The organism is Apibacter sp. B3706 (assembly GCF_011082725.1).
Taxonomy (GTDB): domain Bacteria; phylum Bacteroidota; class Bacteroidia; order Flavobacteriales; family Weeksellaceae; genus Apibacter.
On the sequence record NZ_CP049715.1, the window covers coordinates 1,730,141 to 1,787,811 of the forward strand.

General features: G+C 30.0%; 55 protein-coding genes (2 of these 55 running past the window's edge). 37 read left to right on the plus strand and 18 right to left on the minus strand.

The annotated features are described in order from the left end of the window. Together G8C41_RS07645 and ribB are read left to right on the plus strand one after the other, a co-directional pair. Positions 1-1,291, plus strand: the 3' portion of a protein-coding gene (locus tag G8C41_RS07645; protein ID WP_160565977.1) for an LptF/LptG family permease. 173 nt of this gene lie to the left of the window's left edge; 1,291 of the gene's 1,464 nt are visible here — the last part of the coding sequence; the start codon falls outside the window, past its left edge; it ends in the stop codon at positions 1,289-1,291. Positions 1,292-1,293: 2 nt separating this feature from the next. Continuing rightward, positions 1,294-2,418, plus strand: coding sequence for a 3,4-dihydroxy-2-butanone-4-phosphate synthase (ribB, locus tag G8C41_RS07650; RefSeq protein ID WP_166007713.1), 1,125 nt, complete (start codon positions 1,294-1,296; stop codon positions 2,416-2,418). Between the two features lie 47 nt (positions 2,419-2,465). Here the strand turns inward: ribB and G8C41_RS07655 are convergent, their stop codons facing one another. Together G8C41_RS07655 and G8C41_RS07660 are read right to left on the minus strand one after the other, a co-directional pair. Continuing rightward, complete coding sequence (locus tag G8C41_RS07655) at positions 2,466-3,533, minus strand: helix-hairpin-helix domain-containing protein (protein WP_166007071.1); 1,068 nt, start codon at positions 3,531-3,533, stop codon at positions 2,466-2,468. 240 nt (positions 3,534-3,773) lie between these two features. Next, positions 3,774-4,481: a histidine phosphatase family protein gene (locus G8C41_RS07660; protein ID WP_160542793.1), complete on the minus strand. Its 708-nt coding sequence runs from the start codon at positions 4,479-4,481 to the stop codon at positions 3,774-3,776. Positions 4,482-4,928: 447 nt separating this feature from the next. Between G8C41_RS07660 and G8C41_RS07665 the strand changes: the two genes are divergently transcribed. From G8C41_RS07665 to argH, 9 genes are all read left to right on the plus strand, one after another. Beyond that, positions 4,929-5,591, plus strand: coding sequence for a GNAT family N-acetyltransferase (locus G8C41_RS07665; RefSeq protein ID WP_160565969.1), 663 nt, complete (start codon positions 4,929-4,931; stop codon positions 5,589-5,591). Positions 5,592-5,603: 12 nt separating this feature from the next. Next, positions 5,604-6,791 (plus strand): argininosuccinate synthase, encoded by a 1,188-nt coding sequence (gene argG / locus G8C41_RS07670; protein WP_166007073.1) that lies wholly within the window; start codon positions 5,604-5,606, stop codon positions 6,789-6,791. A 65-nt stretch (positions 6,792-6,856) separates the two neighbouring features. Beyond that, positions 6,857-7,837 (plus strand): N-acetyl-gamma-glutamyl-phosphate reductase, encoded by a 981-nt coding sequence (gene argC / locus G8C41_RS07675; RefSeq protein ID WP_166007075.1) that lies wholly within the window; start codon positions 6,857-6,859, stop codon positions 7,835-7,837. 189 nt (positions 7,838-8,026) lie between these two features. After that, the gene (gene proC, locus G8C41_RS07680; protein ID WP_160565963.1) at positions 8,027-8,821 is read left to right on the plus strand and encodes a pyrroline-5-carboxylate reductase; all 795 of its coding nucleotides are present in this window, start codon (positions 8,027-8,029) and stop codon (positions 8,819-8,821) included. A 63-nt stretch (positions 8,822-8,884) separates the two neighbouring features. Then, a complete protein-coding gene (locus G8C41_RS07685; protein WP_166007077.1) occupies positions 8,885-10,009 on the plus strand; it encodes an aspartate aminotransferase family protein in 1,125 nt (374 codons plus the stop codon). A 22-nt stretch (positions 10,010-10,031) separates the two neighbouring features. Further along, a complete protein-coding gene (locus G8C41_RS07690) occupies positions 10,032-10,982 on the plus strand; it encodes an N-acetylornithine carbamoyltransferase (RefSeq protein ID WP_160542802.1) in 951 nt (316 codons plus the stop codon). Positions 10,983-11,056: 74 nt separating this feature from the next. After that, complete coding sequence (argB, locus tag G8C41_RS07695) at positions 11,057-11,839, plus strand: acetylglutamate kinase (RefSeq protein ID WP_166007079.1); 783 nt, start codon at positions 11,057-11,059, stop codon at positions 11,837-11,839. Between the two features lie 9 nt (positions 11,840-11,848). Further along, positions 11,849-12,925 carry a M20 family metallo-hydrolase gene (locus G8C41_RS07700; RefSeq protein WP_166007081.1) on the plus strand — a complete coding sequence of 359 codons (1,077 nt, stop codon included), beginning with the start codon at positions 11,849-11,851 and terminating at the stop codon, positions 12,923-12,925. A 30-nt stretch (positions 12,926-12,955) separates the two neighbouring features. Next, positions 12,956-14,242 carry an argininosuccinate lyase gene (gene argH, locus G8C41_RS07705; protein ID WP_166007083.1) on the plus strand — a complete coding sequence of 429 codons (1,287 nt, stop codon included), beginning with the start codon at positions 12,956-12,958 and terminating at the stop codon, positions 14,240-14,242. Here argH and G8C41_RS07710 read toward each other — a convergent pair. Together G8C41_RS07710 and G8C41_RS07715 are read right to left on the minus strand one after the other, a co-directional pair. Beyond that, positions 14,239-15,225: a YeiH family protein gene (locus G8C41_RS07710; protein WP_166007085.1), complete on the minus strand. Its 987-nt coding sequence runs from the start codon at positions 15,223-15,225 to the stop codon at positions 14,239-14,241. The two genes, argH and G8C41_RS07710, sit on opposite strands and share 4 nt — an antisense overlap. Positions 15,226-15,278: 53 nt before the next feature. Further along, the gene (locus G8C41_RS07715) at positions 15,279-16,178 is read right to left on the minus strand and encodes a LysR family transcriptional regulator (protein ID WP_160568523.1); all 900 of its coding nucleotides are present in this window, start codon (positions 16,176-16,178) and stop codon (positions 15,279-15,281) included. Positions 16,179-16,394: 216 nt separating this feature from the next. Between G8C41_RS07715 and G8C41_RS07720 the strand changes: the two genes are divergently transcribed. From G8C41_RS07720 to G8C41_RS07745, 6 genes are all read left to right on the plus strand, one after another. After that, positions 16,395-16,874 (plus strand): BON domain-containing protein, encoded by a 480-nt coding sequence (locus G8C41_RS07720; protein ID WP_160568525.1) that lies wholly within the window; start codon positions 16,395-16,397, stop codon positions 16,872-16,874. A gap of 4 nt (positions 16,875-16,878) precedes the next feature. After that, positions 16,879-17,298: an SH3 domain-containing protein gene (locus G8C41_RS07725; RefSeq protein WP_105297141.1), complete on the plus strand. Its 420-nt coding sequence runs from the start codon at positions 16,879-16,881 to the stop codon at positions 17,296-17,298. A 341-nt stretch (positions 17,299-17,639) separates the two neighbouring features. Beyond that, positions 17,640-18,791, plus strand: coding sequence for an ATP-binding cassette domain-containing protein (locus G8C41_RS07730; protein ID WP_166007087.1), 1,152 nt, complete (start codon positions 17,640-17,642; stop codon positions 18,789-18,791). Between the two features lie 21 nt (positions 18,792-18,812). After that, on the plus strand, positions 18,813-20,195 hold the full coding sequence (locus tag G8C41_RS07735) for a hypothetical protein (protein WP_166007089.1): 1,383 nt from the start codon (positions 18,813-18,815) through the stop codon (positions 20,193-20,195). 28 nt (positions 20,196-20,223) lie between these two features. Continuing rightward, the gene (locus G8C41_RS07740) at positions 20,224-21,660 is read left to right on the plus strand and encodes a sensor histidine kinase (protein ID WP_160568531.1); all 1,437 of its coding nucleotides are present in this window, start codon (positions 20,224-20,226) and stop codon (positions 21,658-21,660) included. Then, a complete protein-coding gene (locus G8C41_RS07745; protein ID WP_166007091.1) occupies positions 21,653-22,348 on the plus strand; it encodes a tRNA1(Val) (adenine(37)-N6)-methyltransferase in 696 nt (231 codons plus the stop codon). The genes G8C41_RS07740 and G8C41_RS07745 overlap by 8 nt, the downstream gene beginning before the upstream one ends. On the opposite strand, the gene G8C41_RS07750 is transcribed toward G8C41_RS07745, so the two are convergent. After that, positions 22,343-22,705 carry a YraN family protein gene (locus G8C41_RS07750; protein ID WP_166007092.1) on the minus strand — a complete coding sequence of 121 codons (363 nt, stop codon included), beginning with the start codon at positions 22,703-22,705 and terminating at the stop codon, positions 22,343-22,345. The genes G8C41_RS07745 and G8C41_RS07750 overlap by 6 nt on opposite strands. 38 nt (positions 22,706-22,743) lie before the next feature. Here G8C41_RS07750 and G8C41_RS07755 point away from each other — a divergent pair, with 38 nt between their 5' ends. Next, entirely contained in the window at positions 22,744-23,562 is an 819-nt protein-coding gene (locus tag G8C41_RS07755; protein WP_166007095.1) for a hypothetical protein, read from the plus strand. Positions 23,563-24,758: 1,196 nt separating this feature from the next. Next, positions 24,759-25,547, plus strand: a complete 789-nt coding sequence (locus G8C41_RS07760) for a tetratricopeptide repeat protein (protein WP_166007097.1) — start codon at positions 24,759-24,761, stop codon at positions 25,545-25,547. Between the two features lie 692 nt (positions 25,548-26,239). Here G8C41_RS07760 and G8C41_RS07765 read toward each other — a convergent pair. The 5 genes from G8C41_RS07765 to rsmA all read right to left on the minus strand — a co-directional run bounded on the left by G8C41_RS07765 (position 26,240) and on the right by rsmA (position 33,399). Beyond that, on the minus strand, positions 26,240-29,320 hold the full coding sequence (locus G8C41_RS07765; RefSeq protein WP_166007099.1) for a UvrD-helicase domain-containing protein: 3,081 nt from the start codon (positions 29,318-29,320) through the stop codon (positions 26,240-26,242). Positions 29,321-29,403: 83 nt separating this feature from the next. Beyond that, a complete protein-coding gene (locus G8C41_RS07770; protein ID WP_160565930.1) occupies positions 29,404-30,408 on the minus strand; it encodes a cytochrome d ubiquinol oxidase subunit II in 1,005 nt (334 codons plus the stop codon). A gap of 3 nt (positions 30,409-30,411) precedes the next feature. Beyond that, positions 30,412-31,749 (minus strand): cytochrome ubiquinol oxidase subunit I, encoded by a 1,338-nt coding sequence (locus G8C41_RS07775; RefSeq protein ID WP_160568060.1) that lies wholly within the window; start codon positions 31,747-31,749, stop codon positions 30,412-30,414. A 583-nt stretch (positions 31,750-32,332) separates the two neighbouring features. Beyond that, a complete protein-coding gene (locus tag G8C41_RS07780) occupies positions 32,333-32,608 on the minus strand; it encodes a YHS domain-containing protein (protein ID WP_185152295.1) in 276 nt (91 codons plus the stop codon). Positions 32,609-32,634: 26 nt separating this feature from the next. After that, complete coding sequence (gene rsmA, locus G8C41_RS07785) at positions 32,635-33,399, minus strand: 16S rRNA (adenine(1518)-N(6)/adenine(1519)-N(6))-dimethyltransferase RsmA (protein WP_166007101.1); 765 nt, start codon at positions 33,397-33,399, stop codon at positions 32,635-32,637. Positions 33,400-33,487: 88 nt separating this feature from the next. Between rsmA and G8C41_RS07790 the strand changes: the two genes are divergently transcribed. The 5 genes from G8C41_RS07790 to G8C41_RS07810 all read left to right on the plus strand — a co-directional run bounded on the left by G8C41_RS07790 (position 33,488) and on the right by G8C41_RS07810 (position 37,533). After that, on the plus strand, positions 33,488-34,387 hold the full coding sequence (locus G8C41_RS07790; protein ID WP_105297125.1) for a cell division protein FtsX: 900 nt from the start codon (positions 33,488-33,490) through the stop codon (positions 34,385-34,387). A 28-nt stretch (positions 34,388-34,415) separates the two neighbouring features. After that, on the plus strand, positions 34,416-34,709 hold the full coding sequence (locus G8C41_RS07795) for a DUF3098 domain-containing protein (RefSeq protein ID WP_166007102.1): 294 nt from the start codon (positions 34,416-34,418) through the stop codon (positions 34,707-34,709). Further along, positions 34,706-35,527 carry an undecaprenyl-diphosphate phosphatase gene (locus tag G8C41_RS07800; RefSeq protein ID WP_160565923.1) on the plus strand — a complete coding sequence of 274 codons (822 nt, stop codon included), beginning with the start codon at positions 34,706-34,708 and terminating at the stop codon, positions 35,525-35,527. Before G8C41_RS07795 ends, G8C41_RS07800 begins: the two co-directional genes overlap by 4 nt. Positions 35,528-35,960: 433 nt before the next feature. Beyond that, the gene (gene panB / locus G8C41_RS07805) at positions 35,961-36,776 is read left to right on the plus strand and encodes a 3-methyl-2-oxobutanoate hydroxymethyltransferase (RefSeq protein ID WP_160565922.1); all 816 of its coding nucleotides are present in this window, start codon (positions 35,961-35,963) and stop codon (positions 36,774-36,776) included. Positions 36,777-36,843: 67 nt separating this feature from the next. After that, positions 36,844-37,533 carry an RluA family pseudouridine synthase gene (locus G8C41_RS07810; protein WP_166007104.1) on the plus strand — a complete coding sequence of 230 codons (690 nt, stop codon included), beginning with the start codon at positions 36,844-36,846 and terminating at the stop codon, positions 37,531-37,533. On the opposite strand, the gene G8C41_RS07815 is transcribed toward G8C41_RS07810, so the two are convergent. Continuing rightward, positions 37,530-38,774, minus strand: coding sequence for an oligosaccharide flippase family protein (locus G8C41_RS07815; RefSeq protein ID WP_166007106.1), 1,245 nt, complete (start codon positions 38,772-38,774; stop codon positions 37,530-37,532). The genes G8C41_RS07810 and G8C41_RS07815 overlap by 4 nt on opposite strands. 9 nt (positions 38,775-38,783) lie before the next feature. Beyond that, complete coding sequence (locus G8C41_RS07820) at positions 38,784-39,929, minus strand: glycosyltransferase (RefSeq protein ID WP_166007109.1); 1,146 nt, start codon at positions 39,927-39,929, stop codon at positions 38,784-38,786. Between the two features lie 72 nt (positions 39,930-40,001). On the opposite strand from G8C41_RS07820, the gene G8C41_RS07825 reads away from it, so the two are divergent. After that, on the plus strand, positions 40,002-41,129 hold the full coding sequence (locus G8C41_RS07825; protein ID WP_166007110.1) for a glycosyltransferase: 1,128 nt from the start codon (positions 40,002-40,004) through the stop codon (positions 41,127-41,129). Here the strand turns inward: G8C41_RS07825 and G8C41_RS07830 are convergent. Both G8C41_RS07830 and G8C41_RS07835 read right to left on the minus strand, forming a co-directional pair. Continuing rightward, entirely contained in the window at positions 41,114-42,010 is an 897-nt protein-coding gene (locus G8C41_RS07830; RefSeq protein ID WP_166007112.1) for a glycosyltransferase family 2 protein, read from the minus strand. The genes G8C41_RS07825 and G8C41_RS07830 overlap by 16 nt on opposite strands. 35 nt (positions 42,011-42,045) lie before the next feature. Then, positions 42,046-42,738 (minus strand): cell division ATP-binding protein FtsE, encoded by a 693-nt coding sequence (locus G8C41_RS07835; protein WP_166007114.1) that lies wholly within the window; start codon positions 42,736-42,738, stop codon positions 42,046-42,048. 153 nt (positions 42,739-42,891) lie between these two features. Here G8C41_RS07835 and G8C41_RS07840 point away from each other — a divergent pair, with 153 nt between their 5' ends. The 7 genes from G8C41_RS07840 (at position 42,892) to G8C41_RS07870 (ending at position 49,858) form a co-directional block, all read left to right on the plus strand. Next, positions 42,892-44,910 carry a M13 family metallopeptidase gene (locus G8C41_RS07840; RefSeq protein ID WP_166007116.1) on the plus strand — a complete coding sequence of 673 codons (2,019 nt, stop codon included), beginning with the start codon at positions 42,892-42,894 and terminating at the stop codon, positions 44,908-44,910. A 2-nt stretch (positions 44,911-44,912) separates the two neighbouring features. After that, complete coding sequence (locus G8C41_RS07845) at positions 44,913-45,197, plus strand: rhodanese-like domain-containing protein (RefSeq protein ID WP_166007118.1); 285 nt, start codon at positions 44,913-44,915, stop codon at positions 45,195-45,197. Positions 45,198-45,294: 97 nt separating this feature from the next. After that, positions 45,295-45,753 carry an META domain-containing protein gene (locus G8C41_RS07850; RefSeq protein ID WP_105297113.1) on the plus strand — a complete coding sequence of 153 codons (459 nt, stop codon included), beginning with the start codon at positions 45,295-45,297 and terminating at the stop codon, positions 45,751-45,753. Positions 45,754-45,891: 138 nt separating this feature from the next. Beyond that, positions 45,892-46,161 (plus strand): 30S ribosomal protein S15, encoded by a 270-nt coding sequence (gene rpsO / locus G8C41_RS07855; protein ID WP_105297112.1) that lies wholly within the window; start codon positions 45,892-45,894, stop codon positions 46,159-46,161. 263 nt (positions 46,162-46,424) lie between these two features. Continuing rightward, positions 46,425-48,572 carry a polyribonucleotide nucleotidyltransferase gene (gene pnp / locus G8C41_RS07860; RefSeq protein WP_105297111.1) on the plus strand — a complete coding sequence of 716 codons (2,148 nt, stop codon included), beginning with the start codon at positions 46,425-46,427 and terminating at the stop codon, positions 48,570-48,572. Between the two features lie 307 nt (positions 48,573-48,879). Beyond that, positions 48,880-49,410 (plus strand): exosortase family protein XrtF, encoded by a 531-nt coding sequence (gene xrtF / locus G8C41_RS07865; protein ID WP_166007120.1) that lies wholly within the window; start codon positions 48,880-48,882, stop codon positions 49,408-49,410. A gap of 4 nt (positions 49,411-49,414) precedes the next feature. Further along, complete coding sequence (locus tag G8C41_RS07870; RefSeq protein ID WP_166007122.1) at positions 49,415-49,858, plus strand: exosortase F system-associated membrane protein; 444 nt, start codon at positions 49,415-49,417, stop codon at positions 49,856-49,858. Here the strand turns inward: G8C41_RS07870 and G8C41_RS07875 are convergent. The 4 genes from G8C41_RS07875 to G8C41_RS07890 form a co-directional block, all read right to left on the minus strand. Next, complete coding sequence (locus G8C41_RS07875) at positions 49,845-50,126, minus strand: hypothetical protein (RefSeq protein WP_160542434.1); 282 nt, start codon at positions 50,124-50,126, stop codon at positions 49,845-49,847. The genes G8C41_RS07870 and G8C41_RS07875 overlap by 14 nt on opposite strands. 37 nt (positions 50,127-50,163) lie before the next feature. Further along, the gene (gene rlmB / locus G8C41_RS07880; RefSeq protein ID WP_160565900.1) at positions 50,164-50,907 is read right to left on the minus strand and encodes a 23S rRNA (guanosine(2251)-2'-O)-methyltransferase RlmB; all 744 of its coding nucleotides are present in this window, start codon (positions 50,905-50,907) and stop codon (positions 50,164-50,166) included. A 64-nt stretch (positions 50,908-50,971) separates the two neighbouring features. Next, on the minus strand, positions 50,972-51,595 hold the full coding sequence (gene yihA / locus G8C41_RS07885; protein WP_105297189.1) for a ribosome biogenesis GTP-binding protein YihA/YsxC: 624 nt from the start codon (positions 51,593-51,595) through the stop codon (positions 50,972-50,974). A gap of 11 nt (positions 51,596-51,606) precedes the next feature. Continuing rightward, complete coding sequence (locus G8C41_RS07890) at positions 51,607-52,371, minus strand: alpha/beta fold hydrolase (RefSeq protein ID WP_105297106.1); 765 nt, start codon at positions 52,369-52,371, stop codon at positions 51,607-51,609. A gap of 196 nt (positions 52,372-52,567) precedes the next feature. Between G8C41_RS07890 and mraZ the strand changes: the two genes are divergently transcribed. The 5 genes in view from mraZ to G8C41_RS07915 are tightly spaced (each overlapping or abutting the next) and all read left to right on the plus strand, a layout consistent with a single transcriptional unit that may run on beyond the window. Beyond that, positions 52,568-53,035 carry a division/cell wall cluster transcriptional repressor MraZ gene (gene mraZ, locus G8C41_RS07895; protein ID WP_105297105.1) on the plus strand — a complete coding sequence of 156 codons (468 nt, stop codon included), beginning with the start codon at positions 52,568-52,570 and terminating at the stop codon, positions 53,033-53,035. Beyond that, positions 53,022-53,930 carry a 16S rRNA (cytosine(1402)-N(4))-methyltransferase RsmH gene (gene rsmH / locus G8C41_RS07900; RefSeq protein ID WP_166007124.1) on the plus strand — a complete coding sequence of 303 codons (909 nt, stop codon included), beginning with the start codon at positions 53,022-53,024 and terminating at the stop codon, positions 53,928-53,930. The genes mraZ and rsmH overlap by 14 nt, the downstream gene beginning before the upstream one ends. Then, the gene (locus G8C41_RS07905) at positions 53,923-54,273 is read left to right on the plus strand and encodes an FtsL-like putative cell division protein (RefSeq protein WP_105297103.1); all 351 of its coding nucleotides are present in this window, start codon (positions 53,923-53,925) and stop codon (positions 54,271-54,273) included. The genes rsmH and G8C41_RS07905 overlap by 8 nt, the downstream gene beginning before the upstream one ends. After that, positions 54,266-56,230, plus strand: a complete 1,965-nt coding sequence (locus G8C41_RS07910; RefSeq protein WP_166007126.1) for a penicillin-binding protein — start codon at positions 54,266-54,268, stop codon at positions 56,228-56,230. The genes G8C41_RS07905 and G8C41_RS07910 overlap by 8 nt, the downstream gene beginning before the upstream one ends. Then, positions 56,227-57,671, plus strand: partial view of a UDP-N-acetylmuramoyl-L-alanyl-D-glutamate--2,6-diaminopimelate ligase gene (locus G8C41_RS07915; RefSeq protein WP_166007128.1) — the 5' portion only. It continues 13 nt past the right edge of the window; the window shows 1,445 of its 1,458 coding nt (coding positions 1-1,445); it begins with the start codon at positions 56,227-56,229; its stop codon lies off the right edge, out of view. Before G8C41_RS07910 ends, G8C41_RS07915 begins: the two co-directional genes overlap by 4 nt.

Consider the following 57,671-nt stretch of genomic DNA (forward strand, 5'->3'; position numbering starts at 1 on the left):
CTTGGATGTGATTCGTCTCGTTTTACCTTTAACTATCTTGTTGTCATCAATTATGACATTTGGTGGTTTCGGAGAGCGATATGAACTAGCTGCAATGAAATCAGCTGGAATTTCATTAGCCCGAATAATGTATCCTCTTTTTAGTCTTGTAGTCTTACTGGCCATCTGGTTATTTTATTTCTGTAACACCACACTTCCCGAAAACCAACGAAGAGCGCGTAATATGCTCATCAATATTGCACAAACAAGACCTGCCCTTAATTTTGAAGAAGGACGGTTTATTAAGGAAATGAATCCTTTAAGCATTAAAATTGGCAGAAAAAGTGGTAAAAATGATAGTGAATGGGATCAAGTATTTATTCATAAAAATGCTTCCCCTTTTGAAGATCAACAAACCATTATAGCAGATAAAGGAAATATAATTTCCAAAGATAACCATTACTTAAAAATTGAATTATATAACGGATATATATATCAAGATAACATTAAAGGTAAGAATTTAAATGAACTAAAAAAACAACCGGGTAATTCCATTAAGTTTGACACCTTAACTCAATATTACGATATTTCAGATATAATTAAAAAGTCACTAGATAAACAATCCGAAGGGGATAATTTTAGATATAAATCAGTATCCGAATTAAGCACCTATATAGATTCCATCAAAACTTCCAATACTGTGTACTTTAAAGGGCTTGGAGAAAATGGCATGAAACTTTTGTTAGGAGAAACGAACTCGTTGGATTCCCTAGATTATAGTCATTATAATGAAGATTTTCCGTTTGAATGGTCTAACTTAGATGAAAACACTAAATATAATTTAGTTAAAGCCGCCATAAATCAGGTTACTCTGTCTAAATATGAATTAGGTTCAAAAGCCACTGAAATGAAAGCGGTTGAAAAATTTATTGCTAAAATGATTTTATGGCAGCAAAAAAATATCATTTCATATTCTGTTACCTGTATTGTATTTTTCTTAATAGGAGCTCCGCTAGGATCAATCATTAGAAAAGGGGGAGTCGGTTTGCCTGTAGTTGTAGCCATAATAATATTTATCATTTTTTATATTTTAGGGCTTTATATGGAAAATTTGGCGAAAAATCAGGTAATCAACGCCTATTGGGCTTCTTGGATTCCAAATGCAATATTTCTACCTGTTGGAATTTTTCTAACTATAAAATCCATGAGAGATTCTGAACTATTTGACGTGGATAATTATTTAAAACCTTTTAAAAGATTTATTAGTAAATTTATCAAACAAAAAAAATTAGAACACAGTAGATACCAATGATTATTACAGACTTAAAAATGAATACCATATCAGAAGCTCTTGAAGAATTAAGACAGGGAAAGGTAATTATAGTTGTTGATGATGAAGATCGTGAAAACGAGGGTGATTTTGTTGCTGCAGCTTCAACTATGACACCTGAAACTATAAATTTTATGACTAAGTACGGAAGAGGTTTGATTTGCACGCCTTTAACTCAAAAAAGAGCTGAAGAACTGGACTTGGAATACATGGTCGGAAAAAATACTGATCCTAAGCAAACGGCTTTCACTGTTTCAGTAGATTTACTTGGACATGGGATTACTACAGGTATTTCCGCTTCTGATCGATCCAAAACCGTTAAAGCTCTTGTCGATGAAAATATCAAGCCAAGTGATTTTGCACGTCCGGGTCATATTTTTCCTTTAGTTGCAAAAAAAGGAGGAGTACTTAAAAGAGACGGACACACTGAAGCTACAGTCGATTTATTACAATTAGCGGGACTTCCTTCTACCGGAGTTTTAGTTGAAATCATGAATGAAGATGGAACAATGGCTCGTTTACCTCAATTAATGGAAGTTGCTAAGAAATTTGATTTAAAAATTATAACTATTAAAGACTTAATTTCATATCGACTTAAAAATGATTCTTTGATTGAAAAAATCGACGATGAAGTAATTAAAACCCATTATGGAGAATTACGATTTGTAACGTATAAAGATAAAACCAACGATCAAATTCATTTTGCCTTAGTGAAGGGAGAAATTAATGATGATGAAATCATACCTGTTAAAGTTTGTGCTAACAATATATATTTGGATCTTTTCAAAACCCTTGCTCAAGGAGAAGAAACCATTGTAAATAAAGCTATTAATTTTATTAATGAAAATGGCAAAGGAGTAATTATTTTTATAAACAATCCTTCCAATACAGAGGTAATTGAAAATCATCTGAGCGAACTCAAAAAATACATATCGGGAGAAATAGCTGATTTTGGCATACAATCAGACGAAAGGGATTTAGGAATCGGTGCACAAATAATTAAAAATTTAGGAATTAAAAATATCAATGTTTTAACAACCAATCCTAACAAAAATTTCCCTTTAAGTAGTGGATATGGAATTAAGATTGTAAATGAAATTAAAATTTAAATTTCATTCTCATAAATTATAAATAAAGAAGCTATATAGTAGCTTCTTTATTTAACCAAGTATTGAATTATAAAATGATATTTTGGATCTGATTCGGTAATGACACGTAAAGGATCTTTCTTCTTATTTCTTGCTTCTATAATTTTATTTTTATACTTCCTTAAATAAATATGCTTGTGTAAATCTTCTTCTGAGGCTGTTTGTAAATTTATTTTAAGAACTTGGGATGGATTTAAAACAAAAGAATCAAAAATTTTTGAAACCATTTCAGAAGTTATATCATATACATCTTTAATTTGTTCCATCGACACAAAACCACCTAAACCTTTTCTAAAACTCAATATTCTTTTAGTTATGATTTCATTTTCAATTACGGAATTTATATCGTTAAAAGATGCTGTATTAATATCCTTTTTTTCATTGAAAATTTGAAGTACTTTTATATTTGATGTGTTTTCAATATTTTGAGAAGGAAGCTTAATGTACGATTCCAATTCTTGATATTTTACAGTTGATATAATATAACATTTTTTTAAATCCTCTTTGGATTTGAATTTTCCACCGATAGAATTTTTATATCTTATAATGCTTTCCGCTTGTTTTTCTGAAAAACCTATACGCATCCAATCGTTTACATTATATGTATTCGGGTCAAATGTTAATAACCGATACTTCTTTACTTTACTAGAATTAGTAGTTGGTTCATTCAAGCCGTTCTCCGGTAATAACAGAAATGGAGATATTTTAGCATACATTTCCTCGGAGATTACATAGCAAGATTTAAGCTGTTCTTTAGAAGTAAATTTACCTCCAAGCATAGCCTTATAGTTAATAATTACCTGTGCTTGTTTTTTAGAGAAACCTAAACTCTGCCATTCTTCTGTATTATAATCAGTTGGATTAAAAGGTTCTATAAATTTATCTTTTTTATCCTTTACCTTAAAATTCTGTTCATTAATTTCTTCAACAAATTGAAAAGGAGTAGCATTATTATTCTCAAATATCGAAGAAATTAAAGCATTCCTATGAATTAATAATTCTAAAATACATATAATTATGAGCAACAAAAGAACACCTATACGTTGCTCTTTTATCATTTTAAGGCGTAAATTCATAAAAGTTAATATAAATATATAATTACAAGAGCTTAATTTTTAAAATGTTACCATTTATTATGGTAACGTAAAAAAATTATATTTTTATATTAAAAAAATGAAATACTATTTCTTTTAAATCGCTGTAAAATAATAACCTAAGATTCAAAATAGCTTAGAGGAAGTTAGCAATCCCTTTAAAATTGCGAACTCAATGGATACTTTACAAAACTATTATGTGAAAATTTAATTCAAAAATATTTAGCTATTTTTTCCTTTTTCTGCATAGCTCATATCATTAACCGATTCGATGATATATTTTCCATCTTCAAATACAACTTTACATACTGAAGCGTTTTCCAAATCCTTAACAAATAACCTTTTACCTCCCAGATTATGAAGCATTAGAGTTATACTTAATCCGTGAGATACAATCAGAACGTTTTTATTTTCCTTATTCTTACTTTCGATCTGTACAATATCCGATAAAGCTTTATGCGTTCTTTTTTCAACTGTATTAAAATCTTCTGCCATTTTCATAGGATCTAAAATACTTATGGTATTTACCGCTTCTTTATAAGTAATTTCTTTATTCTTGTCAAAGATATCATTGAATAAATCCTGAGCATTAGTGTAATGAAGATATAAAGCAACATCCTTAAACATTTCGGTAGCTAAGGCAGTTTCATACGCTCCAAAACAGATTTCTCTTAATTCAGGTTTTTCTGTAACCGGAAGTTCTTTTTGATCTGAATTTTTTAAAATTATATTGATAGTCTCTCTGGTTCTCCTTAAATCACTGCAAAAAGCTGAAGAAAATTTAACATCTTTCAATCCTTTACCCAAATTTTCTGCCACCTCAATCCCTTCTTTTGTTAACGGTGTATCACTCCAACCTTGAACTTTGTTTAATGTATTTAAAATTGTCTTACCATGACGTACTATGTAAAATGTAATCTTAGATCCCATATAAAAAATATTAGCATTTTAAATACAAAATTAGAAAATTTTGTTTGTTATAAGTATAGAATAATCATTATAGTTCACCAGTATTTCATGTTGTTGATTTAATTAAACTTAAAATTAAAAAACAAAATATATATATAAAATAAATATTTTTAACCGTATAATTTTTAAAAAATTTTATTCGTATAAAAAAATAATTATTATTTTTGTTATGTTAATTTAGATTTTAAAAGTTAAAAATCTTAGTTATGTTATTACGCAATTTAACATTGCCGGTTAATAAAATTACCCTTTTATCTTACCCTATCTACTTCAGTAGGCAGGTTAGGCTTTGATTTTCGATTTTTCCAAAGCCGACACTTCCGTTTTTTATACAGTAATTTATCTACTACTGTTTTTTCAATTTATCCATTTACTATATTATTTATACATATATTATTTATACATAAGATGAATATTAATATTGTTGTTGCAACAGAAGAACATTATCAGTACGCTGAAGAAATATGCGAAACTATTTACCAATCGGCTATTGTAAGGGGTACAGGTATTGCTAAAAGAACACCTGAATACATCCAAAAAAAAATGGATCAAAGACAAGCGATTTTAGCTCTTGATAACACAAAATTTGCAGGTTTTTGTTATATCGAAAAATGGCAGAACGGAGAATTCGTCGTCCATTCAGGATTAATTGTTCATCCTGACTACAGAGGAATAGGTTTAGCCAAAAAAATTAAACATTTTATTTTTGATTATACACGCAAAAAATTTCCGGAAGCTAAAATTTTTGGTATAACTACCGGTTTGGCTGTAATGAAAATTAATTCGGAATTAGGATATAAGCCGGTACCTTTTTCTGAACTAACTGAAGATCCTGACTTTTGGAATGGCTGTAAAACATGTACGAATTTTAATATTCTACAAAGTAAACAAAATAAAATGTGCTTATGTACCGGAATGTTATTCGATCCTAAAGATCAAAAAAAAGATAAGAATATCTCCCATAAAAATAGTTTCGATAAAAAGGTCATTACTCATCTCAATAAAATAAAAGAAGTATTTCACTTAAAATCTAAAAAGGATTGTAATAATTCCCAAATTAAAACCATCTAAAAAATCTTGATTATGAAAAAAGCAGTTTTAGCATATAGTGGAGGACTAGATACTTCCTATTCTTTGGTTAAACTAACTAAAGAACATGATATGGAAGTTCATACAGTTATAGTAAATAGCGGAGGATTTTCTGAAGAAGAATTAAAACAAATTGAAAAACGAGCATATGAGTTGGGTTCCAATCATCATATAACCATTGATATTACTGAAAAATTTTATAAAAATTGTTTACGCTATCTCATTTATGGAAACATATTAAAAAACAATACCTATCCCTTATCAGTTAGTGCAGAAAGAATATTTCAGTCACTGGCTATAGCGGAATATGCAAAAAAAATAAATGCGGAATATATAGTTCATGGAAGCACGGGAGCCGGTAATGATCAAATCCGATTTGATGTAGCCTTTGAAGTCATATCCCCTAAATCAAAAATAATTACACCGATTCGTGATGAAAATATTTCTCGTCAAGAAGAAGTTGACTACTTACAAAAAAACGGAATTAACATGAATTGGGAAAAAGCAAAATATTCCATCAATAAAGGAATATGGGGAACTTCTGTGGGGGGTGTTGAAACACTTTCCTCTGATCTCCCTTTGCCGGACGAGGCTTTCCCTACTCCCCTCTCTGAAACCACACCTTCCATAATTGAACTTGAATTTTCTAAAGGAGAACCTATCGGATTAAATGGAGAAAAAATGAATCCGGTGCCATTAATTCAAAAACTGAATGAAATAGGAGGAAAATATGCCATTGGGCGAGATATACATGTGGGAGATACCATTTTAGGAATTAAAGGAAGAGTGGGTTTTGAAGCTCCTTCACCTATGTTACTGATTAAAGCACATCATCTGCTGGAAAAACATACCCTATCCCGTTGGCAACTCTTACATAAAGATTCATTGGCCAATTGGTATGGTACTTTATTGCATGAAGCTCAGTATTTAGACCCTGTAATGCGCGACATTGAAGCATTTCTTACGTCCTCTCAAAAACGAGTTAGCGGAACCGTAAAGATTCAGTTGTATCCCTATTATTTCCGTATGATCGGTATAAAATCTCCTTATGATATGATGCAATCAAAAGTTGCTACTTACGGTGAAGAAAATGAAGCTTGGGACAGTAGAGATGCCCGAGGATTCATTAAAATTTTTGGAAATCAATTAAAAATTCACCATAGTTTCAATGATTTAGAATAATTTACGAACTTTATCTTGAATTAAAGTAAATAAAAATTGAAAGTATAGTTTAGTTTAAAAAACCAATGAACAAAATAAAAGCTAGTATTGTGGGAGGGGCAGGATATACTGCTGGCGAATTATTGCGAATCCTCATTAATCATCCAAAAATAGAACTCACATCCGTTTACAGCACTTCCAATGCAGGAAATCCTGTCACAACGGTTCATGAAGACCTTATAGGAGAAACCGATTTAATTTTTTCTGATCGCATTGATCAAGAGGCAGATGTTGTTTTTTTATGTTTGGGACATGGTAAATCCAGGGATTTTTTGACAAAAAATGTGTATTCTAAAAACACAAAAATTATAGATTTAAGTAATGATTTCAGGGTTAAACCTCATCATGTGTTTCAAGACAGGACATATATTTACGGTCTTCCCGAATTACAAAAAGAAGAAATAAAAAAGGCAAAAAATATTGCTAATCCCGGATGTTTTGCCACCGCCATACAATTAGCTTTACTTCCCTTAGCAAAGAAAAGTTTATTGTCGCAAGATATTCATATCCATGCTGTAACCGGCTCTACCGGTGCAGGGCAATCACTTTCAGCAACTGCTCATTTCAGTTGGAGAAATAATAATGTTTCCTTTTATAAAGAATTTAGTCATCAGCATGAGGCAGAAATTTCACAAAGTATTGATCAGTTAGGAACCAACCGACATCAACTCTATTTTTTACCTATGCGGGGAAATTTTACTCGAGGGATTCTTGCCGGCATATATTTAAAATGTGAAATTACAAAGGAGGAAGCTTTTTCTTTATATCGTGAATATTATCAGGATCATCCATTTACCTTTGTTTCTAACACTCCTCTATCTGTAAAGCAGGTAGTCAACACAAATAAATGTATGTTAGAAATACAAAAACATAAAGATACCCTATTAATCACTTCGGTGATTGATAATTTAAGTAAAGGTGCTTCGGGTCAAGCCGTACAAAACATGAACCTTATTTTCGGATTTGAGGAATCGGAAGGGTTACATTTAAAACCGGTGGCATTTTGATAAAATTAGAGTTATGAATTAACTATTCCATCTTAAAATGATTAACCAGAAAAACTCAAAATACAATATCAGTTTCCTTAGTTTATTTAAAAAGTTCTTATGGTTCTTTTAGAGATGTTAACTAAAAAAAGGATAAATTACTGATTTTAATGAATAATAAAAATTATATAATTAGTACAAAATTATAATATGAAAATAGCAATTATTGGAGCCGGAAATTTAGGTCTGGCAATCGCAAAAGGAATTATTAACAGCAATTTTGCTGAATCATTATATATTACTAAGCGAAATATTAAAACCTTACATGAACTGGAAAATAAACAAAATATAGTTCTTACCTCAGATAATAACGAGGCAATTAAAAATTCAGAGATTATACTGTTTGCGGTTCAGCCTAATGTCTTAACCAATGTTTTACAAGAATGCCGGCATTTATTTACGGAACATCATACTTTACTATCAGTAGTTGCCGGATTTGATTTAAGTAAACTAGAAGAAATCATAGGCAGTCATTTTCCAATCATTAAGGCCATGCCTAATACTGCTATATCGGTGAATAAATCCATGACCTGTCTTTGTTCCAATAAAAAAGGAAAGGATCGGATCAATATCGCGTTGGAAATCTTTAATCAATTGGGACATGCTGTAGAAATCCCTGAAGAGCAAATGCAAGCGGCAACAATTATTTGTTCCAGCGGTATAGCTTTTTGGCTGAGAATCATTCGTGCACATATGTTGGGAGCTATAGAAATGGGACTGGAGGCGCAAGAAGCCCTATCCATGATTACTCAAACTTGTATGGGAGCGGCACAATTAATTGAGTCTAAAAAAAGTCATCCCGAGCAAGAAATTGATAAGGTCACAACTCCGGGCGGATGCACCATAGCCGGAATTAATGAAATGGATCATCAAGGAGTTAACTCAGCCATTATTAAAGGGCTATTAGCTTCCTATACCAAAATCAACCAATTGACTAAGAAATAAATGGTAAAGTATCACATGAATACCACAAAGAAACAATAATAAAAATTTATAAAGGATACTAATATGAGTCTATTCAATGTATATCCTATCTACTCTGTAACCCCTGTTAAAGCATCAGGTTGTACCGTATGGGATGAAAAAGGAGATGCTTACCTTGACTTTTATGGTGGGCATGGGGTTATTTCCATCGGTCATTCGCATCCGACATATATCAAACATGTAACTGAACAAATCAATTCCATCGGATTTTATTCCAATTCAATTATCAATCCTGTTCAGGAAAAACTGGGTAATTTATTACCTCAAATTTGCGGATATCCCGACTATTCGTTATTCCTCTGCAATTCAGGAGCAGAAGCTAATGAAAATGCTTTAAAATTAGCCTCTTTTCATACCGGAAAATCAAAAATTTTAGCCTTTAAAAACAGCTTCCACGGGCGTACTTCCGCAGCAGTTGCCGTGACCGATAATCCAAAAATTATTGCTCCTATCAATGCTCAACAGGAAGTGGTATTTTGCGAATTAAACGACATTGAAAGTGTTAAAAAAGAGATTGCTAAAGGGGAGGTATCTTCCGTAATTATCGAAGCTATTCAAGGAGTGGGTGGATTGGATGAAGGAAGTACTGAATTTTTTCGGGAATTGGAAAAGGTTTGTAAAAATAATAAGGTAGTTCTAATTCTGGATGAAATTCAATGTGGATATGGACGATCCGGTAAATTTTTTGCCCATCAACATCACGGAATCAAAGCAGATATTATATCGGTAGCGAAAGGGATGGGAAACGGATTTCCTATCGGAGGGATCTTAATTTCTCCTGAATTTACTTCTTCTTTTGGATTATTAGGAACTACTTTTGGCGGAAACCATCTCGCTTGTGCCGCAGCATTAGCGGTTTTAGAAGTAATGGAGGATGAAGATATTTTAAACAATGTTCAAAAACAATATGAATATTTCATTAAAAAATTTTCTTCTCTATCGCAAATTAAGAAAATTAAGGGTAAAGGATTAATGCTGGGATTAGAATTTGATTTCGAAGTCGCAGATCTCCGTAAAAAATTAATCTATGAAAAAAAGATTTTTACGGGTAATTCCAATAATAAAAATCTACTGCGTGTGCTTCCGCCGTTAACTATTTCCAAAAATGAAATTGATATGCTTTATGACAGTTTACAGTCTTGTCTTTAACAACCTTATAAAATAAGAAATAATGAAAAAGTATACTTCTGTCGATGATATTACTGACCTAAACGAGATGTTAAATTTGGCTAAGAAGATTAAAGCTACTCCTTTAGCCAACCAAGTTTTGGGAAAAAATAAAACTTTAGGGCTTTTATTTTTTAATCCGAGCTTAAGAACGCGATTAAGCACACAAAAAGCAGCTCGCAATCTGGGTATGGATTGTATGGTTATGAATTTAAACACAGAAGGCTGGACATTAGAATTTGAAGATGGAACGGTAATGGATGGTTCTGCTTCCGAACATATAAAAGAAGCCGCTAAAGTTATATCAGTTTATTGTGATATAATAGCCATTCGAAGCTTTCCCACTTTAAAGGATAAGGAAAAAGACGAAGCGGAAACAGTCATTTCTTCTTTCGTCAAATACGCCACCGTTCCGATCATCAGTTTAGAAGGGGCTACAGAACATCCCCTACAAGCTTTGGCTGATGCGTTGACCATTGAAGAATACAAAAAAACGGAACGTCCTAAAGTAGTATTGAGTTGGGCTCCCCACCCAAAAGCTCTTCCTCAATCTGTTTCCAATTCATTCGTGAAAATGATGAAAAAAATGGAGGTGGATTTTGTTATTACTCATCCGGAAGGATACGAATTGAACCCTGAAATTACCAAAGGTGTTCCCATTGAATATAATCAAGAAAAAGCATTTTTAAATGCTGATTTTATATATGCTAAAAATTGGAGTAATTACAACGATTATGGTAAAATATTAAATGAGGACCCTCATTGGACCATCGGAAAAAGACAAATGGAATTGACAAATCACGCTAAATTCATGCATTGTTTACCGGTACGAAGAAATATGATTGTAACTGATGACATATTGGACAGCGATGCATCGATAGTTATACCTGAAGCAAATAATCGAACGTATTCTGCTCAAACCATTCTTACTCGAATTCTGGAAGGGCTCACATAAATATTAATTATTTGATTTTTGGTAAAAAAACAGATATTTAACTAATTACTAACAAACAACCCAATAAGTTGAATATGGAAAAGAAAAAATTAACCGTTATAAAAATAGGAGGAAATGTAATTGATAATCAAAAAGTCCTTACTCAATTTTTACAAGATTTTTCTAAATTGGAAACCCCAAAAATTTTAGTCCACGGAGGGGGAAAAGCAGCTACAAGATTAGCGGGTAAATTGGGAGTTGAATCGATCATGATTGAAGGACGAAGAGTAACCAACGAAGAAATGCTAGATGTGGCAATAATGACATATGCAGGACTTTGCAATAAAAAAATTGTAGCTCAACTTCAAAGTTTACAAACCTCTGCTATCGGGCTAACCGGTGCAGATGGAAATTCTATTGTTTCGAAAAGGAGAGAAAATAGCGCTTATGATTATGGATATGTAGGGGATATCATTGAAATTAACTCCGAATGGATTAAATTTTTACTCGATACCGATACGATTCCTGTATTCTGTGCAATTACCCACGATAAAAAAGGACAGTTGCTTAACACGAATGCTGATTCCATTGCACAATTTTTGGCTGTGGCCCTATCCTCTTTTTATGAAACCACTTTATTGTATTGTTTTGAAAAAAAGGGTGTTTTACAAGATATTGAAGACGAAAATAGTATTATTGAAACGATAAATTACAGTTCCTATCAACAATTAAAAAAGGATAATATTATTCACTCGGGTATGATCCCAAAACTTGATAATTGTTTTGAAGCGCTGAAACAGGGAGTTAAAAATATTATTATTTCTAACCCTGAAATAATTAACAACTTTAATCATTCTCATACTTGTATTACCTTATAATTAAGTCTTATGAAAACCATTGAACAACTAACTTATGAAGCAATTGATCTGTTAAAAAAATTAATTGCAACGCCCTCATTTTCCGGAGAAGAACATCATACCGCTTTATTGATCGAAGCTTGGTTCAGACATCATTCAATTCCTTATGAAAGAGAGAATAATAATATATGGGCATATAATAAATATGTAGATAAAAACAAACCTTATTTACTGCTGAATTCTCATCAAGACACTGTTTTTCCTAACAAAGACTATACTCATAATCCTTTTGATGCCATTGAAAAAGAAGGTAAAATATTCGGTTTAGGTTCTAATGATGCCGGAGGATGTTTGGTGTCTCTTTTAGCCACATTTACTTATTTTTATTTACATAAGAATATGAAATATAATTTAATTATGGTGGCTTCCGCTGAAGAAGAAAACAGTGGAAAAAAAGGTCTAAACAGTGTGTTGGCTCACTTGCCACCATTAGAATGTGCTATTATAGGTGAACCTACTCAAATGCAACTTGCCATTGCTGAAAAAGGCTTGCTTGTTTTAGACGTTCTCATAAAAGGAACTGCCAGTCATGCAGCTCATAATAATCCTGATAATTCCATTTATAATGCTTTTGAGGTAATTGAATGGTTTAAAAATTTCTCATTTGAAAAAATATCAGAAGTTTTGGGACCTATGAAAATGACAGTTTCTCAAATTGAAGCAGGTAAACAACACAATCTTGTACCTGAAGAATGTCGCTTGGTGGTAGATATCCGTGTGAATGATTGTTATACAAACGAAGAGATACTATCAATAGTAAAGAAAAATTTATCATCTGAAAGGGTGATAATTACTCCCCGATCATTGAAACTTAAATCTTCTTCCATTCCCAAAACTCATCCGTTGGTTATATCCGGAATTGCTCTGGGGAGAGAAACTTATGGGTCTCCTACTCTTTCAGATCAAGCCGTCTTACAATGTCCTTCTTTAAAAATGGGGCCGGGAAATTCTTTACGATCTCACACTGCCGATGAATACATTTTTAGGGAGGAAATTGTAGAAGCAATTCCTCTGTATATAGAATTATTAAATCAAACGATCTTATAAAAGATAATTGAAACTATTAAATTTTAAAAAATGAAGCTTTGGGAAAAAGGTATACCGACTGATCAGAGAATTGATTTATTTACCGTAGGTAATGATCGGGAATTAGATATTGTTTTAGCTAAATATGACGTTTTAGGTTCATTAGCTCAAACTAAGATGTTGTATCAAGTAGGGCTTATTACGGAAAATGAAAAAAAAGATTTACTTCAAGCATTAAATGAAATTCTCACAGATATTGAAAATCATACGTTTAAAATTGAAGAAAATTTTGAAGATGTTCATTCTAAAATAGAATTTTTACTAACTGAAAAAGTGGGAGATGCCGGTAAAAAGATTCATACGGCTCGTTCCCGCAATGATCAGGTTTTAGTGGATATGAACTTATATCTGAAAGATGAATTAAAAGTGATTAAAGATCAAAGTCGTAAACTTTTTGATCTTCTACTGATTCTTGCAGAAAAAAATAAAAACATTTTATTGCCCGGATATACGCATTTTCAAATAGCTATGCCTTCTTCCTTCGGAATGTGGTTTTCTGCATATGCTGAAAGTTTGATTGATGATGTAATTTTACTTAATGCAGCTTTAAAAATAGTCGATCAAAACCCTTTAGGATCAGCAGCGGGATATGGTAGTTCTTTTCCTATAGATCGAACGTTTACTACTCGGGAATTGGATTTTAAAACATTAAAATTTAATTCCGTTGCCGCACAAATGAGTCGAGGTAAATCGGAAAAAAGCACGGCATATGCTCTTAGCAGCTTGGCCGGTACTTTATCCAAGTTAGCAATGGATGTAACTTTATATTTAAGTCAAAATTTTAACTTTCTTTCACTTCCCACCCATTTGACAACGGGTTCCAGCATTATGCCTCATAAAAAAAATCCCGATGTTTTTGAATTGATACGAGGAAAATGCAATAAAATACAAGCTTTGCCTTATGAGTTGACTTTGATAACCAATAATCTTCCTAGTGGATATCATAGAGATTTACAGTTATTAAAAGAAGGAATTATTCCGGGAATACAAAATTGTAAGGCATGTTTAGAAATGGCTCATTATTCTCTTCAAGATATACAAGTTAATAAAAATATCCTCGAAGATCCTAAATACGATTATTTATTTACCGTAGATGCTCTTAATGAATTGGTAGCTGAAGGAATTCCATTTCGTGATGCATATAAAATGATCGGTCAACAGGTGGAACAGGGAACGTTTCAATCTCCTAAAAAAACTACTCATACGCATGAAGGAAGCATAAATAATTTGTGTTTAGAGGAAATTAAAAGGAAAATGGATGATTATTGGATGGATTAATACATCCTAAATACGAGTAAAATCAAAGTTAAAAAAGATACGCTTGTCCATAAGATAACGCCCAAAAGTAAAGGCTTTATACCAATTTTTTTTAAGGTTTGTAAACTTAATCCTGCTCCTATTAAAAATAAGGTTACGGTTAGTCCTCGTTTAGCTTCCATAACCAACCCATGGTCAATAATCTTAAATACAGGAAAGTATTGGGGTAAATAGGTATTACTTATCATGGCCGCAATAAATAAAAATGTAAAGTAAGGTAGTTTTATTTTCTTATGTATATTTTCCTGATCTTCTTTAAAAGTCAATATAATCAGAAAAGATAAGGGAATGATCCATAAAGCTCTTTCCAGCTTAACCGTCGTCGCAATTTCTAAGGCTCTTGAACCATAGTGCTGTGCAGCGCCAACTACAGAACTTGTATCATGTATAGCCAATGCAGACCAATATCCGAATTGTTCTTGTGAAAGATGTATTAGATGTCCGATTGCCGGAAATATAAATAAAGCAATGGAATTTAAAATAAAAATAGTGGCTAAAGACAGGCTGGTTTCTTCTTCATCTGCATGGATAAGTGGGGCAACGGCAGCTATAGCACTTCCTCCACATATAGCAGTTCCTGATGATATCAACAAGGTTATTTTCCTATCAATTTTAAAAAATTTTCCTATCAATATTCCCAAGAATAAGGTAAGAAAAATTGATCCAACCGTTAATAACAATCCTTCTTTACCAACTTGAATTGCTGTATTTAAATTCATCCCAAATCCCAATCCTATAACAGAAAGTTGAAGAAGATAGCGCGTTATTTTTTTAGTATAGATGGGATAAGGATTACCGAAACTAAAGGAAAATAACATTCCCATCAATAACGCTAGAGGGGTGTCTATAGATACAATCAGGCAAAATAAACCTAAAAGAATAAAAATTATTTTTTTTACCCGATCATTGGCGACTAATTTTTTCTTGGTTGTTGCTTGATTCATTGTACAAATATCCTTTAATGAATACAAATCTGCCAATGAAAAAATGTTATTCCTTATAACGATGGGTTATAATGTGAAGTAGCAAATTTTATAAAAAGATCTGAATTTCCTTCAGGAACTCCTTGCTTATAAACAAAATAAAACCAGCGTTTTATATTTATTCCCTCTATATCAATTATTTGAAATTCTCCTTTTTTTATATCTTTAGCTACTGCTGCTATGGATATAAAACCTATACTGTTGGTATGGGTAAGGTAGGACTTGATGCCTTCTGTACTTCCTAAATGCATAGCAATGTTCAGATCTTTAAGCTGTATATTGACAGCTTGGAAAGCATCTCGTATAATATCCAAACTTCCTGATCCTAATTCTCTCAAAACTAGGGGTACTTTTTGTAATTCATCTAAAGTCAAAATTTCTATTTTTGAAATTTCCTGTGAGGTGTGTGCAATGGCAACAATTTCATCTTTTAAAAAAGGAATGTATTTAAGTTGCTTATTTTTGGGTTTGCCTTCAACCATTCCTAACTCAATTTTTTTTTCAATCAGATATTTTTCAATTTCTTCTGTATTTGCGGTTATAAGAGACATTTTAATTTTCGGATATTTGGAATGAAATTGAGACATTAAAGCAGGAAGTAAATATTGTCCTAAAGTAGTACTTGCTCCTAGTTGAAAAGTTCCTGAAAAATTTTCTTTCAGTAAATCAAAATCATATTGTATTTGTTTATAAATATTCATGATTTTTTCTGAATGGATCAATAATATTTTACCGGCATCGGTAAGCTCTATTTTATTTCCTTTTCGAAGAAATAGGGTTAAATCATATTCGGATTCCAACTCCTTTATATTTTTAGTCACAGCAGGTTGTGAAATATATAATTCCTCGGCAGCTTTGGTAAAACTTAAATTTTTAGCTACAGCATAAAATATTTTCAATCGGAAATCAGACATTATAATTTTTATTATTTCTTGCTAAGTAAATTACTATAAATATTTTATTAAATCATACAATTATTGACTTATAAAAAAAATTGAACCTATTCAAATTAACTTTTATCCTTAGATCCTGTTTTTTAACACAATAGTAAATCTATATATATGGAATAATTTTTGTTTTGGATGGGTATTAAACAATGTTAATTTTAAATAGACCTAAAAAACCAAATTATGAAACAATTAAAAAAAATTTTATGGGCTTTTGCATTAATGGGTACGCTGAGCTTTTCTTTGACATCATGTAAAAACGAGCCTAAAGATTCAGATTTAGTTACCAAAGCAAAATCCGTTATTCCTGAAGGAGTTACTATTGATGTTAAAAAAGGGGTGGCTACACTTACCGGAGAGTATAAAGATAATGACGCTAAACAAACAACTGAAAATGCTGTTAAAGCAATACCGGGTATAAAATCTGTTGAAGATAATGCAACGGTTAAATCAGAATCAGGTGATGTAGTGGTTTCTGTGGATTCCGTATTAAAATCTAAAGTAAATGATATTTTAAAAGGGTATACAGGTGTTACAGCGGATATAAATGATGGTGTGGTAACTCTTAACGGTGAATTAAATAGAAGCGAATTGCCTCGACTTATGCAAGCAATTAACACGCTCCAACCTAAAAAAATTGAACAAAAATTATTACTAAAATAGAAGTATGGCTTTACAAGATAAATACGCAGATTTAATAAATAAGGCGAAAAGTCTGGGAACAACAAATCTTTCTGTTAAAGAACAAAATAATGTTCTTTATATTGATGGAGAAGTTCCGAATGGAGAATCTAAAGATCAGTTGTGGGCTGCTTATAATAAAATTGATCCTGATTTCAGATCCGCTGATTTAATTTTAAATATTAATGTATCACCCAATGCTCCTTCTTCAAAATATAAAGTAACCACTCAAAGTTCTAATTTAAACATTAGAAAAGGACCGGGTACGGATCAACCTATTTTAGGAAAAGCTGCACATCAATCTACGGTAACTTTTCTGAGCAAATATAATGACGATTGGTATTTAATACGATCTGAAGATGGAACCGAAGGATATTGTAATACTGAATATTTAACAGCTATATAAAATTATTATACTTAAATATTTTTTGAGGGGCTTGAATTAATTTTCTTGCCCTTTTTTTTTCTAATTGAATATACCGGAATCACATTGATATTTTTTTAAGATTGCTTGACCTGTTGATACTATGACTTTTTAAAAAACATTTAAATTTTTTGTTTATTGTTGCATCTAATTAAATTTAGATAGAATTATAGTTTCTTAGGATTGATTTTTGCTAGTATCTTATCTAATATTTTTATTTAAACTGTTTTTATTTTTTTGTGTATAATTTTATTTTTTATTTACTATTGCCTTTGAATTTTGATCAACAGAGAACTAGTATTATTTTAATACCTATATATTAAATGAATTTATTCGAAAAGCAATTTCAAGATATTATACATTTTTTACAGTTTGACGATTATTCTTTAGTTTTAAAGAGAATTATTGACTTAACGTTAGATACGGAAGAGATATCTTTTTATAAGAAAACAAGTGATTTACTTCAATGGGTTGATTATAATGAATCCAATGAAAAAGGAAAAAAGGAAAAATATTCTGTCATCTTAAATGAACTTTATCAATTTCTTTCTAAAAAAGAAATTCATGAACCGAAAAAACTTCTTGAAGCCGAAAAAGTTAAAAAATCATACAGTAAATCTGCTTTTTCTTTAGGTCCTATAAGCTTAAAAATTTCCGAAGGAGAAATTATTGGTTTAGTGGGAGAAAATGGAAATGGTAAAACTTCTTTGCTTAGACTTTTATGTGGAGAATTGGAAGTGACTGAAGGAAATATATCTTATACGCTGGATTTTAAAGATCGATATGAGTTAAGAACTAAGTTGATTTATATTCCTCAAAGGCCGAATCTATGGTACGGTTCTATATTAGATAATCTTCAATTTACTGCATCTTCTTATAATATTAAGGGAGAAGAAAACGAATTAATGGTTGATTTGATTACTTCCAGAATGGGATTGCGAAACTATCGGAAAATGAATTGGGCTAATCTTTCTTCAGGATATAAAATGAGGTTTGAATTAGCCCGAATGTTACTTAGAAAACCTAAACTTTTACTGATTGATGAGCCTTTAGCTAATTTAGATATTCTTTCTCAACAAACGGTATTGGAAGATTTTAAAGCAATAGCAAAATCTCCATTCAGACCTTTGGGTATCGTTGTAAGCTCTCAGCAATTGTATGAAGTGGAAAAAAATTCCGATCAAGTGCTATTCTTAAAACATGGGGAACAAAAAAATATAAAAAGTGAGAGTTCTGATAAAAAAGAATTGCCTGAATTGATTATTGAGTTTGAATCGGAATGGCCTCAGGAAAAACTTTATGCTTCTTTATCTAAAATCTCTTTACTAAAATTACAATATAATGGAGGTTCTTATATTGCGCATTTTCCTGATACTACGTCGGTGAATAATTTTTTAACTCTTTGTATTGATGATCAGATACCCATTAAGTATTTTAGAAATATATCTGATTCAACTCGTAGATTTTTTATTTAATTCTTTTAAAAATCCGTGATCATGTTTACAAAAACACAAAAACGTTTGCTAGAAAATTACCCTATTTTATGGAACACAAAATTTGTTCCGATGGGTATAACAGTTCTATTTATTAATATTTTTTTCTTTATTACGGGTTATTTTTCCGGATCTATTAATTTTTATGAAACAGATTATGATTTAAATAGCACCACTGTCATCTATCTTATTTCAGTTTTAGCTAGTTTATTAATTCTCATTATATGGTTAGTATTTTATTTAAAGAATAATGGCTTTAAGTCCTTTTACCCAAAACAATCTAATGCTCTATATGTGGAATGGCTATTGACTTTCATCTTACTCATCGGCAATCAATTATATTCTTACAGTTATTATCAAGGTATTACATATAAGGAAAGAGCCTTTGCTTCAAAACAACAAATCTATGAAGCTAAAAAAATATTGAATCAAATTCAAATATTAATACCTGATTCGTATAATTATTATCAATTCAATCCTATCGAGAAAACTATTGATTCTTTAGAAAAAGATCCTGATTCAACTCCCATGCACTTATCTCTTCTTAATTTTTATCCATATAATAAGGAGATTGAGCAGGTTAAAGATTGGTTAATTACCGAACAAAAGGATAGCATAAGAAATTTAATTCGAGAATATTTAGATCTTCAAAAAAAACATAATCTTTCTACCAATCTTACTGTAAACAGTTGGATGAAAATAGTTTATAATCCACCCAATTATATTGTTACTGAATCAAATTATATTAGCAATGCAAAAAATCAAAATGATGATAACATAAAAAATTATGTGGAATTTAAAAAACTCGATTTTGCTTATCAAAAAATGTTTGACGCATATAATAATGGGAATTTTTCCAATGAGTTTATTTTAATCATTTTATATATTGCTTTAAGTTTATCTATAGCAATATTATCCTTTCGTACAACAAGTGGAAAAGCCTGGTTAATCGCATTTATAACATTTGGATTACTTATTTTTATTAACGGAATTATTTCTGTTTTATTCCGTCTATTTTCTTTTGAAATTAATGAGTATAATATCACTTATTTAATAACTATTTATTGGACATTGATACTCTTATTTATGAGCATTTATATTGTACTTAAACTCTATAAAAAAAGCGCAAAGAATAAATCAACTGTACTGATAAATTTAATTTTATGGATATTACCCTATATGCCTATACTTTATTTTACAACGTTTATGATAATAATGAATGAAACCTCTTGTAGTGAATATCTGAATCATTATATTAGTACTATATACCTTTACTTTTTTAATCATTCTATCGCCTTTTTTTGGATTAATCTTATATTTGTAGGTATCATTTTATTCTTTATAGCTAAAATAATAAAAAACTGGAAAGCTTTGCCTGAAGAATAGATGAAATTAACCCTATTTTTTATTTTAAATGTACAAAAGATTCCCATTATCCTTGCGAATTTTTTTAGTGATGATCCTCGTTGTGGTCAGCACTATATTTGCCATGGGATTGATAACTTTTTATCAATATATAAGAATTGCGGAGGAATATAATAATAAAAGGCTAGAAAGAAAGGAACAATTAATTATAGAAACTTTCGATTATCTCATTTCCAATCGAAATACAAAACCGGAGGAGGTTAAAAATAAAATTGGCAATAAAATTTATGAAATTTCAGATATTAATAATATCGATATAAATTTTTATTCTCTGGATGGAAAATATATTTTAGGGAATAAATTACCCAATCCTAAGACTGAATTTGTTCCTAAAGAAATCTTAAAAAATCTGAATGTAAATAACGACCGTATAGAGGTTATAAACAAGCTTCCTAATTCAGAAGAAAGTTTTACGTCCGTATACAGATACCTTTACAACAATGATTATCAACCTATTACAATTATAAATTTTCCTTTTTTACATGATGAAGCATTTCTAAAAAAAGATTTTTATTCCTTATTATATAGATATTTAGTTATCATGCTTATCGTATTAATTGTAAGTGGTATTTTTTCATGGTTCTTTTCACTTACTTTAACCAGAAAAATTAAAGATATTGCTTATCGGCTTAGGGATACCGGCGCACTTACTCATAATAGACCCCTTTTATATAATTATATTGATGAAGTGAGTCCATTGGTTAAAGCTTACAATATTATGCTGAATAAATTTAGAGAGCAAACTGATGCACTGGTTAAAAAAGAAAAAGATAATGCTTGGCAGGAAATGGCAAGACAAGTGGCTCATGAAATTAAAAATCCGCTTACCCCTATGCGGCTCGAAATTCAAAGTTTTCAATTAAGATTTAATCCAGAAGATCCACAAATTCATGAAAAGTTAGATTCATTAACCCGTTCATTAATACAACAAATAGATACTATTGCCTCGATTGCCGGCGCATTTTCGGACTTTGCAAAAATGCCTGTAAAAAAGGATGAAAAGTTAAACGTAATTGAAGTTGCTAAAATTTCATTAGAAATATTTCCATCTCAACAAATTTCACTTGATACACTTGATGAATTGGTCATTTTAAATATCGATCCTAATTTATTGAACCGTATATTAACCAATTTAATAAAAAACGCTTTTCAATCGATACCGGAAGGAAGAACTCCCCATATTATTGTAAAAATCAGACAAGACATACGAATGGTTTATTTTTCTGTTATTGATAACGGAAATGGAATTCCGGAAGAAATAAAAAGCAAAATTTTTACTCCTCAATTTTCGACTAAAACCAGTGGAAGTGGTTTAGGTTTAGCTATCATTAAAAAACTAATTGAAGAATATAATGGGTCTATAACCTTTATGTCTGAAGAAGGGAAAGGAACTATTTTCAAATTTGAAATCCCTAAAGGTGAATAATATTTTTAAGTTTAAAAAATTTAATATATTTCAAAATAATTCCGTATTCAAAGTAGGTACAGATAGTGTATTATTAGGTTGTTTTGCTGATATACATAATGCCTCCCACATTCTTGATATTGGTACCGGTACAGGGATACTTTCGTTAATGTGCGCGCAAAGAAATTCCATTTCTCATATTACAGCCATGGATTCTGAATACAATGCGTATTCTTTGGCCTTGGAAAATTTTAAAAATTCTTCTTTTTCTCAAAGGATCACAGGTATCCATTGCGATTTAGACCGTTTCTTTAGTGATATATTATTTGATTATATTATTTGTAACCCTCCTTATTTTAAAATTTCAGAAGTATTACATCGTAAACATCCTGTCGCCAGGCAGCAAATAAAACTTAATTATCATCTTCTTATTAAAAAATCGGCATCATTACTATCTCAAAATGGAAAAATTGGATACATTTTTCCTATAGAAAATGAGCAAGAAATACTTGAACTATCAAATAGATATAATTTATTTCCCAATCGCATTATATATATTTCAGGAATAAGAAATGGAAAAATTAAAAGAATTTTCCTTGAACTTAGCAGAGAAGATAAAAATCCTATAATTAAATACTTTGTTATAGAAGAAAAAAGCCGTATTTGGTCGGAAGAATATAAAAAATTAACATCAGATTTCTATTTATAATATCATAGAAAAGGCGTCTTTTATATGTTCAATTTGCCATCTGTAATCTTTTTTTATGATGGAAATAATATCGAACCTTACATTGACATCCATTTTTTTACAAAGCACATATTCATTTGCTGCTTTAATCAATAATTTTCTTTTTGATCTGGTTACTGCCTCTATAGGATCAATGATAGTTGTATAGTTTCTAGCCTTAACTTCTACTATTACCAACTCAGAAGCATTTTTAGCAATAATATCAATTTCCGCCTTATCATATTTCCAATTTCTATCTAATATTTCATATCCTATATCTAAAAGATAATAAAATGCTTTCATTTCTGCTTCTTTTCCAAATTCATTATGATAAGCCACACTATATTTTTTAGTTTATTAATTAAAATTATATTTATATGAAATACAAATATACTATATTTGAAAAAAAATCCTGTATGAGGAATAAGACCCTATTATTTTTTAGTTTTTTTAGTTTCTTCATTTTTTTCTCCTGTGGAGACGAAAATTTTGAACCCTATCCTAATCATGAATTTGATAACCATAAAGGTTTATTACCTTCAGAATATATAAAAACTGAAATAGATAAAAATACAGGGAATAAATTAACTGTAACTACTTCTATGCAATACGATAATTTGAATAGATTAATAAATATTAAATCGTCTATCTCAGATTCGATAATTAATATTCATATGATCACTTATAATGAAAGTAATGGTAAAGTTTATACCGTTACTACCGAGAATGCCGGAGGAACTTATTTGTATTCTTATGAATATACCAAACCCGGTATTATACTTGAGCATAGAAGTTTTAAAACAAATCCTCCTCCCGGATATCCTGAAATTAAACCTTATACAAGAACCTTAGCTGTTTCGGGCGATAAATTACTAAAAATAGAAGATCCAAAAGACGCACAAACCCATCTTTTCAAATACGACAAATACGGAAATTTAACTCAATTTGATACTACTATTTATACTTATGACATCTTAAAAGGCTTGATGAACAACGTAAAAACTCCTCATTGGTTATTTGCAGCATTCGAAGGAAATTTTCCATTCACTTACAATCTGGTTAATAATATTACCGGTGATAATAAGGGAACTGTTTATAATTATGAATATAATAAAGACTTACATCCTGATTATCCTACAAAAATTATTCTTAACAACACAGAAGAAATAATTATCAATTATATAGTTGCTAAATAAATCAAAATTTACCCTTTAAAAAATACACAAACTTTTAAATCTTAATACAATTAAATTTATTATTGAAAGTAATAAACAATAAATTATTATTCTCAAATCTATTGCATTAACTAACACTAAAAATGATTATATAATTACCTATGAGCTACATTTATAATGTAGCTTTTTGCATTTTATATCTACCTTATTAATCAATCTCAATTATAGTAACACATATAAATATCCGAATACATTACTTCAATTATTAGATTATTAAAACATATAATAGCTTAAATATTGAATCATATTTCTATTACTATTTATTTTTCTTACCCAATAAAGAATAAATTAATTATATTTGCCACTTAAATTAGATAAAATATACGATTATTTATTATTAAACTAACTTATTATTGAAAAATATAATCTTATGAATTTATTCGATAAAAAAAAAATGTTGATACCAATTTATAATGATTTCGCTATGTTTAAAGCTCCTTCTTTTTTTATTAATTATAGAATTTATCAGAATGTAAAAAAATTTATTATCCTAATTCCTTTTGAAATAAAAAAATTAAAAACTAATATTAGCAAATTATTATCTAAATGTTATTATACTTTCAAATATAATTTATTCAACTTTTCTAATTACTTGTTTTTTCCACAACCTTTCAAATTTAAAAAACAAACCTATCCATTGATTATTAAATTGTATAGTTTATACGTTTCTCAAATTATTAGTAATCAATTTATATATGCTATTTTAAGTATGAATATAATTCAATTGTATGATTATTTTGCTTTTTTTAACTACAAAATATTGAGCATCATACCATTATTTAAATTGCTAGATTTATTATCTAAAAACTTAAATAATAATATTTCAATATTTGGAAATAAAATAAAAAGAGATAATTTAGATTTACTTTTCGTACCATACTAAAGAATAGACCTTACACATACCAATTTATACTAAAAAAAGATATCTTATCTTAAATTTTATTTTTTTTACAATTATATAACTGTAAATCTAATCTTTATAGATTGATTTCAAAAGATCTATTTTATATTGTATTTATAAAAGGGGAAGATTTATTTAAATATAATATATATTATAAATACCAATAATTTTATTTTTTTGTTAAAAGTATCTTCAAAATAACAAATATTTTGTCTAATTATAAGTGACTGTAAAATAAAGAAAACTACAAAATATTATGAACAAAAAAAATTTAAAAAAAATAATAGAACAATGCATATACTATGAGGAATATGGAAAATTTACAGATTGTTTGACAATTTTACATCATTTAACTAAGCAATACCCTAAGGTTAGTTATTTTTATCATTTAGCCCAAGTATATTACAAAAACAAAAACCCGGATTTAACATTAAAATTTATAAATGAGGCAGTACTTACACAACCTAAACATAAAAAATCTTGGTTTTTAATAAAAGGTGTCTTTTATGAAGATCAAGGAAAGCTTAATGAAGCCGAACAAATGTATTTAAAAGCGTTAGATATTGATTACGATCATTTTGACTCTAGAATTCAATTAATAAGCCTATATTTTTATAAATACAAAGATTATCAGGAAACAATTAAACAATGTGAGTTCGTATTCTCCTATAAAAAATTTGAATATACCAAAAAAAAAAAGTGCCGTACATCTTTTATGTGGTTGTATGCACTATGGGCTCCTTTGTACAAATCCTATATTTATTCTCACCAATATAAGCAAGCCATTAAAATAATAAATCATAAAAAACAAACTATTAATTTTATGTCTGTTGAAATAAAAGAAGATTTTTTTCGTAGGGAGGATAAAATTTTATTTAAACTATATTATCTTTTAAACGATAAAAAAAAATTAGACGAAATAACTTATTTATGGAAACATTATTACAAAGTGAGCGATAAGTACATTAAAGGAATGAAACTTGATGCTGATCAAAACTATATTACTCATATAAATCCAAAAAATTACGACATAGATATATTTTAGGAATGTAATACATTATTAGACGGATGCTTAAAATCTAAATTTAAATAGATACAAATACCATTTTGTTTTATAATTCATATTTATATAAGTAAAGTTAAAAATTCTTAACAAAGCTCGTAAGCTTTTGAGATTTAAAACTATTACTAATTAAGACGAAGTATAAAACAGGATTTGCATATTAATTATTTATTGTGAAATATCTTAAAGCTTATTATAAAATGTAAGCGATTTTTGTTTAATAAATTTCATCATAAATCAACTGTAAAAAAAGATGTTAACTATGAACTTTAAAAGTATTAAATAGTATATATTCTAGAATAAGTGTATAGGTTAAAATTTTTATAAACTAATAATAAATTGTACTAAACAAATATAGACTTATTAAAAAATGAGATCGTAAAATTTCTTTGAAATTCAGAAACTATGTTTTCACTATGTAAACTTATAAGTTGTTCGGAAACATACTATATAAACTTATTATTTTTAAAAATATACAAAATAAGCCTCAATGTTTTTTATTACAATTTAAAAACATTAATGGCTAAAAGATTTATCTTCTTACTACGGAATTCGATGAAATATGGGATAATTACTTAATAAGTATTTCATAGTTTCTTTCATAAAAAAAGTTGAATTAGTTTTTTAAAAAATTATTTCAATAAATGTAATATGAAATAAACTTTTGTTTAAGTTCAAACATATATCACTTCCACATCATCTGAAGAAATATATACCAATAATTTACTTGCAACTTTTTTATTCATTCCCACTAAGGCTTTTTCATATAGCGAAATTTGTTTTTTATGACCGGTTAATTTTTCACCCGTTTTGAAATCAATAAGTGTTAATGAATCTTGCTTTTCTATGATTCGATCGGGGCGGTAAATTTTTCCTTCATATATTATTTCCCGTTCTTGATATACAGTTATCCCTTTTGAAAAATAATCTTTTAATTGAGGATTGGATATAACTTTTTGTATTATTTTTTCAATTTCTACTTCCTGACCGATTGGAATAAATCCCGTCAAAGTTAATTTTTTAATTACCAGTGGCAGATCTTCCGGAGTATTAATTTCTGCTAAAATAGCATGTATACTATTACCGTATTGAATGTCTTCGTTCTCCTCACTATAAAATTTATGAGCCTCGGAACTTACTTTTATTTTAGAATTCCATCTTTCAGAGGTCCATTGTATTTTTTCTTCTTGAACAATATTTTTTGCGCTTTTTTCATTATTTTTCTTAAAATCGGGAGCAGGATAAAGTTCAACTATTCCTTCTGAAGATTTCCCTTGCTGAATTAAAAATTCACCCAACGAACTTAATTTATCTTTTCTTTCTTCCAATAAAAATAATTGTTGTGACGCCCGTGTGGTTGCAACATATTGTATACATAATTCATCTATCTTATTTTCAAATTCTCGGATAGTTACCACCTCTTTTATACTATCACCGGTATCATCTAAGCCTGATTTTGAAGATGTGTAAAACTTATCAAACCCATTATATAAGTCTTTATCAAGTGGAAACCAATATTCTTCCTTTCTAGAATTGCTATCGATCATAGGATAAATTACAATTGGAAATTCCAATCCTTTAGATTTATGTATAGTCATGATCTGGATGGCATTTCGATTATCGGGAAATCGTATGGATAATCCCGGGCTTTTTAATTCCCAATATTCTAAAAATTCTTGTAAACTTATAACTCCATTTTTTTCCAGCTGAACTATCATATCCAATAAGGCAGAAATATATAAATCTTCTTTCTCTCCAAACCCTAAAGAATTAATAAATTCTTCTACATAATCATAAAAGCTTAAATTATATATTTGTTGATAAGGCAAAGAAATATTCAATTTTTCTTTAAACCAATTAATAATATCGTCAAAATCCAAATCTTTTATTTTACAAATTTCTTCTGTAAAATCTTCAAATTCCGCTCTACCTATGGTAAAAAGAAGATGGAGCATTCTCACCAAATTTTCTTTGTCTTCAGGATTGGAAATCCATTGTAAAGCATAAATAAGAGCCTGGATTTCAGGGGACGATACAACTAATAACGCTTCTTCTGTCAGAATCGGATATCCTTTTTCTGCAATTTTATCTACAATGGAAACACTATGCTTTTTATTTCTTACTAAAATAGTTATATCTTTAAAATCAAAACCATTCTGTAAAGACTCTTCAATTATTTCAACAATTCTTTCTTCTAAAAGATTTTCTTCTTTTGGAGAGATAAATGATACCTGTACCCTTCCCCCTTTGGGTAAGTGGGAGATTTGCTGTGCATGGACTCCAAACAATGAAGAATATTCGGGATTATTTACTAAATAAGAAGATACATATTGATAATAGGTATTATTAAAATCAACAATATTGGGCAAACTTCTGAAATTATTCTGCAAAGTTTTTACATGAATGCCTTTGTCTTCTGCATTAGCTATAAGATCGATTAATATTTCAGGATTTCCTGAACGAAATCTGTATATGGCTTGCTTGGGATCACCAACCAAAGTAATTGAATTTCCATCTGAGACTTTTGCATTATCTAACAAAGGAATTATATTATTCCATTGAAGTTGTGAAGTATCTTGAAATTCATCTATAAAGTAGTGATTGTATCTCCCTCCTAATTTTTCATATATAAAGGCTACCGGTTCCTCTTTTAAATGAGTTCCTATAATAGGATTTACATCTGATAGAAATACTACATCATTTTCTGTTTTTCGTCTGTGTAAAAATCGATTAATTTCAGATTGCAATTCAATCGTAATTAGATTTTTACGAACAGATTCATCTACTTTAATTCTAATGATCGCTTGTTTTATTTTATAAAATGCTTCAATAATTTGCGGTGCAATACCTTTTATATCTTCTTCATGACTCGATTTTGATTTTGCATATTTTTCTTCTTCACAAAAAGCTTTATAGTAAGAAGAAGATAAGTTTATACTAAGTATTTTGCTCGTGTCCTGCATTTTATAAAAAAATCCGGCCATACCTCTCGCTCCTTGATAAAAATCTCCTACTTCTAAACCGCTAGATTCAAATAACGCTATAATTTCATCGGCTGTTTTTTGTATTAAGGTATAATTTTCCTGTACTCGCCTACTTATTAACTGATTCAATTTTTTAAAATCTTCAATCTCTTTAGAAGTCAAAGAATTAATCTGTTCCAGATTCTTTTCTTTTAAAAAATTTTGTGAGGAAGTCAATAGTTCCTTTCTAATATCTGTAGATGATTCGTTCTCGAATTTCCAAAATATATAATTTAAAATGACCTCAGCAAAAGGATTATCTGTTCCTAATTCATCTACTAATTCATCAATTGACTGTTTGAGATATTCCGAAGAATCCAGTTCCACCGCAAACGAATACGACAACCCCAATTCTTTGGTAAATGCCTTCATCAATCGTAAATTAAACTTATCAATGGTACTGATGGAAAATAAAGAATAATGATGTAAGATATAGGATAAGGCCCTATACGATCGCTGATGTAAAAGAGATATATCTATATTCAGTTCTTGAGATATCTGCTGTAAAACTATATTCGATTGATAATTTTTTTCATCTGAAAAATCCTTTAACCATGAAAGTATGCGCGTTTTCATTTCATTAGCTGCTTTATTGGTAAAAGTTACTGCTACTATGGAACGCACAGACTCTACGGTATCATTTTGCAACAGGATACAAAGGAAATTTTTCACCAAAGTAAATGTTTTCCCGGCACCTGCAGATGCATTGTATATCGTATAGCTTGAACTCATTCAGATGAAAATTAAAAAAGGATTTAACAAAATTAGTTAAATCCTTAATAGTATGGAATTTTATAACTTAATAAAGCTTTTCTCTATCTTCTTTTTTGAAATGAATAAATTAAATGGAATACTCCCGGAAGTATAAAAATACTTCCTAACATTAGTGCCCATGCTAGCATAGCAATTGTTTTATGTATGTATTGGTCTTCAATCAAAGATAGACTACCCTGTTTTAATATAACTAAATTAGGATAATGCCGGTAGGTTACCGCAAACAATATGGTTAATACCTGAAATCCTGCTAATACTCTTATCCAAGAATATTTTTTTTCTTTCAATGCATATAGAGTTCCAAAAACAGAGACGGTTGCTAAAATTACCGCAATCCATCCGACTGTTTCTCCAAATATCCATTGAATTAAAGGAACATGTGAAAAATAAGCACATACAAATACTAAACCTCCGGTAACCACCACTACAAATAAAAATATAGTAAGTTTTTTAGATAAATATTCACGATCATCAAAATTTTTAACTTGAGACAATGAATAGGAAACTGCCAAATATCCACAAATACTGCAAGTGAAAACACCCAGCGCACATCCAAACGGAGTAAGCCAACTCCAAATATAAGCATTCATAAAATCGGTAGGTTCTACATCAATAGTTCCGGAAACCGTTGCTGCTGCAATTATACCTAAGAAAAAAGGCGTGATTACACTGGAATATCTAAATATTTTATTATAAACAAATTGCCAATGATCTTTAACCGCATCGTAATTTCGAAAAGAAAAGGCAGTTCCCCTGGCAATTATACCTATAAGCATTAATAGTAAAGGTATATGTAAATAGGTTGATAGTACCGAATAAATATCAGGAAATCCTACAAAAAGAATTACAATTACAATGATCAACCACATATGATTAGCTTCCCATACGGGTCCCATTTCTTCATACATGATTTTTTCAATTCTTTTTTCATTTTTGTGTTTACTGAATAATTCTAAAATTCCAACTCCAAAATCTGCACCTCCTAATAATAAATACAAAGCGATCGCTGTCCAGAGGAAAAAAATTACTACATATAAATAAAACATACTCTACTTCTTATTAGGTTTATAATTCTTATCCGTTGCGTCATATAATATAGGAACCATTTTCATTTGCCTATATAAAAGGAAAATTACAATGGCTGATAATGAAATAAAAATAGCTGTGAATAAATAGAATGAATATGCTATTCCGGGCATAGGTGTTACAGCATCAGCAGTCCTCATTACTTTATAAATTATCCACGGTTGACGTCCAACTTCCGTTACGGTCCATCCAGCCTCCAGCGCTATATATCCCAAGGGGGTGGCTATTACAAATAATTTATAAATCCATTTTTTTGTAAGCCAATTTTTAGTTTTGAATCTTGCTAATAAATATATAACCGCCAATATCATTAATGCCACACCTAATATAATCATGATTTGAAAGGAATAATGCGTAATTGCAACGGGCGGTCTATCGTCTTTGGGAAAATCAGTGATTCCTTTAACCGGATCTTTTACATTTCCATAAGCTAAAAAACTTAATAAACCGGGTATTTTTATAGCGTAATCAACTCTTTCTTCCTTTTCATTTACAATACCTCCTAAAATAAATGAGGCCGGGGCTTCTGTATGGAAGTGTGCTTCCATGGCCGCCAACTTTTCCGGTTGTCTTCTACTTACATCTTTCGCAGAGATGTCTCCACTTAAAGGTTGAATCAAAGCTGCAATACATGCACAAGTGGCAGCAATTTTAAATGCTTTACTATGAAATTCGATATTCTTTTTCTTTAAAATCATGAATGCATGCATACCGGCTACGGCAAATCCGGTAGCCACAAATGCGGCTATTATCATATGTAATGCCTGAGAAAACCAAGCATCATTAAACATTGCCTTTACAGGGTCTATGTTTATATAGTTTCCGTTAACATAGTCGAACCCTGCGGGACTATTCATCCAAGCATTAGCTGCTAAAACCAGTATACCTGATGACAATCCGCTAATTCCAACTAATAATCCTGTTAACCAGTGAAACCAAGGGTTGAATTTATTCCAACCGTAAAGAAAGAATCCTATAGCTATAGCTTCTACGAAAAAGGCAGTACCTTCTAAAGAAAAAGGCATTCCAAAAATTGGACCTGCATGTTTCATGAATTCAGGCCATAATAATCCTAATTCAAATGAAAGCATAGTACCTGAAACCGCTCCGGTTGCAAATAATATTGCGATTCCTTTACTCCATGCTTTTGTTAGACCTTTGTATACTTCATCTCCGGTCTTTAAATATTTATAATGTGAAATTGCCATAAAGAAAGGCATAACCATACCTATACATGAAAATATGATATGGAATCCTAATGAAACTGCCATCTGCGATCGAGCAGCAATAAAATCATTCATTGAAAAAACAAATTAAAGGGTGCAAATTTATAATAATTCTTAACTTTTAAAATCATTTAATAAAAAGTTTTACTATAAGTCATGATTTATTTTATCATTATATAACAATAATTTAATTAAGATATTTATATAATTATATTTTTTTAGCATAATTATCATAGTTGCTTTCACTTATTATAAAAAACAACTCATATTCATTATTGTTAAACAAATCATTATTTTTTATTAAAAAATTATGCCGAAAATTTAGAATTACTAATTAAAATCTTATTTTTTGAGGTCAAACTTCAAAAAAAAGAATTTTCAACATCAATATTTATTTGTAATTTGATTTTAATTATTGAGGTTCAATTAATTTAAAATTTACTTTAAGTAGGCATGGTTATAATTCATTAAAATAAATGGGCTTAGCGCTAAAAAGAAGGAGGATTTTACTTATTATTTAATTTTTTATTTACAATGAGCTAAAATTAAGAGCTATTTAAAGAATTAAAACCATTCAGTTATGAAACTTTATTTTGAATATTAAAGTTTCCAATTATATATGTTACTAACATTATTATTTTTCGAATGTCAAAATAATTTACTCATTTTTAGATAAATATTTTCCCGGATTTTTTTTGAATTCTTCCTTACAATGTGAACTGCAAAAACCATATAATTTACCTTGATAATTTAAGGTATCTTTTAAATTTTCATGGGTAGACATACTACATACAGGATCTACTTCATTCACAACTTTTACATTGGAGAGTATTTCTTCTTTGCTAGTATCCTTATTATTATTCTTAAATTCACAAGAAGTCATCCACATCATTACAATTATATTGAGTGCGATAAATTTTATATTTTTTTTCATTAGTTAGGAATTTTAAATGTGATGTTTTAAGTTGAACTCCATAATCGAGCTAAATTTATGAAATTTTCTACGGATAATTGTTCGGCGCGTAGATTTAAAAATTCATGGGATTCAAGATGTTGAGGAATGTTTAAAACTTTTAATGCATTTTTCAGTGTTTTCCGTCTTTGATTAAAACCTGCCTTTACTAACTTAAAAAAGAATTTATCATCTATACCCTCAATTTTATCTCTATATCGTTTTAAGCGTATAACTGCCGATTTAACTTTGGGAGGTGGTGTAAATACATTTTCATGAACAGTAAATAGGTAGTCTACGTTATAATATGCTTGGGTTAAAACGGATAATATACCATAAATTTTATTTCCTTTTTGAGCGGCAATTCTTTCTGCTACTTCTTTTTGAAACATTCCAACCATTTCAGGTATTGCATGCTTATTTTCTAAAATCTTAAAAACAATTTGTGAAGAAATGTTGTAGGGAAAATTACCGATTACAGCAAAATTATCTGAAAATAATTCCTCAAATTCTAACTTAAGAAAATCACCTACGATATTGTTTTCCAGTTGAGGATAATTTATTTTTAAATAATCTACAGATTCCTTATCAATTTCAGCAACATATACTTTCACCTGTTTTTGAAGTAAAAACTGAGTCAGAACTCCCATACCCGGACCAACTTCCAACACTAAGTCATACGGATGATAGCTTAATGAATCTACTATTTTTGAGGCGATATTCTGATCATTTAGAAAATGTTGCCCTAAATGCTTTTTAGGTTTAACTTTCAATTGTATCTTTATTTTAACAATAATTTATATCCAAAATTACACTAAAATAAATGAAGTTTTTATATTTTAGCGAATATTTAATAAAAATATGGCCAATAAAACAGACAAGCTAAATAAGGGAAGATTGCGTTCTTCTAACATTACTGTAGTCATCAGTATTTCTTTAGTCTTATTTTTAATTGGAATCATTGGCATGATTGTAATTAATGCCAATTCTTATATTGATTATTTGAAAGAACAAATGGTGATTGAAGTTTTCTTTAAAAACGACAGAAACAAAAATAATCTAATAAAAAACGAAAAAGCCCAACTAAATTATCTTGATAGTATACAAGTAAATCCTTACGTAAAAAAGGCTAAGTATATATCTAAAGAACAAGCAACTTACACCGCAAAAAAAGATTTAGGAGTTGACTCTCAATCTCTTTTCGAAGAAGATATATTTCCGGCTTCCATTACTATCGCTTTAAAACCGGAATATACTGATTCCGTACATATTGAAACTATAAAAAAGCAAATTCAAAAAAATGTTTTAGTTGATGAGGTAAAATCCGACAGTAATTTATTAACTCAGATGAATAAAGGAGTTCGAAAAATTACGTTAGGTATTTCCATACTCGCCGGTATTATCTTATTAATTGCCATTTCATTAATTAATAATTCCATTCGATTGAAAATTTACGCTAAAAGATTTATAATCAAAACCATGCAATTAGTGGGCGCAAAGCGTTTATTTATTATGAAACCCTTTTTAATTCAATCGGTAATTTTAGGAGCCATAGGATCTGCAATAGCCTTAGTTCTTTTATTTGCCGTAAATTATATGCTTATCCGTTATAATATTCTTCCGCCAATTGTAGATTATTCTAACCACATTATCTTGTCTTTGTTTATTTTGCTTATTGGAATTTTGATCACAACGGTTAGTACTTGGTTTGCTACTTGGAGATATTTAAAACTTAAAATAGACGATCTATATTATTCATAATTCTTAAATTGGCTGAAAATTTAATTTTATGAAAGATCAACCATCAAAAAATATATATTCTGAATCTGATAAACCTTTTTTATTTGGAAAAAGAAATTATAAATTTATGTTTATCGGTTTGGGTTTAATTGCTCTAGGTCTTATTTTGATGACAGGACCGGATGCGAATACTGTAAATGGAGTTTATGATAAGAATAACTGGAACGAAGATATTTTTAGTTTCAGAAGAATTCGACTGGCCCCAATTCTTATTGTTCTTGGATTTTTAGTCGAAATTTATTCAATCATGACTCATTCTAATCCAAAAAAGAACTCTAAATGAATACGTTAGAAGCGATCATTATTGCTATTGTTGAAGGTCTTACAGAATATTTACCTGTTTCCTCCACTGCCCATATGATTTTTACCAGTTCCATTTTAGGAATACAAGAAAATAACTTTGTAAAAATGTTTGAATATTGTATTCAACTGGGCGCAATCTTAGCTGTTGTTGTTTTATACTGGAAAAAATTTTTCGATTTTAAAAGATTAAATTTTTATTTGAAATTAATATGTGCTGTAATTCCTGCTTTAATTTTAGGCAAATTATTTAATGAAAAAATTGATGCTATTTTAGAAAAACCCATTCCTATTGCCATCGTTTTAGTTGTTGGCGGATTTATACTTCTGTTTGTAGATCGTTTTTTTAAAAATCCTACTATACTTAAAGAAGAGGATATTTCAATTAAACAAGCTATAATTATAGGTTTTTGGCAATGTTTAGCAATGATGCCGGGTACCAGCCGATCTGCAGCCTCAATTATTGGCGGAATGCAACAAAAATTAAGCAGGGAGGTTGCCGCTGAATTTTCTTTTTTTCTGGCAGTTCCAACTATGCTGGCGGTTACTGTATATTCTCTTACATTAAAAACATGGGAAGAAAACGGAATCAGCATGAAAGGGTATGAACTATTGGCTTCAAATAGTAATCAAATGTGGCTTTTTATTTTAGGAAACCTTGTTGCCTTTGTAGTAGCAATTTTTGCTATTAAATTTTTTGTTGGAGTGATTAAAAAATACGGATTTAAAATTTGGGGCTGGTACAGAATTATTATAGGTTCTTTATTATTGATATATTTTATTTACTTCCAAAAAGCTTAAAAGTTTGAATTTTAATTATTGAATATTTACTTACAATTTAAAAAAGTTGAATTTAAGATTTTACGTTTACTTAAATACTGTAGAGTACTATAACGCATTAATATTTAACTGTTTTTATTTTTCTATATTTTAAATGTAATTTATATATCTTGTATGGGATAAATACAATTACTTATTTTAGTTTAAAATTATACCTTATTAATAATCATAGTATATATAATCATCAAAAATTATCAGACGTTCGATATTCTCAATAACAACACTGTATTATTATTTATTTTTCAGTTAAGGAATGTAATTTGCATTCATCAATTTAATAGCTTAGATATTTTTAAAGTTTATAAATATCTAATATAATAAACTACAAACAAGATAAAGCTTAAAAAATACTTTTTAATTAATATTATCATAAATTTACCAAAAACTAATAATAATGTCAATACACTCGGAAATTAAAAAGATAACTACTGAAACTTTCAAAAAAATGAAAGTTTCGGGAGAAAAAATATCTATGTTAACTGCTTATGATTACACTATGGCAAGTCTTGCAGATGAAGCCGGAATAGATGCTATTTTAGTTGGCGATTCTGCAGCTAATGTGATGGCAGGATATGAAACTACGTTACCTATAACGTTGGATCAAATGATTTATCATGCCCAATGTGTATCAAGAGGAATTAAAAGAGCTTTATTAGTTGTAGATTTACCTTTCGGTACCTATCAATCCGATCCTTTACAAGCTTATCATTCTGCCGTTCGAATTATGAAAGAAACCGGTGCTTCCGCAATAAAAATGGAGGGTGGAATTGAAATAAAAGATTCTATAGAAGCCATTGTTAAAGCCGGAATTCCCGTTATGGGACATTTAGGTTTAACTCCTCAATCCATTCATCAATTTGGATCTTTCAAGTTAAGAGCGAAAGAAGATGCCGAAGCGGATAAACTAATTTCCGATGCTAAATTATTAGAGGAAATAGGGTGTTTTTCACTGGTATTAGAAAAAATACCGGCTCAATTAGCAGAAAAGGTAACCAATGAATTAGATATTATTACCATTGGTATCGGTGCAGGAAATGTTACAGATGGCCAAGTTTTAGTTATTCATGATTTACTAGGCTTAAATAAAAATTTCAAACCGAAATTTGCCAGAAAATATTTACATCTTCATGAACAAATTGTTGAAGCCGTTTCAAATTATGTTCAAGATGTAAAAAGCCAAGAATTTCCAAGTAAAGAAGAAAGCTTTTAAATTTTTCACCTATTTAAGGATACAAAATTTTAGTGTCCTAAATTATTGGAATTATTTTTTTAAAAATATGCTTACTGAAAATCAAATACTTTTTGAAGATAATCATATCATCATTATAAATAAAAAAGCCGGTCAGCTCGTTCAAGGAGACAAGACCGGTGATATTTCCTTATTAGATGAGGTAAAATCTTATATTAAGCTAAAGTATTCCAAACCCGGAAATGTTTTTGCAGGACTTGTTCATCGCATTGATCGTCCTACTTCCGGCATTGTTATATTTGCTAAAACCAGTAAAGCCCTTACTCGATTGACGGAAATGATCAAGAAAAGAGAAATTAAAAAAACATATTGGGCAGTAGTAAAAAAAAATGAAATTCCTAAAACACAAAGGTTAGTTCACTATTTAAAGAAGAATGAAAAGAATAATAAGGCAATTATTTTTAATACATCGAGTGCTCAAAGCGGTTCCAAAGAGGCCATTCTAACTTATAAAATAATAAAAAAATCTGACCACTACCTATTATTGGAAATCGATTTGGAAACAGGAAGACATCATCAAATACGAGCACAACTCAGTGCAATTAAATGTCCAATAAAAGGAGATTTAAAATACGGTGCTGATCGTTCCAACTCTGATGGCAGCATTCACCTATTAGCCAGAAAAATTGAATTTATTCACCCCATTAAGAAGGAAAATATTGTACTGGAAGCTCCTGTTCCGGAAAATGATAATTTATGGAAAAGCTTTGAAAATTAGAGTTTTTTAAAATATAAATATACAGTACTCATATTGTAAAATCCGGAAAATATATACGCTAAACCGGTTGCTATTGCTGCTCCTGCTATTCCATAGTGAGGAATCAATAATAATCCTACAATTAGCTGAATAATAATAGCTCCTACGGAAGCATAAATATTCTTTCTTAGTAACCCTAATGCTGCTGAAATATTTCCAAAAGGAATCAATACGAGTAAAGAAAAAACCGAAGCAATCATAAGAATATAAAAGGCCGTATTTGCCTGATAATTACTTCCAAATAATAAATTAATTATAAAATCTCCAAATAAAAAAAATATCGATATAAGAACACTTCCCAAACTAAAAAAAATTATAAAATAATTTTTCATATAAGTTTGAAAATACTTTTTGTTGTTAAAATTCTTTACAAATTTAGGATAATCTGTTACTATAAACATTTGAGCAATAAAGAATAAATTAAAAGGAATGATAGATGAAATTCTATATTCTGCAATACTAACTGCCGAAAGAAAATATCCTACCATAAAAGTATCTATCGATGAAATAGAAGTATGTAAAAAATTAGCTACGGAACTACCTATTGAATACTTCCAAAATTCTTTTTTAGATACGGGAAGTTTCACATTTTCTTTAGACTTACTATATTTCTTAAGGAAGAAATAAAAAAAAATAAATGAAACGGATAATGAAATTACATATCCATAAACTCCAAATATAAAACTGAACAATAAAGAAATTACTAATGTGCTAACATTAAAGACAATATCCGTCATAGCATAACCATAATTATTATCTCGTATTTGAAAATCTATGCGTATTTGATAAAAAAAGGAAAGACTGACGAAACGTAAGCTCAATATTAATGAAATTATTGTTAGATAATTATATTTTGTAGCATACAACAAGCAAATAATAAGAAATAAAAATATGGTGATACTATTGAGCTTATTACCTACTTTAAAATTATAAATACTTAATATATCCTTTTCCTTATTGTCGGAAACTAATGAGCCGTAACGAAGTAATGCATTTTGACTTCCCATATTTATAAAAGGCATAAGAAATGATAAAATGGACAAGGCTAATGTAACCGATCCAAATTCCTCTTTGGTAAGAATTCTAACTATAAAAAACGAATTACTTACCATAGCCAATTTACTTACTATTTGAGATATAGCAATATACCCTCCTTTATTTTTTTTGAATTCAAGTAAAAAAGATGATAAACTTTTTATCATTGGTAGTATCTATTTAGTGTATTTGAACATAACATTCATATATATTTGATCCATTTTTTTGGCTATACTTTTTATACTAAAATGCTTATCAGAAAATTGATGCATAACATCAGCTTCAGCAAATTCTACTTTACCCGTAATACATTTTTCCATTGCTTCATACAATTGATCCTCATTACCTTTTTCTATAAGAATCCCAAAATTTTCAGGAAACAACTCAGAAATTCCTCCTACATTAGTCGAAATTACCGGTAAACCGCACGAAAAAGCTTCATTAATTACACACGGTTGGCTTTCAGTATTACTGAACATGACTAATAGATCCGCATTCTTCATTTTATCCGAAACCTCAAATTCAGATAAAGAACCAAAAGTAAAAATGTATTCTTCCAGCTTATTATTTTTTATAAATTCTTTTATATGAGTATTATCTCCATCCCCCCCTATTTGAAGTGTAAATCTATATCCTGAATCAGCTAATCTTTTAGTTACATTTAAAATACCTGTAATATTCTTGTATTCATTGTTTAAATTCGAAATATGAAGAAATTCATTTTTTTTCGTTTTTTTCTCTATTGGTTTAAAAATTTCCGTATTTACCACATTTGGAACAATACTAAATTTCCCTTTAATTCCTTTATTTTTCATGTTTAACTCCAAATCTTTAGTTACGGGTATCAGACAACTTGCTTTAGAACAAATTAGCTTCATTAGTAGATAATAAAGTTTGAGAGACAGACTAGAATTGTTTGTGAGCCAACGCGACCAGTGTTCTGTAACTACAAAATTTATGTTCTTCCTCATCTTAAAATAATAAGCAAGAATAGCATAATAATGTAAGACATGAATATGAAGTAAATCTACTTTTTCTATTATCCGTAAACCTTTTATATAGGCTTGACATTTTTTTACGTAGTTAATAAGTTTATAAGAACTTCCTTTATAATAAATTTTTAAAATAAATAAATTTTGTTCTTTATCCGTAGTAATTTCAAATTCATTTTTTAACCGTTCATCTCTTTCAACATAAAGAATACTTACCTTATGTATTGTTGCAACCGCTTGAGCATGTCGTAAGATAAAATTACCATTTTTAGGATTTTTTTTGGAAGGAAACCAATAAGGTAAAAAAAGAATATGTAATTTTTGTCGCATCAGTAAAAGAGAACAAACTACAAATATATTATTTTTATCCAGATAATTAATTTATTATTTTTGTTAGTTAAAATGATTCAACGAAAAAAAGTATTAGTTTCTGTAATTAATAATATAGCTACGGATCAAAGAGTAGAAAAGGTTTGCAATTCCTTATATAAAAATGGTTACGAAATTTCAATTATCGGTACTAATTTATATGGAAAGCCCCCATTAAATAGACCCTATTCTTTTCACCGATTCCATCTTATCTTTCAAAGAAAATTTTTATTATTTGCGGAATTTAATTTTAAATTATTCTGGAAACTATTATTTCAATCCGATAAACACACCATATTATTAGCTAACGATCTGGATTCTCTTTTGCCTAATTATTTAGTTTCAAAATTTAGAAAAATTCCTTTAGTCTTTGATAGTCATGAAATATACTCAGAGCTGCCGTCCATACAAGGTAGATATGCTCAAAAACTATGGAGAAAACTAGAAAAATATCTTATACCCAAAATTGAATATTTTTATACCGTTAGTGAAGGATATGCAGATTTTTTTGAAGAAAGATACAGCAACCGCCCTATTATAATTAAAAATGTTCCAATCATCCCTACTATATCCAATAAGAATAAAGATATTCATACTAAATTACCTGAAACTCCATGTAATAAGAAAATTATAGTATACCAAGGAGCCATTAATTACTGCAGAGGGATTGATAAAATGATAGAAGCCATGAAATATATTGAAAATGCACAATTATGGATTATTGGTAATGGCCCATTAAAAAACATATTCGAAAATTTAAGTAAAGAATTATGTTTAGATCATAAAATTTATTTCTTAGGAGAAATTTCTCCTGAACAACTAAAATTAATAACTCCTAAAGCTGACTTAGGTATAAGTCTGGAAGAAGACGGGGGTCTAAGTTATCGTTATGCTCTTCCTAATAAAATATTTGATTATGTTCATGCTAAAATACCTGTTCTAGGAACCTATCTTCCGGAAATAAAAAACATGATAAATGAAAATCAAATTGGCGAAGTAATTACTAATCATTCAGCGATTGAAATTTCAGAAAAAATAAAATTATTACTTTCTAAAGGAAAAAAACATTATGAAAATAATTTGGAAAAAACTTCAATAAAATACAATTGGGAAGCACAGGAATCAACCTTGTTAAATATTTTCAATCAGGCGAGTAAATAACACAAATACCCAATTTTGTATAATTGAAAAATTTTTAAATCTGCATTTTCGGACAATAAATTCTTTTTCATTAAACCACGATTTTTTTTAAATAAATAGGTAACGAATTTAACGCCGTTCACTTTTTTTATTTGAAAATATACTTTTGCTAGTCTGATTTTTTTACATAGTATTTCATCATGTTTTATTAAACTTGATAAATTTTTAATAGCTTCTTCCGTTTTGTTTAAAAATATATGGTTCGATTCAATTCCCTCATGATAAACAGGATTTTCTATTAATTCAAGTTTAATAGTATTTGCTTCTAAGGTTAACCCAAACATTGTATCTTCATATCCATAATTGCGTTCTAAAACAGGAAAAGGAATGGAATGAAAAATACTTTTTCTAATCATTATATTAGCTGTTTTTAAATAGAGATAATTTGAGTTACCAGAATTTTTTTTTAGAGAAGTTTCTTCATAAGTAACTCCGTATTTCCAACGTAAAGACTTCTGAATAGTTTGTTCCAAATTCCTCCTATATAATATAATCCCGCTTAAAACCTGACTTTCACAATGAATAGATGAAACAAAAGTTTTAAGATACGATGAAGTAGCCGGTATAACATCGGAATCCATGAATACTAACCATTCATAGTTAGCTTTTTGTGCTAATAAATTCCGAGCTTTAGCTCTTCCTAAATTTTCTTCGGAAATGATATAAGTAAGATTGTTTTTTGCACAAAATAATTGATTACTTTTAGTGATTTCATGATTTACAGAGGCATCATCAAGAAAAAGTACCTCATAGGTTACATTTAATTCTGCTCCTTGTTTTACCAATTCTTTACCTAAATTTATAATGGAATAATTATAAACTGGAACAAGAATTGAAATCATAGAACATTAAATATTATAATTTCAATTAATATAATTTAAATAAAAAGATCATTGGAATCACCATGATAAATCTTTCCATTTTCACATTTAATAGTTTTTGCAGGAAAGTTCTTAATCATCGAATAATCATGAGTAGCCATTAATATGGTGCAATGATTTTGTTGTGCAATGCCTTTAAGTAACAGCATAATCTCATTAGATGTTTCAGGATCCAAGTTTCCGGTCGGCTCATCTGCCAAAATTAAGGACGGATGATTTAATAAGGCTCTTGCGATAGCTACCCGTTGCTGTTCACCTCCGGAAAGTTCATGCGGCATTTTATGTTTTTTTGTTGCCATTCCAACGCTTTGTAAAACCTCCTCAATTCTTTCATTGATGGCATACGCATCTTTCCATCCGGTCGCTTTTAAAACAAACAATAAATTCTTTTCTACGCTCCTATCCGTTAATAATTGAAAATCTTGAAATACAATACCTAACTTCCTTCTTAATGTAGGAATTTCACTATCTTTCAAGGAAACCAAATCAATATCAACTACTTTCCCCTGTCCCTCAAGCAAAGGAATATCTCCATATAAAATTTTTAACAATGAGCTTTTCCCACTACCCGTTTTACCAATAAGATAATAAAATTCACCCTTTTCTAAGCTCATGTTAACATGACTTAGAACTAAAAAGTTTTTTTGATAAATATTAGCATTTCTTAAGTACAAAATAGGCTCACTCATTAGTAAAAGTTGTATAAGTTATAAAAGAGAATTAATTTTCACAAAAATAATAATTTAAAATATATTGCTTATTTTACTCCATTTTAAAGTTTTGTTAAAAATAGCTTATATGACTATTTTTAACTATTTTTGATTGAGAATTAATTTTTAATAATGAAAAATTTAATATTATTTATTGCAACTGCGCTGCTGCCTTTTACCGGAGTATTTGCTCAAAAACATGCAATTAATGAAGAGTACATGGATAAGAAAGTAAGACCGCAAGACGATTTTTATAACTATGTTAACGGAAATTGGATGAAAACCACTCAAATTCCTCCTGACCGTTCCAGATGGGGAAGCTTTGACCAATTACGTGAATTTACAGATTCTGTATCACTTACGATTCTAAAAAAATCAAATAATAAAAATTATCCTAAAGGTTCTGAAGGACAAAAAATTAAAGATTTGTTTAGTTCATTCATGGATATGGATGCTAGAAACAGACAAGGCATAGCCCCTATTCAACCTTATTTAAAAAAAGTGGACCGGGTTAAAAACTTAACGGACTTACAAAATTTACTTATCGAGTTCACTCCGTTAGAAATGAATCCTTTTTATGAATACAGCGTTCAATCCGATTTAAATAACAGCAATAAAAATGCGGTATATTTAGGAGATGTAAGTTTGGGCTTGGGAAGAGATTATTATCAAAAAAACGATGAAAAATCCTTAAAAACATTACAGGATTATACAATCTATTTATCAAAATTATTAAAGGTAATCGGACACAAACAACCGGATAAAACCGCTTCTGCTATTGTTGCTTTCGAGAAACAATTAGCTTCTAATCTCTTAACGGTAGAGCAAATTAGAAACGCACAACTTCAAAATAATCCTTATTCATTTACAAGTTTATCCGAATTATCCAAAAATATAAATTTAACGGATTATTTGACAAAACTGGGAGTACGTGTAGATACTGTAATTATTCCCGAAAAAAAATATTTTGAGAACCTAGATAATAATATTACTCCACAAAACCTTTCATTAGTAAAAGATTATATAAAAATAAATATTGTTAGATCTGCAGCCAATAGCCTAACCAAAGAATTGGATGATATAAACTTTGATTTTTACAATAAAACATTGGGAGGACAATCAGAGCAAAGATCAATGGAAAAACGCGCTCTTACAAGTATCAATTCTTTAGTAGGAGAAGCATTTGGTAAACTTTACGTAGCTGAAGTATTTCCGGAAGAAGCTAAGAGAAACGCTAATGAATTGATTGAATATCTAAAAAAATCGTTTGCCATCCATATTAATAATTTAACTTGGATGTCACATCCTACCAAACAAAAAGCCTTAGATAAGCTAAGTAAGTTTACGGTTAAGATTGGATATCCGGATAAATGGAAAGACTATTCTAAGTTAGAAATAAAATCTGTAAAAGAAGGTGGATCTTATTTTCAAAATAAATTAAATGCTATTGTATTTAATTATGAGAGAGATAAAGACAAAATAGGTAAACCGGTTGATAAAACCGAATGGCTGATGTCTCCTCAAACAGTAAATGCCTATTATAATCCTTCTTATAATGAAATTGTATTTCCGGCAGCTATTTTACAGCCTCCATTTTATGATTATAAAGCAGATGCAGCAATAAATTTTGGTGGAATCGGAGCCGTAATCGGCCATGAAATATCTCACGGATTTGATGATAGCGGTTCTCAATTTGATGGAGATGGAAATTTAAAAGATTGGTGGACACCCGAAGATAAAGAAAAATTTGAGAAAGCTACTCAAGCACTTGAAAAACAATATAATTCTTATGAACCCATTCCGGGTTTACATATAAACGGAAAATTGACATTAGGTGAAAATATAGCAGATTTAGGCGGAGTTGCCATTGCTTATGATGCCTTAGAAATTTATTTAAAAGAAAAAGGTAATCCCGGTAAAATTGATAATTTTACACCGCAACAAAGATATTTTATATCTTGGGCAACCATATGGAGAACCAAATCCAAGGAAGAAGCTTTAGTTAACCAAATTAAAACAGATCCTCATGCTCCGGGTTATTATAGAGCTATTGCCCCTCTAGAAAATGTTGAAGGCTTTTATAAAGCATTTAACGTACAAAAAGGAGATAAAATGTTTAAACCTAAAAAAGAAAGAATTATTATTTGGTAATTATGGATTTAAAAGAACTTTTGAAAAAAAGCACAGCAACCCTTCTGGATGTAAGAGAAAAAGAAGAACTAATTAAAGAAGGAGAAGTAGAAGGAGCTATTTTAATTCCCATGAATGAGATACCATCAAAAATTGAAGAAATTCGCAAATTTCCTACCCCACTTATAGTTTTTTGCAGATCAGGAATACGATCCGAAAAAATAGTTAACTACCTCAAAAAAGAAGGAATTAATGACATATATAATGGCGGTGGATTTAAAGAGATTAATCAATTGTTAAATTCCTAATTTATCCTGAATTTATACTTTGGCAAAATATTTGAGATAACGCTTTAAAAGTTAAAAAAGGCTTATATAAGCTTAAAAATTTAATTTAAAATAATATATGAAAAATTTAATTAAAATTAGTATTACCAGTTTATTCTTATTATTTTTAGGTACTACATTTCAAAGTTGTAATTCTACCAAAAATGTTGCACAAAAAGTGGATGATAAAGAATTACAAATTAAACTAAGAGGTACATGGTATCTAACTTCTATAGACGGTACGTTGGCAACAAATTCATTTAAAGGAGAAATTCCTACTTTAAATTTTGACTTTGATAAAAACAGAACCAATGGTAATGCAGGATGCAATCAATATAACGGTTCATTTGCTCTAATTGGTAATGTATATAATCCTAGTCCAATGGTTTCAACTCTTATGGCTTGTCCTGAATACAACCAAGAGCCTAGATTTTTAGAATTAATGGGTAAAAGAAGTACCTTAGTATTTACCAACTACACCTTACAATTTGTTCAAGATGGTAAAGTAGTACTTGAATTTGCTCCGTTAACAAAATAAGTAAATAATAGTAAGATACAGCAAACTATATAAAAATAAGAGTGTATTTTTCACAAAAGCACTCTTATTTTCTTTACATCTAAAAAAAAGTTATATATTTGCTGCTCAATACATAATAATCATTAAAATAATATTGGCATGTATCTAACATCAGATGTAAAAAAAGAAATTTTCGCTAAACACGGTAAAGATGAAAAAAATACCGGTAGCGCCGAAGGACAGGTAGCTTTGTTTACCTTTAGAATTAACCATTTAACACAGCATCTTAAAAGAAATCATAAAGATTTCAACACTGAAAGAGCTTTAGTGGCATTAGTGGGAAAAAGAAAAAAATTACTTGATTATCTAAAGAAAAAAGATATCAACAGATATAGAGCAATTATTGCAGAATTAGGTATTCGTAAGTAAAAGATAATAAAAGAGGCAATTGATCAATTGCCTCTTTTATTATCTTTTGAAAAAAGCACGAAAAGAAAAAAGTTTAATTTAATAAGTTATTCATTTTATATATTTTAACACACTGAGCACTGAATTCCATTAATCTTCATTATTTTAATGGACTTGAGTGTTCTCTGGTGTTTTCCTATTTAGGATAAGTAACTAAATATTTTATAAATACTATCTTTTCTTTTTGCTTTATTATATATTTATTAACAAATTTTTTATTTTTTATGGAGATTCCAAAAGCAATTACAGAAAAAATTGTCTTGGATGATGGAAGAGAAATCATCTTAGAAACCGGAAAACTTGCTAAACAAGCAGATGGCTCTGTGGTAGTTACCTGTGGTGGAACCATGTTATTAGCAACAGTAGTAGCTGCAAAAGAGGCTAATCCCGGAGTAGATTTTCTACCTCTTACAGTGGATTACAGAGATAAATTCTCAGCCGGAGGACGTATTCCGGGTGGATTTATGAAAAGAGAGGGAAGACCAACGGATGAAGAAATACTAACCATGCGATTGGTAGACCGTGTGTTACGCCCTTTATTTCCCGACGACTTTCATGCCGAAATACAGGTAATGATTCAACTTATTTCGTACGATGGCTCCATACTTCCCGATTCATTAGCAGGACTAGCTGCTTCAGCAGCTATAAGCATCACTGATATTCCTTTTAACGGACCAATTTCTGAAGTTCGAATTATTCGCCATAACGGAAAGTACATCATTAATCCGAGCCTTGCTCAAATGGATGAAGGATTTGATCTTGATATAATGGTGGGTGCTTCCAAAGATTCAATTGTTATGATTGAAGGAGAAATGAGCGAAATTTCTGAAAAAGATATGATCGATGCAATTTCGGTAGCTCATGAAGCCATTAAAAAACAAATTGATGCTGAAGAAAGATTAGCCGCTAAGGTTGGAAAATCTCAGCCTAAAAGGGAATATTGCCATGAAACTCATGATGAAGAATTAAGAAGTGCTATTACAGAATTTTCCTATCAAAAAATTTATGATATAGCCAAAACACCTTCTGAAAAACATGAGAGAAGCGAAAAATTTGATGCTGTTTTAGAAGAATTTTTATCAAGATACACTGAAGAAGAGTTAGAAGAAAAAAAATCTTTAGCCGCTACTTATTTTCATGATGTACAAAAAGACGCTGTTAGACAACTTATATTAAATGAAGGCATTCGTTTAGACGGTAGAGACACAAAAACTATCCGACCTATTTGGTGTGAAGTTAATTACCTTCCTGGGTCTCACGGATCAGCCATTTTTACACGCGGTGAAACTCAATCATTGACTACTGTTACCCTAGGTTCTTCATTGGATGCTAATCGAGTGGACAATGTAATATCTCAACACGAAGAAAAATTCTATTTACATTATAATTTCCCGCCATTTTCAACCGGTGAGGTTAGACCGGTAAGAGGGGTTTCTCGTAGAGAAATAGGTCATGGTAATTTAGCTCAAAGAGCCTTAAAATATGTTATTCCAAAAGATTCTCCGTATACTATACGTGTTGTTTCCGACATTTTAGAATCTAACGGTTCTTCTTCAATGGCAACTGTTTGCGCAGGAACATTAGCATTAATGGATGCGGGTATTAAAATAAAGAAACCTGTATCCGGTATAGCCATGGGATTAATCACTGATAAGGAATCAGGCAAATGGAGCGTTCTCTCTGATATACTTGGAGATGAAGACCATTTAGGAGATATGGACTTTAAAGTAACCGGTACTGCCGACGGTATTACCGCTTGCCAAATGGATATTAAAATTCAAGGGTTATCTTTTGAAATTATGGAAAAAGCTTTGAATCAAGCGAAGGAAGGGCGTTTACATATTTTAGGTAAAATATTGGAAACCATCTCCGCTCCTAATGATCATTTGAAACCCAATGCACCTAAATTGGTATCTTTGGAAATTCCTAAAGACTTTATTGGCGCTGTTATCGGACCCGGAGGAAAAATCATTCAACAACTTCAAAAAGATACAGACACTGTAATTACGATTGAAGAGAGTAATGATGTAGGAAAAGTTGAAATATCGGGAGTTGATCAAGCCAAAATTGATGAAGCAATTGAAAAAATTAAACAAATAGCTTTCGTTCCTGAAGTTGGAGCTACTTATAAAGCTAAAGTGGTTTCAATAAAACCTTTTGGAGCATTTGTTGAGATTTCTAAAGGTGTTGAAGGATTGGTTCATATTTCTGAGTTAGAATGGAGACGTTTGGAAAAAGTTGAAGATTCCGTTAAGCTTGGAGATATCATCGAAGTGAAATATTTAGGTGTAGACGATAAGAAAAAGATTAAGCTTTCAAGAAAAGTCTTATTACCTAAACCTGAAAAAAAGGATTCTGAAAGTAAAAAATAATACTTTATAATAAAAAAGGTTGAAATTAATTTCAACCTTTTTTTATTTAGTTCATCGAATGAAATATATTTTATAAAAATCAGATTTTACCTACTTTTTTACGCATATTAGTAAAACCCTTATTTTCAACCACTTATTATTTCAATAAAATATTTAAAACTATGATATTACCAAAAAATTGAAATAATCCGACTAGTTCTCATCTTAACTATATATCTTAAAACTTATAATTAAAGTATAATTTATTTAGTAATTGCACTACTTATAATTATAATAATTTATATTTTTATATTTTAGTTTCTTTTTCATGAAGGAATATAGGCCCATATTTATAAGTTTACTTAAATTTTTCTCTGTTTATTTAATTTTAACAGCACTTTATTATTGGTATCTTACTTATTATCAAAATGACCTGGCGACCTGTGATATTTATACTTTTAACGTAGCTAAACAATCGTCTTGCTTACTCCAATGGATTGGCATTACAAGCAAGGCGATCCATATAGATCATGAAAATTTCATGCGTTTTTATATCAATAATAAATTTGTTAGCATTGTAAATGAGGGCTGCAATGCTTTGTCGGTAATTATTCTTTACCTATCGTTTATAATAGCTTTTGCTAATTCTTTCAAAAAAACCTGTATTTATCTGGTTATCACAATCATATTTATATACTTAATAAACATTATAAGGATAAGCTTTATTAATTATATATTTTATTACTATCCGCAATATGGAAAATTCAGCCATGACTATTTATTTCCATCAATTATATATGGATTAATAATTTTTTTATGGATTGTATGGATAAAATATTTCATATTTAAAAAGAAATAAAAATATGAAAAAAACAGGTAAAATTATTGGAATTCTATTAAGCATGCTTGCTTTAATTTTGGTACGAAAATTTGAAACCTCTTTGTTTTATGATCCTCTACTCTTATTTTTTAAACAAAAAGATTTTAATCATCAAATTCCTCCTGAATTTAATCTCATAAAAGTTACAACGTCTCTTATCTTTCGATACGGATTAAATTCTATTATAACGCTTGTGATTATATATTTATGGTACAATGATAAAAAAATAACGAAAGTATGTTCCTATATTTTAGGTATAGGATTCCTTATTTTTATATCCCTTTATTTATTTTCCTTACTAACCAATTTTAGTTTGGGTTACATGCCAACATTTTATATAAGAAGAGTTTTAATTCAGCCTATATTTTTACTGTTGCTTATACCCGCAATATATTATTATAAAAATTTACCCACTAATTCCCGTTAGGAGTATCGTTATTGGTTGTTGTTTCTTGATTTTGTAGCTTATTTCTCATAACTTCTCTTTCGGCTTCTCTAGCTTTTCTCTTTATACTTTGCGTTTTACTGCTATAACCGCCAATAGCACCTAATATGAGACCTATTCCGGAACCGGCCAATAAACCAATAACTAATGTAATTGTTAAAAAGGGTTCTTTTGATCCATTACATTGGATGTACCCTAAGGCTATTCCCAGGATTAAAAATAGAATACCAATAATTATTGAACTTTTCATTATTATAATATATTTTAGATAATAAATTTATGAAAATTTATTTATTTGAGTTTAAATTCTGCCTTACCACTTCGTATAAAAAGGCGCCACAAGCTACAGATACATTTAAAGAATCCGTTTTACCGTAAATAGGCAGCTTTAATTTTGCATCAGAATTTTTAAGTAGATCCCTTGAAATTCCTTTTTCTTCATTTCCTACAATAACAGCTAACGGAAGTTCCAATACTTCATCATATAAATATGTATCTGTTTTCTCAGTAGCACTAACAACTTTTATACCACTTAGCTTTAAAAACTCCAATACTTTTAATAAATTCTTCTCCTTGCAAATTTTTAAATTGTAAATAGCCCCTGCAGATGTTTTAATAGAATCCGAATTGATTGGAGCCGAACCTTCATCTGGAATAACTATGATGTCAACACCAACAATTTCTGCAGTTCTGCAAATTGCTCCAAAATTTCTAACGTCAGTTAAATGATCTAAAATAAGGACTAATGGCATTTTCCCGTCTTCAAACAATTGAGGTATAACATCCTCAATTGCAAAAAATTGTACCGGTGAAAGAAAAGCACATACACCTTGATGATTTTTACGGGTCAATCGATTCAATTTTTCAATCGGTACATACTTAACACGAATTCCCGCTTGTGAAAATTTCATCTTCAAGACTTTAATATTATCTCCTAATAAACCATTTTGAATAAATACCTTATCAAAAGTTTTTCCTGCCTCTAAAGCCTCCATAACAGGCCGTATTCCGAATATAAAATCTTTTTCCATATATTTAAATGAGGGTAATTTATAAATATTTAGTCAAGCTTCTACTAATTATTTGGTTAGATTATTAATCCCCAAAATAAATTTTATTTCTTGCCAAATATTTATTGGTATCTTCAATAAAAGAAAGTATCTCTTCTTTTCCAATCTTCTTTTCTGATGAAGATTTAAACATTTCAGGAAGATCATCCCAAGTTTTACGTAATTCTTGAGAATACTTTTTAAAATTAAAAGAAAACTCTTTTTGAGTGACTTTATCCAACTTGGTGAAAATTAATGAAAAAGGGATACCAGATTCTCCCAGCCAGTTGATAAAATCTATATCAATTTTAAGAGGTAAATGACGAGCGTCTATTAATACAAAAAGGTTTACTAAATTTTTTCTAGACAACACATATTTTTCAATCATCTTAGAAAATGCAGCCCTATTCGTTTTAGAAGCTTTCGCATAACCATATCCCGGCAAATCTGTTAAATACCAGTTGTCATTAATTAAAAAATGATTTATCAATTGAGTCTTTCCGGGAGTGGATGAAGTTTTAGCTAACCCTTTTTTATTGGTAAGCATATTAATTAAAGATGATTTACCTACGTTAGATCTGCCTATAAAGGCATATTCAGGCTTATTGCCTTCCGGACAATCTTCAATTAATTTACTGCTTTTTATAAATTCTGCTGAATATATATTCATGATTTGATTTTCTACAATTTCATCTCTTTCAGCCAATTAAAAAGAATTTCATTAAATTCAATCGGTTTTTCCATCATTGGCGAATGACCGCATTGATCTACCCAAAATAATTGAGAATTAGGAATTCCTTCATGAAATTCTTCCGCTACTTCCGGTGGAGTTACATTGTCTTGTTTTCCCCAAATCAGACATGTCGGTTGATGAATATTTTTTAACTCTTTAGATAAATTATGCTTGATGGCACTTCTTGCAATGTGAATTGTTTTTAAAACTTTGCTCCTGTCAGACAATGTTTCGTATACTTCTTCAACTAATTCTTTAGTGGCAATCTTAGGATCATAAAAAACCTCTTCCGATTTCTTTTTTATATAATCATAGCTGCCTCTTTTAGGATAGGACTCTCCAAAACTTCTCTCATATAATCCTGAACTACCGGTTAAAACCAAAGAATCAACATATTGAGGTTTTTTCAAAGAAATCATTAATCCTAAATGTCCACCTAAAGAATTCCCCAAAATAATGGATGGCTCATCAACAACCTTTTGTAGAAAGCTAATCACATAATTAGTTAATCCCATTACGTTAGTCCTCAAAGTAGGAAGAGAATATAAAGGAAGTTCAATAGAATACACCTTATAGCCATTTTTGGAAAAAAAATTAACCTGATCCGAAAAATTGCTTAAACTACCCATTAAACCATGCAATAAAACTATTGGTTTGCCTTCTCCCTCTACCGTATATGCAAATTTTTTTTCTTTACGAAGATTAAAAATCATTAGTCAATCTTATTGCTGTGCAGATGCAAAAATACATCATTTATTACTAAATAAAAACATTATTTACTAATAACTTTCCTTCTTTATGTATTTAAATATCCTTTTTTTACCGAATTATTTAGCCCACAAAAGTTATCAACAAAAGTGGGTAAAAGTGGAGCAAAGTGGAAAATAATTTCTAATTTTGAAGACTAATATGGTAAATCTTATTGGAACATATGAATGTACCCTTGATTCAAAAGGAAGAATGTTGCTCCCTTCAGGTTTGAAGAAGCAAATGGATACCCTTTTGCAAGAAGGTTTTGTCCTAAAAAGATCCGTATTTCAACCTTGTTTAGAGCTTCACCCCATGTCTGAATGGAATCAGGTAATGGGCAAAATAAATAAATTAAACCGTTTTGTGAAAAAAAATAATGATTTTATCCGCCAATTTACAGCCGGTTTAAAAAATGTGGAAATAGATACCAGCGGACGTTTACAGATAAGTAAAGATTTGATACAATTTGCTAAGCTTGAAAAAAATATTGTAGTAGCGGCAGCTATTAATGTTATAGAAATATGGGATAAGAACCTTTATGAAGATTCTGTTAATGTAAATGATTTAGACTTTGCCAATTTAGCAGAGGAAGTAATGGGTAATATATCTGAAGATGAATTATCATAAGCCTGTATTATTACATCCAAGCGTAGATGCTTTAATTTCTAATCCCAAAGGTATTTACGTAGACTGCACTTTTGGCGGCGGAGGGCACTCTCGTTTAATTTTGGAAAAATTATCTCCTGAAGGAAAGCTGTTTGCTTTTGATCAAGATTATGATGCAATTGCCAACCTTATTCAAGATAGTCGCTTTACGTTCATTCAACAGAATTTTCGTTATTTAAAAAATTCGTTGCGATTTTATAAAGTGGACGCTGTTGATGGTATACTTGCCGATTTAGGGGTTTCATCCCATCAATTTGATATGCCGTTAAGAGGTTTTTCCACTCGATTTGACGGCCCATTAGACATGAGGATGAATAATAAACAACCCCTAAGTGCAAAAGATATTATTAACAACTATACAGAAGATCAATTAGCTGAAATTTTTTATTTATATGGAGAATTAAAACAATCCAGAAAAATTTCAAGAGAAATTATAGAAGCAAGAAAAGAAAAACATATAGAAACAACCTCAGATCTTAAAGTAATATTTGAAAAGAGCATTCCCTCTTTTAAACAAAATAAATTTTTCGCTCAATTATTTCAAGCACTTAGAATTGAAGTAAATGACGAATTAAATGCTTTGAAAGAACTATTAACTCAAAGCTATGAAATGCTTAAGCCGGGAGGAACATTGGTGTTTATCTCCTACCATTCGCTTGAAGATCGATTGGTTAAAAAATTTTTAAAAACAGGATTATTTAAAGGAGAGCCGGAAAGAGATATTTACGGGAATTGGGACAAACCTTTTGATATTCCTTATTCAAAAGCTTTAATCCCGGATAACGAAGAAATCTTAGATAACACAAGAGCACGTAGTGCAAAAATGCGAATAGCAACAAAACGGTACAATGGCTAAAAGAAGAGCTAAAAATAAAAAAGCTAGAACTATTTTAGATATACTAAAAGGAAAATTTTTAGTAGAGGGAGATGCTTTTTCCGTTTGGAAGTTTATTTTATTTATGATGATTTTGTCTTTAATTTCAATTTCTTCTTCTCATATAGTTGACGAAAAAGTAGTTGAAATTTCAGAGTTAAAAGAAAAATCAGAAGAATATAAAGCCCGATATGCTTTAATACATAATAAACTAATGAAATTGAAAGTAGAATCAGAATTGGAGGACATGGTCATCTCTGATTCACTTCATGCATTAGATAAACAACCTTATAAAATTTTGGTACCTAAAGTTAAAGATGAATAATGAGCGAAAAAAAATATTAGCACGTACCTACTTGGTTGCCGCACTTATTTTATTATTTGCGGTATCCGTGTTTGCTCGCCTTATTTATATTCAAACTCATGATACCGAAAAATATAAAAATCTTGCTCAAACCACCAATTTCCGAAATGTAGAAGTTGTAGCCGCAAGAGGTAATTTATATGCGTCGGACGGTATCTTACTTGCCACCACGATTACTAAGTATGATATATATATGGATATGAAAACTATCCGTAATGAATTGTATCAAAATAACATTGGAGCATTATGCGATTCTTTGCAAAAAATGTTTAAAAAGCCAAGCTTTTATTTTTATTCAAAATTAAACGAAGCAAGAAAAAAAGAAAATCAATACTTAAAACTAGCCAAAGGCCTTGATTACGAACAATTTGCCAGACTTAAAAATTTTCCAATCTTAAACAAAGGAAAAAACAAAGGTGGCTTTATAGTTGAAAGAAGAACCGAGAGAATAAAAACCATTTCAGGATTTGGAATCAGAACCTTAGGATTTGATGATGAAAGAGGAAAATCAGGGTTAGAAGGTGCATTTTCTTGTTATTTAAAAGGTAAAAACGGTAGAGAAATCCAACAAAGAATTAATCAAAAACAGTGGAAACCCATTAATATAGAGTTAGAACCTCAAGATGGAAATGATGTGTATACAACTATAGACATGAGGATTCAAGACATTGCTTATTCTGCTTTGCAAGAACAACTTGAAAAATCTGAAGCGGATCATGGTTGTGCTATAGTTATGGAAGTTGCCACCGGTAAGATCGTTGCCCTTACCAATCTTCAACGAACAAAGGACGGAGGATATGACGATTTACGAAATTTTGCTGTATGGGAGGCAGCAGAACCGGGATCAACATTTAAATCAATATCTATGTTGGCTCTTCTGGATGACGGATATGTAGAACCGAATACCACGGTTGATATTGGCCCCGGGTATTGGAAATACTATAAACATACCATACGAGATGATCACGGAAGCGGTATTATCACTCTATCACAGGTTCTTTCTCAATCGAGCAGTGTGGGAATTTCTAAAACAGTAGATAAATATTTTTCTAAAAATCCGCAAGATTTTTTAAATAAAATAAATTCATGGAGCATTAATAAAAAAACAGACATTGATATACCCGGAGAAAGCGCTCCTTACATACCTAAATACGGTAAAAAATGGAGTCCGGTTACCCTTGCTTGGATGTCATTCGGTTATGGCGTAAAACTTACTCCGCTGCAAATTCTTACTTTTTACAATGGAGTAGCTAATAACGGCAAATTAATGAAACCTCAACTTCTGTATAAAATTGAATCTAAAGGCATCGTTACCGAAAAATTTACGCCTATAGTTATAAATCAAAAAATGGCTTCCCAAAAAGCGATCAACGATTTAAAGAAAATGTTAACCTATGCCGTGGAAACAGGAACGTCAAAAAGTATTTATACACCGAATTTATCAATGGCCGGTAAAACAGGAACTGCTCAGGTGGAATACTGGAATAAAGGAAAAGGCAGATTATATCAAGCCTCTTTCTGCGGATTTTTTCCCGCAGATCATCCTGAATATTCGTGTATAGTAGTCATTAATAAACCAAAAAAAGGATTTTATGGATCTCAGGTTGCGGCTCCTGTATTTAAAGAAATAGCAGGTAAAGTATATCTTAAAAAACCATTAAATCTTCCCAAAGAAGATAAATCTAAAGAGTCACAAAATATAAATGTATTATTAACTAAAAACCAAAAGCTAACTATTAGCCCATCTACTGCCTTGGTTCCAAACGTAATTGGCTATTATGGAAAAGATGCTATCCCCGCTTTGGAAAACCTGGGATTAAAAGTAGTTTATTCAGGAAATGGAAAAGTCATTGAACAATCCATAATTGGCTATCCCATAAAAAAAGGTATGACTGTATATTTAAAATTAAGCGCATGAAAAAGCTTTCAGACCTATTATATAAAGTATCCATTGAAAAACTAATTGGTAATGTTGGTTCTTCAATTAAAAATATTTCATTTGATTCAAGAAAAATTGAATCGGGATATATTTTCTTTGCCATAAAAGGATACGATTTAGACGGTCATAAATATATACCCCAAGCTATAACCCAAGGGGCAACTGTTGTCGTATGCGAAGAACTTCCTGAAGAGTTATCAGATTACGTAACTTATGTTCAGGTTAAAAATTCAAGCATAGCTTTAGGTATAGTCGCTTCAAACTTTTATGACAATCCTTCCGAGAAATTGACACTTGCAGGGATTACAGGAACTAATGGTAAGACGACCACAACAACTTTACTCTATAATTTATTTACACAATTAGGTTTTCGTTGTGCTTTACTTTCAACAATAGAAAACAGAATTTCAGATAAAGTTTTAAATTCAAATCATACGACTCCTGATCCTATTACCATAAACCAGTTACTAGCTCAAGCAGTAGACGAAGGTTGTCAATATGCATTCATGGAAGTCAGTTCTCACGGAATACATCAAAATAGGTTAGCAGGGTTAACTTTTAAAATTGGAGCTTTTACAAATATCACGCATGACCATTTGGATTATCACCAAACGTTTTCCAATTATATTGCTGCAAAAAAGAAATTTTTTGATGAATTACCAAAGACCGCGATTGCGATCACTAATATGGATGATAAAAATGGTCTTATAATGCTTCAAAATACGAACGCTAAAAAAGTAACCTACTCCTTAAAATCAAATTCAGAGTATAAGGGAAAAATTATTGAGAATAGATTAGACGGAATGTTGTTACAATTTAATAATCAAGAATTTTGGACAGTTTTAGCAGGAAAATTCAATGCATACAATGAACTTTTAGCTTATACTATTGCTTCTGAATTAGGCTTTGATTCTTTAGATATTGTAACGGCATTAAGTAAATTACAACGAGTGAAAGGACGATTTGAAACCTATGTGAGCGATGACAAAAAATACATTATTGTGGATTATGCCCATACTCCCGATGCGTTACAAAACATTTTGGAGGCCATCAATCAATCCCGTACTAGAAATGAAAAACTAATTACTGTTTTTGGTTGTGGAGGACATAGAGATAAGGAGAAAAGACCCAAAATGGGAAATATTGCCACTCGATTATCCGATTTAGCAATTATAACATCCGATAATCCCAGAGATGAAAATCCGGATGAAATAATACAAGAAATTGAAACTGGAATTGAACCTCAAAATACCAATAAATATTTATCCATAACAGATAGAAAACAAGCCATACGAACAGCCATTAAAATAGCAGCACCTAAAGATATAATCCTGATTGCAGGAAAAGGACATGAAAATTATCAAGAAATTAATGGAAAGCATTTTCCATTTGATGATATGAAAATAGCTAAAGAATTATT

Bases quoted from the DNA above. Each gene is read 5' to 3' on its own strand.
- G8C41_RS07655 (WP_166007071.1), bottom strand. From the start codon at position 3,533: ATGAATTTACGCCTTAAAATGATAAAAGAGCAACGTATAGGTGTTCTT.
- G8C41_RS07660 (WP_160542793.1), bottom strand. From the start codon at position 4,481: ATGGGATCTAAGATTACATTTTACATAGTACGTCATGGTAAGACAATT.
- G8C41_RS07665 (WP_160565969.1), top strand. From the start codon at position 4,929: ATGAATATTAATATTGTTGTTGCAACAGAAGAACATTATCAGTACGCT.
- argG (WP_166007073.1), top strand. From the start codon at position 5,604: ATGAAAAAAGCAGTTTTAGCATATAGTGGAGGACTAGATACTTCCTAT.
- argC (WP_166007075.1), top strand. From the start codon at position 6,857: ATGAACAAAATAAAAGCTAGTATTGTGGGAGGGGCAGGATATACTGCT.
- proC (WP_160565963.1), top strand. From the start codon at position 8,027: ATGAAAATAGCAATTATTGGAGCCGGAAATTTAGGTCTGGCAATCGCA.
- G8C41_RS07685 (WP_166007077.1), top strand. From the start codon at position 8,885: ATGAGTCTATTCAATGTATATCCTATCTACTCTGTAACCCCTGTTAAA.
- G8C41_RS07690 (WP_160542802.1), top strand. From the start codon at position 10,032: ATGAAAAAGTATACTTCTGTCGATGATATTACTGACCTAAACGAGATG.
- argB (WP_166007079.1), top strand. From the start codon at position 11,057: ATGGAAAAGAAAAAATTAACCGTTATAAAAATAGGAGGAAATGTAATT.
- G8C41_RS07700 (WP_166007081.1), top strand. From the start codon at position 11,849: ATGAAAACCATTGAACAACTAACTTATGAAGCAATTGATCTGTTAAAA.
- argH (WP_166007083.1), top strand. From the start codon at position 12,956: ATGAAGCTTTGGGAAAAAGGTATACCGACTGATCAGAGAATTGATTTA.
- G8C41_RS07710 (WP_166007085.1), bottom strand. From the start codon at position 15,225: ATGAATCAAGCAACAACCAAGAAAAAATTAGTCGCCAATGATCGGGTA.
- G8C41_RS07715 (WP_160568523.1), bottom strand. From the start codon at position 16,178: ATGTCTGATTTCCGATTGAAAATATTTTATGCTGTAGCTAAAAATTTA.
- G8C41_RS07720 (WP_160568525.1), top strand. From the start codon at position 16,395: ATGAAACAATTAAAAAAAATTTTATGGGCTTTTGCATTAATGGGTACG.
- G8C41_RS07725 (WP_105297141.1), top strand. From the start codon at position 16,879: ATGGCTTTACAAGATAAATACGCAGATTTAATAAATAAGGCGAAAAGT.
- G8C41_RS07730 (WP_166007087.1), top strand. From the start codon at position 17,640: ATGAATTTATTCGAAAAGCAATTTCAAGATATTATACATTTTTTACAG.
- G8C41_RS07735 (WP_166007089.1), top strand. From the start codon at position 18,813: ATGTTTACAAAAACACAAAAACGTTTGCTAGAAAATTACCCTATTTTA.
- G8C41_RS07740 (WP_160568531.1), top strand. From the start codon at position 20,224: ATGTACAAAAGATTCCCATTATCCTTGCGAATTTTTTTAGTGATGATC.
- G8C41_RS07755 (WP_166007095.1), top strand. From the start codon at position 22,744: ATGAAATACAAATATACTATATTTGAAAAAAAATCCTGTATGAGGAAT.
- G8C41_RS07760 (WP_166007097.1), top strand. From the start codon at position 24,759: ATGAACAAAAAAAATTTAAAAAAAATAATAGAACAATGCATATACTAT.
- G8C41_RS07765 (WP_166007099.1), bottom strand. From the start codon at position 29,320: ATGAGTTCAAGCTATACGATATACAATGCATCTGCAGGTGCCGGGAAA.
- G8C41_RS07770 (WP_160565930.1), bottom strand. From the start codon at position 30,408: ATGTTTTATTTATATGTAGTAATTTTTTTCCTCTGGACAGCGATCGCT.
- G8C41_RS07775 (WP_160568060.1), bottom strand. From the start codon at position 31,749: ATGAATGATTTTATTGCTGCTCGATCGCAGATGGCAGTTTCATTAGGA.
- G8C41_RS07780 (WP_185152295.1), bottom strand. From the start codon at position 32,608: ATGAAAAAAAATATAAAATTTATCGCACTCAATATAATTGTAATGATG.
- G8C41_RS07790 (WP_105297125.1), top strand. From the start codon at position 33,488: ATGGCCAATAAAACAGACAAGCTAAATAAGGGAAGATTGCGTTCTTCT.
- G8C41_RS07795 (WP_166007102.1), top strand. From the start codon at position 34,416: ATGAAAGATCAACCATCAAAAAATATATATTCTGAATCTGATAAACCT.
- G8C41_RS07800 (WP_160565923.1), top strand. From the start codon at position 34,706: ATGAATACGTTAGAAGCGATCATTATTGCTATTGTTGAAGGTCTTACA.
- panB (WP_160565922.1), top strand. From the start codon at position 35,961: ATGTCAATACACTCGGAAATTAAAAAGATAACTACTGAAACTTTCAAA.
- G8C41_RS07810 (WP_166007104.1), top strand. From the start codon at position 36,844: ATGCTTACTGAAAATCAAATACTTTTTGAAGATAATCATATCATCATT.
- G8C41_RS07815 (WP_166007106.1), bottom strand. From the start codon at position 38,774: ATGATAAAAAGTTTATCATCTTTTTTACTTGAATTCAAAAAAAATAAA.
- G8C41_RS07820 (WP_166007109.1), bottom strand. From the start codon at position 39,929: ATGCGACAAAAATTACATATTCTTTTTTTACCTTATTGGTTTCCTTCC.
- G8C41_RS07825 (WP_166007110.1), top strand. From the start codon at position 40,002: ATGATTCAACGAAAAAAAGTATTAGTTTCTGTAATTAATAATATAGCT.
- G8C41_RS07830 (WP_166007112.1), bottom strand. From the start codon at position 42,010: ATGATTTCAATTCTTGTTCCAGTTTATAATTATTCCATTATAAATTTA.
- G8C41_RS07835 (WP_166007114.1), bottom strand. From the start codon at position 42,738: ATGAGTGAGCCTATTTTGTACTTAAGAAATGCTAATATTTATCAAAAA.
- G8C41_RS07840 (WP_166007116.1), top strand. From the start codon at position 42,892: ATGAAAAATTTAATATTATTTATTGCAACTGCGCTGCTGCCTTTTACC.
- G8C41_RS07845 (WP_166007118.1), top strand. From the start codon at position 44,913: ATGGATTTAAAAGAACTTTTGAAAAAAAGCACAGCAACCCTTCTGGAT.
- G8C41_RS07850 (WP_105297113.1), top strand. From the start codon at position 45,295: ATGAAAAATTTAATTAAAATTAGTATTACCAGTTTATTCTTATTATTT.
- rpsO (WP_105297112.1), top strand. From the start codon at position 45,892: ATGTATCTAACATCAGATGTAAAAAAAGAAATTTTCGCTAAACACGGT.
- pnp (WP_105297111.1), top strand. From the start codon at position 46,425: ATGGAGATTCCAAAAGCAATTACAGAAAAAATTGTCTTGGATGATGGA.
- xrtF (WP_166007120.1), top strand. From the start codon at position 48,880: ATGAAGGAATATAGGCCCATATTTATAAGTTTACTTAAATTTTTCTCT.
- G8C41_RS07870 (WP_166007122.1), top strand. From the start codon at position 49,415: ATGAAAAAAACAGGTAAAATTATTGGAATTCTATTAAGCATGCTTGCT.
- G8C41_RS07875 (WP_160542434.1), bottom strand. From the start codon at position 50,126: ATGAAAAGTTCAATAATTATTGGTATTCTATTTTTAATCCTGGGAATA.
- rlmB (WP_160565900.1), bottom strand. From the start codon at position 50,907: ATGGAAAAAGATTTTATATTCGGAATACGGCCTGTTATGGAGGCTTTA.
- yihA (WP_105297189.1), bottom strand. From the start codon at position 51,595: ATGAATATATATTCAGCAGAATTTATAAAAAGCAGTAAATTAATTGAA.
- G8C41_RS07890 (WP_105297106.1), bottom strand. From the start codon at position 52,371: ATGATTTTTAATCTTCGTAAAGAAAAAAAATTTGCATATACGGTAGAG.
- mraZ (WP_105297105.1), top strand. From the start codon at position 52,568: ATGGTAAATCTTATTGGAACATATGAATGTACCCTTGATTCAAAAGGA.
- rsmH (WP_166007124.1), top strand. From the start codon at position 53,022: ATGAATTATCATAAGCCTGTATTATTACATCCAAGCGTAGATGCTTTA.
- G8C41_RS07905 (WP_105297103.1), top strand. From the start codon at position 53,923: ATGGCTAAAAGAAGAGCTAAAAATAAAAAAGCTAGAACTATTTTAGAT.
- G8C41_RS07910 (WP_166007126.1), top strand. From the start codon at position 54,266: ATGAATAATGAGCGAAAAAAAATATTAGCACGTACCTACTTGGTTGCC.